This is a genomic window from Billgrantia aerodenitrificans, from assembly GCF_021404405.1.
GTDB lineage: Bacteria > Pseudomonadota > Gammaproteobacteria > Pseudomonadales > Halomonadaceae > Halomonas > Halomonas aerodenitrificans.
On sequence record NZ_JABFTV010000007.1, the window covers coordinates 223593 to 279979 of the forward strand.

Consider the following 56387-nt stretch of genomic DNA (forward strand, 5'->3'; position numbering starts at 1 on the left):
CTTCTACATCACGCCGGAACTGGTCGGCGGCGGGCGCACCGTCATGGCGTCGATGCTGGTCAGTCGCAATATCCAGCTCTATAGCGACTGGGGGGCGGCCAGTGCCGTCAGCGTGGTGCTGCTGATCTGTGTGCTGATCATCTTCTATGTGGTCAGTCGCCTGGTTCCCCTTGAGAAAATACTCGGTGCGAAATGACTAAATTATCCTTGGGTCGGCTCGTCTTCATTGGGTATGTGGCATTGGTGCTGGTATTTCTGATTCTGCCGGTACTGATCGTGCTGCCAATGTCGTTCTCGGATAGTCGCTTCCTCTCCTTTCCGCCAACCAGCTATTCGTTGCGCTGGTATGAGGCATTCTTCGGCAATCCCGGCTGGATGGCGGCGGCAAGGACCAGCTTGATCGTGGCGTTTGCCACGGCGTTGATTGCCACTCCGATCGGTGTCGCGGCGGCCTACGCCATCAACTGTTCGACGCACCGGCTGATGCGCTATCTGAAGATCGTACTGCTGCTGCCGCTGATCGTACCCATCATCATCGTCGCTACGGGCGTGTTCTTCATCTATGCGCTATCGGGGATGTTGTACACCATCCCGGGCCTGATCATGGCCGACGTGATGCTGGCACTGCCCTACGTGATCACGGCGGTCACAGCCGGGCTGCATGGCTTCGATCAAACGCAGGAGATGGTGGCGAGAAGCCTCGGCATGAATCGCTTTCGCAGCTTCATGGCCGTGACGCTGCCGCAGATCATGCCCAGCGTGGTGACCGGTGCGATCTTCGCCTTCATCCAGGCGCTGGATGAAACCATGGTGGCGCTATTCATTTCCGGCGGTCGAAACCAGACCCTGACGGTGCGGATGTTCACTGCGCTGCGTGACGAGATAGACCCGACCATCGCCGCCATCAGCACGCTGTTGACCGCCACCTCATTTGCATTGGTAATGCTGATGGTGATGGCACGCCAGCGCTCACCGGCCTGACGCGGTTTTGGAGGAGTCGAGATGAGCTTCATCTACAACGCCGACCCTGAACGGGGGCGGGAGTGGCAGCGTCTGTTCGAGCAGCGTGCGCCGGATATCGCGTTTCGTGTCTGGCCCGATATCGGCAGTGAAGAAAACGTACGCTACTTGGGGACCTGGGCGCCGATAGAGGACTTGGAGCGTTTCCCCAATCTCGAGGTCATCTTCTCGCTCGGCGCCGGGGTCGATCAGTTCGACTTGGACAGCATTCCGAGTCATGTGCCGTTGGTGCGAATGCAGGAGCCGGGCATCGTCGCCACCATGCAGGAGTATGTGGCCATGGCGGTGCTGACGCTGCACCGCAACCTGATCGATTACATCGATCAGCAGCGCACGTCGACCTGGCAGGCCTGGCGCGTGCGCCCTGCCTCGCAGTGCCGTGTGGGCATCCTCGGCCTGGGGCAACTAGGCGGTGCAGTGGCGCAACACCTCACCGGCCTGGGTTTTGCCTGCCAGGGCTGGAGTCGCACCCGCCGTCAACAGGAAGGCGTGGCGTGCTTCGCCGGTGACGACGAGCTGCCGAGCTTTCTCTCCACCAGCCAGGTGCTGGTTTGCCTGCTGCCGCTGACTGACGAGACCCGAGGTATCCTCAACGCCGAGCTGTTCGGGCAGTTGCCGCACGGTGCCTCGCTGGTCAACGTCGGCCGCGGCCCGCATCTGGTCACGGCGGATCTACTGGCGGCGCTGGACAGCGGACAGCTGTCGGCAGCCGTGCTGGATGTATTCGACCCCGAGCCACCGCCTTCGGACCACCCTGTCTGGTCCCATCCGAGAATACTCTTGACCCCCCATGTCGCCAGCATGACCCAGCCCGAAAGCGCGATCGAGAGGGTGCTCGACAACATTGCCCGGCATCGCGAAGGCCGCGAGATGGTCGGCATCGTCGACCGAAGACGTGGCTATTGATCTGGTTGACTACCCTTGGGGTGAATGCATGACCCAAGGAGAGATGTCATGGCTCACGGACAGCCAGTGGGGCAGGCCAAGCTATACCGCATGGTCATGGAAGAGCACCTGTGCCCCTTCGGCCTGAAGAGCAAGGACCTGCTGGAGCGCAAAGGTTTCGAGGTCGAGGATCATCATCTGACCACGCGGGAGGAGACGGAGGCGTTCAAGGAAGAGCATGGGGTCGATACGACGCCTCAGGCCTTCATCGATGGCCGGCGTATCGGTGGCTACGACGCGCTGCGCGAGCATTTCGGCCTGACCACACCGGGGGATGACGCAACCAGCTACCAGCCGGTGATCGCCCTGTTCGCCACGGCGCTGCTGATGGGGTTTGCCGTGAGCTGGACTGCGACAGGCTCGCCGGTGAGCGCCAGGATGCCGGAGTACTTCGTGGCCATTGCCATGACCCTGCTGGGGCTGCAGAAGCTCAAGGATGTGGAGAGCTTCAGCACCATGTTCCTCAACTACGACCTGTTGGCGCAGCGTCAGGTGCGCTATGGCTACGTCTACCCCTATGCCGAGACGCTGGCAGGCATCCTGATGCTGGCCGGCGCCCTGGTATGGCTGGCCGCCCCCGTCGCGCTGTTCATCGGTACGGTAGGGGCCGTTTCGGTGTTCAAGGCGGTCTACATCGATAAGCGCGAACTCAAGTGCGCCTGCGTGGGCGGCGACAGCAAGGTGCCGCTGGGCTTCGTGTCGCTGACCGAAAACCTGATCATGATCGGCATGGGGCTATGGATGCCGCTACGCATGTACGTCCTGTAGTGTCACCGTTTCGTCTCGCCATCGGATGACGCAAGGCCAGTGGCATGGGGAGTGTCCCGGTGCGCCTGTGCCGAGGACTGGCCCTCCTGCAACTGCGCCAATACGCAGCGGTTGCGCCCCTCGCGCTTGGCTTGGTAAAGCGCCTCGTCGGCCTGCAACAGCAGCAGCGAGGGTGGAAGGGCCGTGTTGGGACGAGTCACGGCAACACCGATGCTGATCGTGACTACTGGTGAGTGAGACACCCCTGCGTTGGGTATGGCCAGCGCTTCGATGCCCTGACGAATGCGCTCGGCGGCCTGAAAGGCCGAAGACGCCGAGGCGTTGGGCATCAGCACCACGAATTCCTCGCCGCCATAGCGCACCACCAGGTCGAGCTCGTGACGCACGTGGTGCTGTATCTCCTGCGCAACCCGGCGCAGGCAGGCGTCACCCTCGAGATGGCCATAGCGGTCGTTGTAGTTCTTGAAGCAGTCGATATCGAGTACCAGCATGCCGAGCATCGTTCGCTCGGCAATGGCCTCGTGCCAGCGTTGGGTCATTACCTCATCCAAATGGCGACGGTTGGCCACGCCAGTCAGAGGGTCGGTGGTCGAGATTTTCGTCAGGACCTGATTGGACTGCAGCGTGGCTTCGTTGCCGAGCCGTTCCCGCAAGAGCAGCAGATAGGCCTGGCGCTCGCTGGCCTCCAGTCGGTAGTTGGCCAGCAGCGTGAAGATGGCACTCGAGGTGAAGACGACCAATGTATTGATCTTTACGGCATTGTCGGTATGTGCATAAGGAATCACGAAGCTCGTCATGATGACGGCACAGAGCAACGATGAGGCCAGGGCGAAGCCGAAGCGCAGTGAGAGAACGATATTGCCTACCAGAAGAATCAAGCCGAACGAGAAAGTGTCGAGAAACGAGTGGGGCGAGTCCGAGAGGTAGAAGTTCGCACTGGAGAGCAGCATGGCGATGACGATGGTGGCCGCCATGGTCGCTTCGCGCAGAGTCGGCGATATCCCACGGTAGATGACATAGAGGGCTGCAAGGCCCAGAGGCGTCATCAGGCCGAAACGAATCCCGGCGGAGATCAGCAGGGATTCGGGCCTGATGACAGAGTCGTTGAAGATGTACAGGTTGTAGATGACCAGGGCCACGATGCCGGCGATCAGCAGGTGGCGGCTGCGCCGGGTGGCGGTATCGGCCTCGAAGCGGGCCTCAACCGCAGAACTGAAGCGCAGGCGATACCAGGGCCTGCTCAGGTCTGCCTCTACCGCACTCAAGGTTTCTTTCACGGCCGGTCCCCCGTCGCTGGCACCGTTCTCGATCATGGTGCTCTGAAGGAATATCGGCCGCGCGTTACCTAACTTGACTTTTTATGCTTCTCTTATGCCTCTTACCCGAGTCGCCAGCCCGAAGACATGCCGGTCCTCGGCGCCGAGCTGTTCCAGTGCGTCGGCCAAGTGCAGGAGGTAGTCGCGGTTGGCGCCGCTGGGGCCGTGAGCGGCGGCGATCTGGCGAGCCATCTCGTCGAGCGGTGCGGCGCCGAGAAAGGCGGCGTTGTCCGCCGTGGCAAGATAGATCAGCCCCTCGGCATGGTCGCCCTCGGCGAAATGCAGCGTCACCCGTTCACGCAGGTAGCCGTTCTTCTCGCGTACGTCGAGCGGGCCCAGCACGTCGGCGTCGATACGATAGGCCATGCCTTGGCAGAGCGCGCCGGGGGATTCGATCAGCGTTGCCACGCGCCCCGGCGCCCCCGGCGTGCCACGGTGATCGTGGGAGCCCTGCCAGAAGCGCCGCGCCCAGCCTTCGATATGGGCGGGACGGCGCTCATGGAAAGGAAACTCGGCCTTCCAGATCAGAGAGCCGTAGCCGAACAGCCACAACGTCTGGTCGTTCGCGAAGAAGTTCCTTTCCCGATTGAGTGAAGTGGTATCGACGGTCATATGTTGCGCGTGGCTCTGCGTACGAGCGGCTGGGTCAGGGTCTGGGCCATGAGCACACCGGCCAGCACCAGCACACCACCGACCAGATGGAACAGGGCGATGCGTTCGCCCAGGTAGGCCATGGCGATCAGCGCGCTGAACAGCGGCATCAGATTGATGAAGATGCTGGCCTGGCTGGCGCCGATCTGGCGGATGGCGCGCATCCACAGATAGGTGGTGACGATGGAGGCGGGGATGCCGGCATACAGGATCAACCACACGTTGTGGCCATCCACCGGAGTCATCGGTCCCATCAGATAGGGGGGCAGCAGGAACAGCACGGCGAACACCACCTGAGCGTAGAGCAGCACCCAGGGCGGCAGGTCCAGCGGCCAGCGCTTGAGCATCACACCGTAGAGGGCGTAGCAGGTCGCCGCGACCACCATCAGCAGGTCGCCGAGCGCTACCTCCAGCTCCAGCAGCGAGAGCGGGTCGCCGCGACCGAGCAGCACCAGCACGCCGAACAGGGCGACGAGCCCGCCGACGGTGCCGCCGAGGCTGGGTGCTTCGCGCAGGATCAGTGCGCTGAGCAGCACCGTCAGCAGCGGCACCATGGCGGCCAGGATGCCCATGTTGGTGGCCGAGGTGGTTTCGGCGGCCACGTAGGCCAGCCCCTGCCACAGCCCCATGCCGAGCAGGCCCAGGGTGGCGAGCTTGGCCCATTCGCGGCGGATGGTCTGGCGGTGGCGCCAGGCAGCTGGCAGCAGGAAGGGCGTGAGCACCAGCAGCGCCAACAACCAGCGCAGGAAGGCAATGCTGCTGGGGGCGATGGCGCCTACGGTGAGCTGATTGATGGTCATGTTACCCGACCAGATCAGCACGGCACTCAGCGGGGGCAGAAAATAGAGCAGCGGCATGGTGCCTCTCGACATGGTGTGGCCCCGCAGTGCCGGGGCTCGCGAAAGTCACATGATATCGGTCTGGTGCGTGGGTGCAAATCATGAGGAAGCTAACCGGTTGTCAGGCCTCGGGCTGGCGCTCGCTGGGCTTGGTCTACCCTGATAGGGGCGAGTCATGCCAACACACACAACGCTAACGTCGAGGTGAACCATGGAGCATCGACACTACGGATGGATGGCACTGTGTACCGCACTGGGTCTGATCGTCTTCGCTGGCCACGTGCAGGCCGAATCGCCCGGCGACGATCCCGCCCTCGAGGACGCCGTCGCCTATGCGGGCCGCTGGGCGACCGAGCCGGCCCTGTGCGCGCGAGACGAGGAGGATCAAGCCATTACGCTTGGCCCGTCACGTATTGAGGGCGGCGAGGCCTCGTGTGACATGGAGGTCACGGAAGAGGGAGACAACGTCTGGGAGGCCCAGCTCGATTGCCCGGCCGATGACATGGCCACGGACGAACGGATTCGCATGTCGCTCGAAGCGGGAGACGAGGCGGAAGATGACGTGCTGACGCTGACCTACCTGGACCGCGAGGACTTCGAGGTCACTGTGATGCGCTGCCCCGGGCCCGGCGAGTGACCAACGCCCACGCGATGCACGGAGCCGAACGCAGTGAGCCCCACCGAGATGGGGCTCATTGCGTCATGGCGTGTGGAAACCGGGCCGGCTAGCCAGCGGGCTCGGCCTGAGGCTGGGTATCCTCCGGGCTTGGTCTGCTGGGAATGTTGGCCAGATACCCTTCCGCGCTGGCATGGGCCAGGAAGCGCAAGTGGCGCTGATACTCGTTGAGTGCGTCATGCACGACCTGGAGCCGGGTATAGCCGTTGAGGTCCTGGCCCATGCCACCCTCGGCGAGGTGAACGTCGAGGCGCAGGTAGTAGTCGTCGTCCGCGGGCAGGAAGCTCGGCGGCTGCATGCGCTGTGGACGTATCCCATAGATGAAGCTGGGGGCGCCTTCGAAGTCGACCTGCAGGGTAGGGCAGAGCAGCAGAGTGCCCTCTACCTGCCGCTCGGTAACGCTGGCCTGTTGGCCGCGGCGGGTGAGCTCCTCGGCCAGCTCGAGTAGCGCCGGTCGAATGGCATGGCGCAGCGTGGCCTCGGCGCCATTTTGCGTCGTGCCGTCCAGGGTGCGGTCGAGACGCTCACGCCAGTCGCTGTTGGCGGCCGCGCTGGCGATCACCTGATGGCGGACGTCGGCCTTGCCGGTTTCGACCTTCAGTGAGCGGTACATGCTGAACATGGTCAGGAAGATGATAGCCGAGAACGGCAGGGCGGCGATCACCACCGCGCTCTGCAGGGTACGCAGGCCGCCGGCGAACAGCAGTGCCAGGGTGATCAGACCGATGATCGCCGACCAGAAGATGCGCAGCCGGGCGGGAGCGTCGTGGTTCACGTCACGCAGCACGTAGGTGAAATTGGACAGCACCAGCGCGCCGGAGTCGGCCGAAGTGACGAAGAACACGATGCTCAATATCAGCACCAGGGTGGCGGTGACGCCGACCATGGGCAGCTGCTCGAGGAAGGTGTAGATAGTGGCTGGGGGGCGGTTCACGGCCTGGTCGCCGAGTACCACTAGGCCCTGTTCGACCATGTCAATGCCGCTGTTGCCGAACACGGACATCATGACCATCACGAAGATGAGCGGGATGAACAGGGCGCCGGCGACGAACTCGCGAATGGTGCGACCGCGTGAGATGCGCGCCAGGAACAGGCCGACGAACGGAGCCCAGGCGATCCACCAGCCCCAGAAGAACACCGTCCAGCCGCTGAACCAGCCCTGCGCTTCGGGGGCATAGGCGTAGGTGTCGAAACTCTTGCCGGTCAGGGCCACCAGGTAGTCGCCGGTATTCATGACCAGGGCGTTGAGCAGCCGGAGCGTATCGCCCTGTAGCAGCACGAACAGCACCAGGCCTGCCACCAGCAGCAGGTTGAGCTCGGACAGCCGGCGGATGCCCCGTTTCACACCGCTCACCACCGACAGCGTGGCCAGGGTCACTACCAGCAGGATCAGCATGATCTGTGCGGGCAGCCCCTCGGGTATGCCGAACAGATAGGTCAGCCCGTAGTTCATCTGCATCACGCCGATGCCCAGTGCGGTGGCGATGCCGAACACCGTGGCCAGCACCGCGGCGATGTCCACGGCATCGCCAATGGGGCCGTAGATGCGTTTGCCCAGCAGGGGATAGAGCGTCGAGCGGATCGCCAGTGGCAGGCGGTGGCGGTAGCTGAAATAGGCCAGTGCCATGCCCATCAGCACGTAGAGCCCCCAGCCCGAGATGCCCCAGTGCATGAAGGTCTGCACGATGGCTTGCCGCTGGGCCTCGGCGGTACCGCCTTCGCCGAGGGGCGGATTCAGGTAGTGGGTCAGCGGTTCGGAGACCACGAAGAACAGGATGGCGCCGCCCAGGCCGGCGGCGAACAGCATCGCCGACCACGACAGTAGCGAGAACTCCGGGCGCGAGTGGTCAGGCCCCAGGCGGATCTTGCCGAAGCGCGAGAAGCCGATCAGTACAACGAAGAGCAGATAGGCAACGACCGCCAGCATGTAGTACCAGCCGAAGGTGTTGCCGATCCAGTCCAGCCCGGCGTTGAAGAAGGCCGTTGCGTGGTCGGTGAAGGCGATGGCATAGATCAGAAAGAGTAGGATGCCGGCCACCGAGCCGTGGAACACGGCGGGATTGAGTCGATTGACCGACTCGTTGTCGGGATGCGGGTGTGTCATGGGGGGAAGCCTCATATTGTTATTGCCATTGGCTTGTGGTGATTCCGATCGTCCTCGTCAGCGACGAGCCCGGCTCGTTGCAAGCGGGCCAGGACGTCGGGCTTGGTCCAGACCAGGTACAGCCGCCCACCCCGAGCCCGGCAACGACGGGCCTGGCGCTGGAGCAAATGGATGCCGCTCAGGTCGATGAAGTTGATGCCCGCGGCCAGTACCACCAAGTTCGGCCGGTCGTGAGACTCGAGCTGCCGGGCAACCGACTCGCAGGCGCCGAAGAACAGCGAGCCGTCGATCCGCACGACGCTGCAGCCTGGTTCCTCCAGGGCTTGCTGAATCTCCGCAGGGGCTTGGGACAGCGCGCATGCGACCACCGGCGGGCGGGTGGTCCGGCGCAGGTAGACGGCCAGCGAGGCCAGCACGCCGAAGTAGATGGCGAACTCCAGCGCCAGCAGCAGGGTGCTGAAAAAGGTGATCAGCAGGATCGCCGTTTCCGAGCGGCTGATCCTCAGGGTCTCGCGAATGCTGTGCCGGTCGATCAGCTTGGCGGCAACCAGCAGCAGCAAGCCGGCCATGGCCGACATCGGCACGTGGTGCAACAGAGGGGCGGCAAGCAGCATCAGCGGTATCAGGAACGCCGCGGACAGCACGGCAGCCAGCGGTGAGCGGGCCCCGGCACTGGCGTTGAGCCCCGAGCGGGTGAACGAACCCGACGAGACGTAGGCGGAGAAGAAGGCACCGCCGATGTTGGAGAGCCCCTGGCCGATGAATTCCCGGTTGCTGTCCAGTCGCTCTCCCGAGCGTGCGGCGAAGGCCCGCGCGATGGCGGCGGCTTCGACCAGACCCAGCAGCCCCAGGGCGATGGCGCCGGGCGTCAGCAGGCGCAGGGTGTCGGCTGAAACGTCGGGCAGCGAGAGCGGTGGCAGGCCTGCCGGCACCTCGGCGATACGCAGGATCTCGCTGTGCGTCGGGTCCAGCCAGGCGGCCAGCAGCGACGCCGCCACCAGCGCCAGCAGCATGCCCGGCCAACGTGGCAGCCAGCGCTGGAACGCCAGACAGAGGGTGAGCGTGAAGGCGGCGATCAGCACGGCATCGAGGCGGATGTCGCCAAGCCTGGCGAACAGCTGGGGCCAGATGTCGATGAAGCCACCGCTCGCCAGAGGGGCCAGCCCCAGCGCATGGGGGAGCTGGCTGGTGGCGATGATCAGCGCCGCCCCGGCAGTGAAACCCGTCACCACCGAATGCGAGACGAGATCGACCAGCACGCCCAGCCGGGCCAGCCCCAGCAGCAGTTGGAAGACCCCCGCCAGCAAGGTCAGGGTCAGCACCAGGGCGATGAATTCGCCGCTACCCGCCTCGGCGAAGGGCTGCAAGGTGGCGAACAGCGCGATCGACAGGGCCGCCGTCGGCCCGCTGACCATCTGCCGCGAGGAGCCGAACAGGGCCGCCAGTATCGCCGGGACGATGGCGGTATACAGACCGTACTCGGGAGGCAGCCCGGCGAGCAGGGCATAGGCCACCCCCTGGGGCACGACCAGCACCGCACCGGTCAAGCCGGCGACGGCATCGGCACGCAGCGAGCGCGACGTCTGCTGCGGCAGCCAGCCGAGAAACGGCAGCCAGCGCTCGAGTCTCGCCGGCTGCCGGCGAACGTCGGTCGCGGTTTCCATCATGGCTATTCGACGCTGGCGGCCGGGAAGCGCGCGCGCCGCTCGAGATCGTCCAGATCGATGGTGTTGCGCATGTACTGGGTGCTGGCGTCAAACGTCGGCTGGTGATCCCAGGGCGTGACCTTGCCCTTCATCAGCGCACGGGAGACCAGCTTGCGCCGCCGTTGGCTGGCGATCACTTCAGCGTGCAGGCGTGCATAGTCCCAGCGGCGGGTGACCTCGTCGCGGAACTGCTTGCACAGGTCCAGGTAGGCAGGTTCCTGCGCCAGGTTGTGGAGCTCCAGCGGGTCGGCCTCGAGGTCGAACAGCTGGTCCGGATCCGGCGCGCTGTGCACGAACTTGTAGCGCCCGCGGCGTATCATCAGCAGCGGCGCGATGGCGCCTTCGCCGAGGTATTCGCCGATCACTTCGTCGTGGCCGCCACTGCCGGTCAGGTGCGGCAGCAGGCTGCGGCCATCGATGGCTACGGCGTATTCCGGCGCGATGCCGCCATTGGCGAGTTCGGCAAAGGTCGGCAGCAGGTCCATGGTGGAAACCGACTCACGCACCCGACCCGGGGCGAAGCGGCCCGGGGCGTGGACGATCATCGGCACCCTGGCCGAGCCCTCGAACCAGCTCATCTTGTACCACAGGCCGCGCTCGCCGAGCATGTCGCCGTGATCGCCGGAGAAGACGACGATGGTGTCGTCGTCGAGTCCGGTCTCCTCCATCACCTTCAGCACGGCGCCGATCTGGTCGTCGACATAGCTGATCGCCCCGTAGTAGGCGTGGCGCGCGTTGCGGATCTGCGCCTCGCTGAGGGTCTCTTCGTCGAGCTGATAGACGTGGCGCAGGCGCCGGGAGTGCGGGTCCATCAGCTCGCGCGAGTAGGACACGCGCGGCATGTCGATGGCGTCGTGGTCGTAACGGTCCCAATACTCCTGCGGGATAGTGTAGGGGTCGTGGGGATGGGTCAGCGACACGGTCAGGCAGAAGGGGCGCCGTTCGCCGCCACCCACCGCACTGTTGCGGGCATGGTCATAGAGGAAACGCTTGGCGCGGAAGACCACCTCGTCGTCGAAATCGAGCTGGTTGGAGCGCACGCAGGGGCCGGCCTGGGTCACCGAGGACATGTTGTGGTAGTAGCTCGGGCGCTCGTCGAAATTTTCCCAGTCGACGAACCAGCCGAAGTCCGCCGGGTAGATGTCGGTGGTCAGGCGCTCCTCGAAGCCGTGGAGCTGGTCGGGGCCGCAGAAGTGCATCTTGCCCGACAGGGCGGTGAGGTAGCCGGCATCGCGCAGGTAGTGGGCGTAGGTGGGGATGTCGGCAGCAAAGTCGGCGGCATTGTCATAGGCGCCGATGCGCGACGGCAGCTGGCCGGCCATCAGCGTGAAGCGCGAGGGGGCGCAGAGCGGGCTGTTGCAGTAGGCCGAGTCGAATACCACACCTTGTGCCGCCAGGCGTGACAGATGCGGTGTCTTGACCAGTGGATGGCCATAGACGGGCAGCGCCGAGGCCGTCATTTGATCGGCCATCAGGAACAGGATGTTGGGTCGCTTGTCGGTCATGGGGCTTCTCTCAGGGGTAGACGCTGGTGTGGTAACTGGCTTTTGCGACAGTCTCCCTGCTAATCTCAACCCCTGTAAACTCGCTAAATTTTTATGGAAAGCATTAGGTAAGCTAATGTCGTGGATGGCTAAATCGGCGTCGCTCAACAGCCTGCGGGTATTCGAGACGGCGGCCCGGCACCTGAGTTTCACTGCGGCAGCACGTGAGCTGCGCTCGACGCAGTCGGCGGTCAGTCAGCAGGTTCGCGCGCTCGAAGAGCAACTGGGTCTGCCCTTGTTCGAGCGGATCTACCGGGGCGTGAAGTTGACCGAGGCGGGACATGCGCTGTTCGTCAGCGTGCAGGAGAGCTTTGCCGGCATCGATCGCACCATCGAGCGCCTGCAGCACAAGCATCGCCACCCTCACGTCAATATCCTGACGGACTTCTCCTTCGCCGCGTATTGGCTGATGCCGCGACTGCCGAGTTTCCGTGAGCGCTATCCGCACGTGGACGTGCGTATCGTGACCAACCAGGGCGTGCTCGACTGGCGCACCCAGGAGGTGGACGTCGCCATCGTGTTCTGCGACGAACGGGTGCTCGCCGGCGGCGTTCCGCTGCTGTTCCACGAAGATGTCTTTCCGGTCTGCAGCCCCGGTTTTCTGCAGCAGCATGGGCCGATCGAGAGCATCGAGGCGCTCAGCCGAGCGCCGCTGTTGACCCTGACCGCCGACCAGGGACAGCGCTGGCTGGACTGGCCGAGCTACTTCCGGCAGCTGGGCGGCATCGCCTATCACGAGTCGTCGGAGCTGACGTTCAACAACTACACGCTGCTGATCCAGGCGGCGATCGCCGGGCAGGGCATCGCCATGGGCTGGAGCGGCCTGGTCGACGATCTGCTGGATAAAGGCATGTTGGTTGGCCTGAGCGACATGAGGCTGCGCTCGGCACGCGGCTATGGCGTGGTCGATGCGCGCCCGGATGCACCGGGTGAGGCGAAGCGGGCGCTGTGGGAGTGGATCCTGGAGTGCGCCGCACCGCAGGGGTAGGCCTGCAGGCGACGTCGGAGTGGTGTGGCGGTAGGTGTCGGGCGCCGAGAAGAGGCGCCCGGCACAGGGTTCAGACGCCGAGGATCTCTTTGGCCTCGTTCAAGACATCGACGGATTGGTCATGTTCGCCGTCGTTATGGTACTGCTCGCCCTGGGCGCGCAGCTCGTGGACGCGCTCCAGTTCGTCCTCGCTCAGTTGGGCGACCTTCTCCTCGTCCTGCAGCGCTTCATCGATCTCGGACATCAGCGCAGGACACATGTGTGCCCAGGCGGGTAACGCAAAGGCTAGCAGTACCATGGCGGCAAAGAGCTTCTTGATCATGGTGGGGTCCTCCCGTTGGGCGCAGCCCAGTCATTGCCATTCGGCCGGCCCTGCAATTTGTCGATATCCCGCTATCGTACGGTCGCCACTCAGGCCGGTGGCGCACCGTGTTCTGGTCTGGCGCTGTCAGTATAGATGGCCGTTGCGCTTCCTACCGAGATGATGAAATGGGGCATGGGGCAATTGACGGGAGCTTGTGACAGGAGGGTGGGGTTCATAGGGTGTATAATAAATTCTTATTTATTTTAGATAAAAAGGAAGAATATCGTTATGGGTAGTCCAGGCGATCCAGCATCGACCAGCGACATGCACACGGATTACACCGTGGGGCAGGACAACATCGAGGGGCGACTGGGGCCTATCGGCTTCGACATCCACAACCGGGTCTTCGCCGTCTCGGCGCTCGCCTCCGTCGTCTTCATCATCCTCACCCTGCTGTTCCCGGAAAGGGCGGGCGCCATCTTCCAGACCATCGTCGGCTTCGCCACCGGCACCCTCGACTGGTACTTCATGCTGGTGGTGGATTTCTTCATCCTGTTCTGTATCGCACTCGTCCTGCTCCCCTATGGCTCGGTGCGCCTGGGCGGTCCCGATGCCCGTCCGGATTACGGCTATCTCTCCTGGTTCGCGATGCTGTTTTCCGCCGGCATCGGCATCGGCCTGCTGTTCTTCGGCGTGCTGGAGCCGGTCTATCACGCCAACATCTCCTTGCCGTTGGGCATCGCCTCGCCATTCGGGGCCGACGGCGAACTCGACCCCGCAGCCATCGCCGAGGCGACGGCCTTGGGCCTGGCCGGCACCTACCTGCACTGGGGCATTCACGGCTGGGCGGTCTATGTGGTGATGGCGTTGGCACTGGCCATCTTCACCTACAACAAGGGCTTGCCGTTCTCCATCCGCTCGGCCTTCTTCCCGATCCTGGGCGAGCGGGTGTGGGGCTGGTGGGGGCATGTGATCGACATCCTGGCGGTGTTCTCCACCCTGTTTGGTCTGGCCACCTCGCTGGGGCTGGGCGCGCAGCAGGCCAACGCGGGGATGAATTTCGTCTTCGGGCTGGAGGTCAGCGCCACCGCTCAGGTGATCATCATCCTGCTGGTCACGGCGGTGGCGCTGGTGTCGGTGTGGCGGGGGCTGGAGGGCGGCGTGAAGAAACTCTCCGAGTTCAACATGGCCATGGCGGTGCTGTTCTTCTTCTTCGTGCTGCTGGCCGGTCCGACGCTGGTGGCGCTGAGCGGTTTCTGGACGGGGCTTGCGACCTACGTGACGGAGTTCGTGCCGCTGTCGGCTCCCTTCGGCCGTGAGGACGATGCCTATCGTCAGGACTGGACGATCTTCTACTGGGCCTGGTGGGTGAGCTGGGCGCCGTTCGTGGGCATGTTCATTGCCCGGGTCTCGCGCGGGCGCACGGTACGCGAGTTCGTGATCTGCGTGCTGCTGATTCCCAGCCTGTTCATCTTCATCTGGATGGGGGTGTTCGGCAGCGTCGCTCTCGACCAGCTCTATGCCGCGCCGGAGACCAGCCTGGTCAAGGAGTACGTGATCGACAGCTACCGCCCCGAGCTGTCGCTGTTCGGCATGCTCAACGAGCTGCCGCTGACCGCGCTGATGTCGACCGTCGGCATCGTGCTGGCCTTGATCTTCTTCGTCACCTCGTCGGATTCCGGCTCGCTGGTGATCGATACCATTACCGCCGGCGGCAAGATCGATGCGCCCCGGCCGCAGCGGATGTTCTGGGCCGTGGTGGAGGGGCTGGTCGCCATCGTGCTGCTGCTCGGCGGCGGTCTTGCCGCGCTGCAGGCGGGGGTGACGGCCACGGCGATCCCGTTCTCCATCGTGATGCTGCTGATGTGTTACACCATCATCAAGGCGTTGAACGGCGAGCTGCGCCACCGTCGCTCCGGCAGGGCGTGATCGGGCGCTACGGTTGCGCATGAAAAAGGCCGGCCGCGGTACCCTGTATCGGCAGGGAGCGCGGCCGGCCTTTTCGGTTTCGCCTCAGGCGACGGCGGCGATGCCGGCCTTGGCGACCTGTACGTCCTGGTCGGGCTTGACGCCGGAAACGCCCACGGTACCGGCCATCTGGCCCTCGACCATCACCGGCACGCCGCCGGCGAGCAGGCCCTGCATCGGCGCGGAGAGGAAGGCGTTACGACCGCCGTTGATCATGTCCTCGAAGGCCTGGGTCTCGCGGGCGCCGAGCGCCGAGCTGCGGGCCTTCTGGGTGGCGATGTCGGGGGTCATGGCCGGGGCGCCGTCGAGGCGGCGCAGGCCGAGCAGGTGACCGCCGTCGTCGGCCACGGCGATGGTCACCTTCCAGCCATTGGCTTCTGCTTCTTTCTGAGCGGCATCGAGGATGGCGTTGACGTCGTTCAGGGTAAGTACGGGTTTGGTCTTCATGGGGTTCTCCTTTTGAAATAAAAACAATGGCGATGCGGAGCTGGTAGCCTCCCGGCGAAACACGGGGCTGTTCCGGCGACAGGCCTGCGAGGAGGCGCTGTAAACCCATCCCTGGGCGCTACCGATGCCATCCATGGCATCGGACCTCCTCTTCGGCCTGTCCCCGGCGCCCCTCGCCTTGGGCGACTATTCGCAGAGGCTAGCTGCTTACGGGCGGTGGCAGGGCCTCATCGACAATTTCAATCCAATGCCTGACCGGCGTGCGCCCCGCGCCGTTGAGGTGCGTCTGGCAGCCGATGTTGGCGGTCACGATGGTTTCCGGGTTGCCCGCCTCGAGGGCGTTGAGCTTGTTGTCGCGCAACTGGGTGGCCAGCTCCGGCTGGGTGATCGAGTAGGTGCCCGCCGAGCCGCAGCAGAGGTGGGCGTCCTGGACCGGAGTGAGGCTGAAGCCGAGCTTGACCAGCACGCTCTCCACCGCGCCGCCGAGCTTCTGGGCATGCTGCAGTGTGCAGGGGCAGTGGAAGGCCAGCCGGCGGCCTTCGTTGACCTGGAGGCTCGTCAGCTCTTCGTCGCGTAGCACCTCGACCAGGTCCTTGGCCAGTTCGCTCACGCGCTTGGCCTTGTCGGCGTAGGCGGGGTCGTCCTTGAGGATGTCGCGGTACTCCTTGACGAAGGCGCCGCAGCCGCTGGCGGTCTGTACGATTGCTTCACAGCCGGCCTCGATATGCGGCCACCAGGCGTCGATGTTGGCCCGCGCGCGAGCGCGGCCGTCGTCCTGGGCGTTGAGGTGAAAGTCGACGGCGCCGCAGCAGCCCGCTTCGGCCACCGGTGTGAGGCCGATGCCCAGACGGTCGAGCACCCGCGTGGTGGCGGCGTTGGTGTTGGGCGAGAGCCCCGGCTGCACGCAGCCTTCGAGGATCAGCATCTGGCGTGCGTGGCGCTTGTGGTCGGGGCGCGTGCCGGCATCCACCGGCTTGGGCGGCAGCTTGTCCTTGAGCTTGCCGGGTACCAGCGGCTTGAAGGTCTGGCCCAGCTTGAGCAGCGCCTGGAAGCGCTTGGGCTCCACCAGGGCCTTGCGCAGGGCGTAGCGCTGGGCACGCTCGGCGGTGCTGCGCGGCACCCGGCGCTCGATCTCGGCGCGGCCGATGTCGAGCAGCTTGTGGTACTCCACGCCGGAGGGGCAGGTGGTTTCGCAGTTGCGGCAGGTCAGGCAGCGGTCCAGGTGCAGGCGGGTCTGCTCGGTGACGTTTTCGCTGTCATCCGGGTTTTCCAGCATCTGCTTCATCAGGTAGATACGCCCACGCGGCCCGTCGCGCTCGTCGCCCAGCAGTTGGTAGGTGGGGCAGGTGGCGTTGCAGAAGCCGCAGTGCACGCAGCTGCGCAGGACGCGGTCGGCCTCCTGAATGTGCGGCTGCTTGAGGGCTTCCTCGGTGAAATGCGTCTGCATGTCTCGTTCCTGTACGTCTCAGAGCGCCGCGTAGAGCCGGCCGGGATTGAAGATGCCCTTGGGGTCGAGCTGAGCCTTGAGGTTGCGGTGGTATTTCATCAGTACCTCGGGCAGCGGCGTGAAGGGCTCCACGTCGGCCGGGCGCGGGCCATAGCAGGTGGCGTGGCCGCCGGCGGCCTGGCAGGCGCGGCGCAGGGTCTCGGCATCGAGCTCGGCGCGCAGCCAGCGCTGGGCGCCGGCCCAGTCGTGAATCATCAGCCGCTCGTCGACACCGGGCAGTTCCAGTTCTGGCGTACGGTGGGGTAGCGAGAGCCGCCACAACGGCGCCCGACCTTCGCTGAAGAAGGGTAGGCGCTGGTCGCGCAGGGCGGTCCAGAAGCCGTTGTCGAGGTCGTCGCCACCGATGCGTGCGCGGGTGGCGGCCACCGAGCTCGGCCCGCCTTCCAGGCGCAGGTGCAGAGCTCCGTCGAGCCAGGCGGCGGCGCTGATCGGCAACGGTTCGCGGCCCCACTCGGCCAGGCGCCGGCGGGCCTCGTCGAGGGAAAGCTCCAGGTGCAGGCTGTGGGTGGCACCGGCAATCGGCAGCACCTTGAAAGAGACCTCGGTGATCAGCCCCAGGCCGCCCTGGGCGCCCACCATCAGCCGCGACAGGTCGTAGCCGGCGACGTTCTTCATCACCTCGCCGCCGAAGCGCTGCTCGATGCCTTCGTGGTTGATCACTCGCGCGCCAAGCACGAAGTCGCGCACGCTGCCGGCCCAGGGGCGGCGCGGACCGGAGAGGCCGGTGGCGACCATGCCACCCACGGTGCTGGCAATGCCGTAGCGGGGCGGCTCGAAGGGTAGCATCTGGCCTTGCTCGGCCAGCGCCGCCTCGAGTTCGGCCAGCGGTGTGCCGGCGCGCACCGAGACCACCAGCTCCACCGGATCGTAGAAGCTGATGCCGCGGTGCTCGTGGGTGGAGAGCTCGCTGCCCTCCACTTCGCGACCGTAGAAGTAGCGGGTGTCGCCGCCGACGATGCGCAGCGGCGCGCCCTCGGCATTGGCCTCGCGGATGCGTTCGGCCAGGGCAGCGCTGGCGTCGTGGTCCTTGGGAGTCGTTGCGTTGGTCATGGTCACTCCTGTCCGCCCTGCTGCACGACGGAAGCGGTGTCGGCCGCCGCGCTCTTGATGGTGCGGAACTCCGAACAGCGTGCCGGGGTAGGGATGTTCTTGCCCGGGTTGAGCAGGTCGTGCGGGTCGAAGGCGGCCTTGGCGGCGCGGAAGGTGGCCAGTTCGTCGGGGCGGAACTGGGCGCACATCTGGTTGATCTTCTCGCGGCCGACGCCGTGTTCGCCGGTGATGGTGCCGCCCACTTCGACGCACAGTTCGAGGATCTCGCCGCCCAGCGCCTCGGCTACGGCCAGCTCGCCCTCGCGGTTGGCATCGAACAGGATCAGCGGATGCATGTTGCCGTCGCCGGCGTGGAAGACGTTGGCCACTTTCAGGCCGTAGCGCTCGGAGAGGTCGCTGATGCCCTTGAGCACTCGCGCCAGCTCGCGCCGGGGGATGGTGCCGTCCATGCAGTAGTAGTCGGGCGACATGCGGCCCACTGCGGGAAAGGCGTTCTTGCGCCCGGCCCAGAACTTGGCCCGCTCGGCGTCGTCGCGGGCCTGGCGGATGCCGGTGGCGCCGGCCTTCTCCAGCACCTGGCGCACGGTTTCGCAGTCGTCGTCGACGTCTGCCTCGACGCCATCGAGTTCGCACAGCAGGATCGCCTCGGCGTCCACCGGGTAGCCGGCGCCGATGAAGTCCTCGGCGGCGATGATGGCCAGCTTGTCCATCATCTCCAGGCCGCCGGGGATGATGCCGGCGGCGATGATGGCGCCGACTGCGTTGCCGGCCTTCTCCACGTCGTCGAAGCTGGCCATCAGCACCTTGGCCACTTCGGGCTTGGGCAGCAGCTTGACGGTGATCTCGGTGACCACGCCGAGCATGCCTTCGGAGCCGTTGAACAGCGCCAGCAGGTCGAAGCCGGGGGCGTCCAGGGCATCGCTGCCCAGGGTCATGCGCTCGCCCTCGATGGTGAGCACCTCGACCTTGATCACGTTGTGCACGGTGAGGCCGTACTTGAGGCAGTGCACGCCGCCGGCGTTCTCGGCCACGTTGCCACCGATGGAGCAGGCGATCTGCGACGAGGGGTCCGGAGCGTAGTAGAGGCCGTAGGGCGAGGCCGCCTCGGAGATGGCCAGGTTACGCACGCCGGGCTCGACCCTGGCGATGCGCGCCTCGGGGTCGATCTCGAGAATGCGCGAGAAGCGCGACATCACCAGCAGCACGCCGTGGGTGAGCGGCAGCGCGCCGGCGGAGAGTCCCGTGCCGGCGCCGCGGGTGACCACCGGCACGCCGAGGCGATGGCACTCCACCAGCAGGCGCTGGACCTGGTCGAGAGAGTCGGGCAGCGCCACCAGCAGCGGCAGGGTACGGTAGACGGAGAGGCCGTCGCACTCGAAGGGGCGCATGTCCTCCTCGCGGTGCAGCAGGGTCATGCCCGGGATGGCCTTCAGCAGCGCGTCGCGGATGCCGGCCCTGTCCATCTCGGGGGCCGGGCCGTCGAGCCGTTCGTCATAGAGGATGTTCATGATTGCCTCTCTGCGAGTCATGCGGCAGGGGTTCGTACGTCAGGCGCCCAATGTGCGCTCTGGTGTGTCCCCTGTCCAGCCTGCGGTCTACTGGTATGACCAGTTGTTTGGCGTTATATTGGAAATTATTTTCATGATACAGCATGGCAGTGTCTGCCCTTTAGCGCCAGGTTAGCAAACACGCTTGTGGACAAGACTCGGGGAGTACCAATGCAGCAGGAACACGAACGCGTCTCGCCGACGCTGACGCCCGATGCGGTGGCGGAACGCCTGGAGCGGCTGATCCTCGACGGCGTGTTCCGTCCCGGACAGCTGCTGCCCTCGGAGCGACGCCTGTGCGAGCGCCTCGGTGTGTCGCGCACTTCGTTGCGTGAAGGACTGCGCGTGCTGCGCAGCAAAGGCATCATCGTCACTCGTCAGGGGCGGGGCTCGGTGGTGGCAGAGCTGGTGGCCGGGCGTGACGACAGCCCGCTGATGCATCTCTTCCGCGACCATCCGCGTACCCTTTACGATCTGCTGGAGGTGCGTTCGCTGCTGGAAGGGGAGTCGGCCCGGCTGGCGGCCGAACGGGCCACGCCGGCGGATCGGGTGCTGGTCCAGCGCCGCTACGAAGCGATGGCGGAATACGTCGAAGCGGGTCAGGCGATAGACGTGGAGCGGCTGGCCCATCTCGACCACGCCTTTCACCTGGCGATCTGTCAGGCCTCGCACAATCCGGTGCTGGTGCATACGCTGCAGTCGCTCACCGATCTGCTGCTCAGCTCCGTGTTCGCCTCGGTGAAGAACCTCTATCATCGTGAAAGACCGCGGGCCATGATCAATCGTCAGCATGCGCGGCTCTATCGGGCCGTGATGGAGGGCAAGCCTCAGGCCGCCCGCCGTGCGGCGCTCGATCACCTTCACGGTATCGAGGCGCAGCTGCGCGAGATCGAGGCCGAGGATCAGCGCCTGGAGCGTTCGGCCATGCGTCTCGACGAGTGGGGCTGAGAGCCGCGACTCAATTGACGCTCCTTTTTTTTGAATGCATAATTAGATTTATTCGTTATAGAAGTGAAGCCAATGGACAAGATCAGGCAGAGTACGCTTCACGGTGAAGTGGCGGAAAGGGTTCGCGATCTGATCGCGCAAGGCGTGTTGGCTCCCGGCAGCCGGGTTCCCGAAAAGCAGCTGTGCGAACAGTTCGGCGTTTCCCGTACCCCCTTGCGCGAGGCGCTCAAGGTGCTGGCTCACGAAGGCTTCGTCGAGCTGCTGCCCAATCGGGGCGCGCGTGTTGCCAAGCTGACCCGCACCACGTTGAAGAACACCTTCGAAGTGATGCAGAGCCTCGAGGCCCTGGCGGGCGAGCTGGCCGGAACGCGTATTTCCGACGCGGAGCTGGCGAATATCGAAGCCCTGCACTATCAGATGCTGGCGCATTACAAGGGCGGCAACATGCAGGAGTACCTGCTGACCAATCAGCAGATTCACGAAGCCATCGTGGTCGCCTCGCAGAACGACGTGCTCATCGACGTCTACAAGAATCTCAACCATCGCGTGCGCCGGGTGCGCTTCACCGCCGAGCTGAGCAAGGACTACTGGTCTCAGGCGGTTAGTGAGCACGAGTCCATGGTCGAAGCGCTGCGGGCTCGTAATGGAGCTGCACTCGGAGAGATCCTTCGCTGTCACCTGCGCAACAAAGTGGAGATGTCGGCTCTTGAGGAAATGGCCGAGTAGCGCCAGATTGCCCAGATCCGTTCACTCAGTGCGAAGATGCCGCCCCCAGGGGTGGCATCTGCGTTTGGTGCTCATTGCCCCAGCGGCATGCGATAGTAACGCACCGCGTTGTCGTGGAACAGCAGGCGGCGCTCCTGGGGCGCGAAGCCTTCGGTGATGCGCAGGAAGCCCGAGAAGATCGTCTCGAAGCTCGCCACCAGGCTGTCGACGGGAAAGTTGCTGGCGAACATGCAGCGCTCGACGCCGAAGGCCTCGATGGTTTCGAGCACGACGCGGCGATTGGTCTCGACGCTCCAGGGCTGTCCCGGTACACCGATGCCGGAGATCTTCACCGCCACGTTGGGCTGGGCGGCCACTCGCTCCATCGCCCGGCGCCAGCCGGCAAGCCCGGCTTCGCTGCGGTCCGCCGGCAGCCCGGTGTGGTTGATGACGATCTGGGTTGCGGGATGAGACTCCGCCAGCTCGGCAGCCTCCTCGAAGTGCCACCAGGGCGTCTGCAGATCGAAGGAGAGCCCATGGGCCGCGAGCAGGGCGAAACCACGGCGCCAGGCTGGGTCGCCCATCGAGCCGGTGGCGCCGGGGATCACCTTGTCGGGTGAGCTCGCGGCGGCGGGCTTGTGGCGGATGCCGCGCACGCGCGGGTGGTCGCAGTGGGCAGCCAGTACCTCTTCCACATCGGGCCGGTCGAGCCGGGCCTGGGCGACCATCACCGTCGGCAGCCCCTCGCGCTCGGCCAGCTCATGCACCCAGCGAGTCTCCGCCACCGGTGTGCGAGGGTCCCACTCCGTCTCCACGAACACGCTGCCAACCACGTTGAAGCCCCGGGTGTCGTGGCGGTAATCCGCGGGCATGTAGTTGCGGCGAATGGCGCTGTAGTCGCCGTAGCGAAAGGGAATGGGCGTCTTGTCGCACAGCCAGGGCAGGTAGTTGCGCTCGAGATCCCAGAAGTGCTGATGGGCATCGACGATAGGAAAGTCGTTCATGCTAATGGCCCCTCATGCATTGTCCTGTCGCGCTTGGTCTTCCAGCAGGGTGACGATGGCGGCGCCATCGAGCTCGCCCTTGCCTTGGGCGATCAGCATGCTGTAGAGCGAGTTGGCCATGCCGGCCATGGGCATGGCGACGTTCAGCGCGTTGGCCGCGTCCTGCAGCATGTGTAGGTCCTTGAGGATCTGACGCGCATAGCCGCGCGGCTCGAAGTCGCTCTCCACCATGCGCGGCAGCAGGTCGTTTAGCAGGTTGCTGCCGGCATAGCCCGAGGAGAGCGCCTCGGGGATCTTGCTCACGTCGATGCCGAAGCGGTTGCCGAGGTTGCAGGCTTCGGCGATCACGCAGTAGTTCGAGAGCACCAGCGCCTGGTTGATCAGCTTGGTGGCCTGGCCCGCCCCCACCTCGCCCATATGAGTGAACTGGCCGAGCCGCTCCATGACCGGCGTTACGGCTGCGATGGCCTCTGTCGTGCCGCCTGCCATGATGGCCAGGCGACCTTCCGCGGCGGCGCCGGGCCCACCGGACACTGGAGCATCCACGAACGCCATGCCGTTGCGCCGCTCGAGCTCCGCTGCCAGGCGCCGGGTGGTCTCCAGCTCCGTGGTGGAGTGATCGACCACGACCTTGCCGCCGTCCTGAGCAACCTCGGCGATGCCGTTCTCTCCGAGCACCACCGCCTCCACGGCGGCGCTGGTGGTCACGCAGATCTGGATGAGATCGGCCCGTGCGGCCACCGCGGCCGGCGAGTCGGCGATGTCGGCGCCGCGGGCTTTTGCCGCTTCGCAGTGAGCCGCTTCGATGTCGTAGCCGACCACGGCATAGCCTTCGTCGATCAGCCGCGACACGAAGCCGCTACCCATCTTGCCCAGTCCAATGAAACCAACGGTGGAAATCGTCATGGTGAACTCCTTGCATTCTCAGCGCATGAAACTTGGCAGCCACAGCACCAGATCGGCGGCGAAGGTGATGATGGCCAAGGTGGCGACGAGCGGTATGTAAAAGGGGATCAGCGCTTTCAACAGCTGGCGCAGCGATACCTTGGCGATGGACGAGACGAGGAACAGCGAGAGGCCCATCGGCGGTGTCAGCAGGCCGATCATCAGATTGAAGATGCACACGATGCCCAGGTGCACGGGATCGACGCCGGCGAGCACCATGGGCGGGGCCACGATCGGCACGATCAGCAGGGTCGCCGTGGTGGAATCCAGGAAGATCCCTGCGATCAGGAAGATGAGATTGGCGATCAGCAGCAGCATCAGCGGCTCGTGGGAGATCTGCAGTATGAAGGCAGCGAAGCGCTGGGGAATCTGCTCGACGGAGAGGATCCAGCCGAACATGGCCGCCGCCGCCACGATGATCAGAATGGCGCTCGTCGTCCTGAGCGTGGCCAGCAGCGAGAACATGAGGTGCGACCAGGTGAGCTCCCGATAGAGAACGGCGCTGATGAAGACGACGTAGGCTGCCGTTACCGCGGCCGCTTCCGTGGGAGTGAACAGGCCCATGAGCATGCCGGAGATCATCAATACCGGGGCCAGCAGGGCGGGCAGGGCGGGGATGAAGGCACGATTGAGCTCCATCAACGTCGGCCAGCGCTCGGCCCTCGGCATGTCGTGGCGCAGCGCCAGCAGGGCCGCCGTGATCATCAGCAGCACGATGCAGATGAGCGCCGGCACGATGCCGGCAAGCAGCAGCTGAACGATCGAGACGCTGGTGACCGAGCCGTAGACGATCAGCGGGATGCTGGGCGGAAAGATGGGACCGACGACGGCGGAAGAGGCCGTGACGGCGGCGGAGAAGGGCGCTCCGTAGCCGCGCTTCTTCATCGCCTCTATCTCGATCTTGCCGAGTCCGCCGACGTCGGCGAGCGAGGCGCCCGACATGCCGGAAAAGATCAGGCTGGAGAATATGTTGACCTGAGCCAGCCCGCCCGGCGCCCGGCCGACCAGGGTGTTGGCGAAATGGAAGATACGGTCGGTGATGCCCGCCTGGTTCATCAGGTTGCCGACGAAGATGAAGATGGGTACGGCCACCAGAGGAAAGCTGTCCAGGGCATAGGTGACGCGCTGTCCCATCAGGCCCAGCGGCAGGCCCTCGAGTAATACGTATATCGCAGAAGGAATCAGGATTGCATAGACGACCGGAAAGCCGAGCAGAAAGAGAACGAGAAAGATGCCAAGGATGATCAAGCCCATGGAGGTGCCTTATACGCCGGAGTCGGATTTGTTATCGGTCGTGCTCGCGCCTTGCAGAAGATGCACCAGGGCTGCGCCCAAGAGGCCAAGAACGGTAGTGCCGAAGAAGATCCAATAAGGGATCTTCAGTACCGGGGTCGCTCTGTTGAAATTCGTCTGCACGGTGGTGGCGGCGGAGTAGGCAACGAACAGGCAGATGATGATGGAGGCTGCCATGATCAGCCGGTTCAGCCATCGTCTCGACATGACCGGAAGGGAGTCGCGCAGCTCTGACATCTGTATGTTTTCGCCGCTGGCGATGACCAGCGGGTAGGATGAAAAGACGAGGCATATCAGGAGAAAGCGCGTCAGTTCGCCGGAGCCGGGGATCGAGGTACCGAGCAGGTCGCGAGAGAGCACTTGCAGGAACGGCACCAGGATCATGCCGGCGAGAAGCAGGGCGCAGAAAATCTCGAGCCACTTTCTTGGGTATCTCATTTTTCACCCATCGGGTCATGTTCCGGCGAGAGGCCATCGCCCCTCGCCGGTACCGTTACTCCACTTCCCCGATCATTTCGATGTAGGGCTCGAAATTGGGGTAGTCGCGGTTGATCTGTGCCAGCACCTGCTCGCGGAAGGCATCGATATCCAGCCCATCCTCTTCGGTGATGATGGTCATGCCGCGCTGAGTCAGCTCTTCGATGAGTTCCTCTTCGGTCTCCTGCGCCCAGCGCAGCGACTCTTCCGCCTTTTCTGTCAACACGTTGGTGATGGCCTCCTGGTATTCCTCGTCCAGGGACTGCCATACGTTCTCGTTGATGAAGACAGCGAGGATGGAGTGCATGTGGCCGGTCAGCGAAACATGCGACTGCACTTCGTGCAGGTTATCGGAACGGATCATGGTCAAGGGGTTTTCCTGGCCCACGACCAGCCCGGTCATCAGGGAGGTGGGCAGCTCCGAGACCTCTACCGGGGTAGGGTCTGCACCAAAGCCCCGGACCATGGAGATCCAGATATCGAGCGGTACGGCACGAAATGGCTTACCTGCCAGATCGTCGGGTGATTCCACGGGGAAGTTGGCCGTGATGTGGCGAGCGCCGCGGTACATCCTGCCGATGATGCGCATGCCGGCCTCGTCGATCAGTTGCTCGTTCATCTCGCTGATGACCGGCGAGTTCGGGTCAGTGGCCCTGAGGGCATGCTCCGCATCGCGATAGATGAAGGGCGCATTGAACACCGCGATATCCGGTACGGATTGCGCCAGGGAGGCGAACTCGTGATGGGCCATGGAAATGGAGCCCAGCGATACGCCATCCACCATTTCTGCTACGCCACCCAATTGGCTGGCCGGAAAGATGGTGATGCTGACCCCGCCATCGGTGGCTTCCTCGATGGCGGCGGAGGCTTCCGACGCGAAGCGGGTCTGTGCGTCGCCTTCCGCACCGACGTGGGCGTAACGCAGCGTGGTGGCGGAGACGGAGGCGGAGGCAAGGCCAAGGAGAAAGGCTGCCGCTAGCGTGAGAGGGAACCGATGTTTGAGCTTCATGCTGGACCTCGTTGTTGTTGTAGAGGGGGGCCGCGCCCCTGGCTCGGCGCCAGGGGCGCGGACGTGCCTTCAATATGCTGATGTCATTATGAACTCATAATTCATTATTTTTATATATACTTTCGTCTACTCATGTTTGTCGATTCGGCTAAGCGCTGCGGCTGAGGGCATGATGCGTGCCCATGCGGCAGGCGATGGTGAAGGCGTGGCGCATGGCTTCGACGCTGGCCTTGCCCTGGCCGACGATGTCGAAGGCGGTGCCATGGGCCGGCGTGGTGATGGGAATCGGCAGCCCGCCCTGGACGGTGACGCCACGCTCGAAGCCCAGCAGCTTGAGGGCGATCTGGCCCTGGTCGTGGTACATGGTGACGACAGCGTCGAACTCGCCGTCGCGGGCGCGGCGAAAGAGGGTGTCGGCAGGGAAAGGACCCTGGGCCGGGTAGCCGGCGGCGACGCAGGCCTCAACGGCCGGTGCGATGACGTCGATCTCCTCTCGTCCGCAGGTGCCGCCCTCGCCGGCGTGGGGGTTGATAGCCGCCACCGCGATGCGCGGCTGCGTCACGCCCGCTGCCACCAGGGCGTCGTGGATCAGGCGGGTGGCGTTCAGGATGCGCTCCGGCGTAACGTAGCCGGCGGCCTCGCTGAGCGGTACGTGGGAGGAGATGCGCGAGGTCCAGAGGTTGCCGAGGGTATTGAATTCGCACACCTCGCCCGGGACCTGCAGGTACTCGGCGAAGAAGTGCAGCTCGTCCTCATGGCGCAGGCCGCCCTGCTTCATGGCCAGCTTGTTGAGCGGGGCGAAGCAGATGGCATCGATTCGCCCCGCCTGGGCGGCCTCCAGGCAGTGGGCCAATACCTTCAGCACCGAGGCGCCGCAGGCGGCATCGACCCGGCCGAACTCGACCTCCTCTGGCCGGATGGTGTTCAGCGGCAGCAGTACGGGGCCGGCCTGGCCGCGGGCCTGCTCCCAGGCGGTGATCTCGGGCAGCGTGAGCGCGGTGCCGGCCACCCGCTGGCCTTCCTGCCACAGCCAGGGGTCGCCCACCACCACCACGTCGCTCCCTTCGATTGCCTGGCGGTCGGCCAGCAGCTTGGCGACGAGCTCGGGGCCGATGCCTGCCGGGTCGCCCAGGGGCACGGCGATGCAGGGTCTTGACTGGGTCATCTTGGGTCTCCTTCGTAGTGGGTCAGCCGTCCTGCCAGGCGGCGCCGTCCGGGTAGAGGTGGCGTGACAGCGACTCGGGGTGGAGGCTGATGCTGTAGCCGGGGGCGGTCGGCACCTGATAGCGGCCGTTGCGGATCGTCACGGGGTGCTCGAAGTGCTCGTGCAGATGATCGACGTATTCGAGGATGCGCCCCTCGAGAGAGCCCGAAACGGCGATATAGTCGAACAGCGAGACGTGCTGCACGTACTCGCAGAGACCGACGCCGCCGGCGTGGGGGCAGACCGGCACGCCATGCTTGGCGGCCAGCAGCAGCACCACGATGACCTCGTTCAGCCCGCCGAGACGGGCGGCATCGACCTGACAGTAGTCGAGGGCACCGGCCTGCAGCAGCTGCTTGAACATCACCCGGTTGTGGCAGTGCTCGCCGGTGGCCACCCCGATCGAGCCCAGCCGGCGTCGAATCTCGGCGTGGCCGAGGATGTCGTCGGGGCTGGTCGGCTCCTCGATCCACAGCGGATCGAATTCGGCCAGCCGGCGCATGTTGGCAATCGCCTCGTCGACGTCCCACATCTGGTTGGCGTCCATCATAAGGGCGCGTTCCCAGCCGATCTCCTCGCGCAGGATCTGGGCGCGACGACGGTCCTCCTCCAGGTTACCGCCCACCTTCTGCTTGAAGTGCGTCCAGCCTTCGGCCAGCGCCTCGCGCGCCAGGCGCCGCACTTTGTCATCGTCGTAGCCGAGCCAGCCGGCCGAGGTGGTATAGGCCGGGTAGCCATGCTCGCGCATCTCCCGTTCACGGTCGGCGCGGCCGGCTGCATTGCGACGCAGTAACCCCAGCGCTTCCTCGGGAGTCAGGGCGTCGGTGACGAAGCGGAAGTCGAGGCAGCGGATCAGCTGCTCGGGCGGCATGTCGACCAGCAGCTTCCACACCGGCTTGCCTTCCGCCTTGGCCCACAGATCCCAGACGGCATTGACGATGGCCGCCGTGGCCAGGTGGATCGCGCCCTTCTCCGGTCCGATCCAGCGCAGCTGGCTGTCGCCGCTGGTCAGCTCGCGCCAGAAGCGGCCCATCTCGGCGGTGATGTCGTCGAGCCGGCGGCCCTCGATCAGGTAGGCCAGCGACTCTACGGCCTTGACGCAGATTTCGTTACCGCGGCCGATGGTGAAGGTCAGGCCGTGGCCGCTGAGCCCGTTCCCGGCATCGGTGTGCAGGGTGACATAGGTGGCAGAGTAGTCCGGCGCCGCGTTCATGGCATCGGAGCCATCCAGGGAGCGTGAGGTAGGAAAGCGGATGTCCTGAACCTCGAGACGGGTGATGGTGGTCATGGCGACAATTCCAGCAAGGTCTAAGAGAAGTAAAGATTTGTTGTCCAACCCAGCCTGGTGGGCAATCCAATAACCTTCCAATCGTTTTTTTCGTATCTACGTTAACCAGCGGTTATCGAAACGCACTGCAGGCCCTGTCGTGGTCCTCGAGGATGCGGCGCGTCCGGTTTCCTCTCGACGAAAGTATGATTCTTAATTTTGGATTCATAATTCAAAGTCTCAAGATCATTCTTCGTCAGAAAGTCCGTGATCAGAAAGTCCGTGATCAGACAAACCGTGATGCGAGAGGAGGCAGGAGAAGATGCGCGAGGAGAGTGGAGAAAATCAGAGCCCGACCGGTGGTCGGCAGCCGCAGCTGCAGGACCCGGCGCTGTTCAGGCAGCATGCCTACATCGATGGAAGCTGGGTCGATGCCAGCGACGAGGCGGTCATCGAGGTGATCGACCCGGCCAGCGACACGCGGCTAGGCAGCGTGCCCCGCCTGCCTCAGGCACAGGTGCGTGAAGCCATCGAGGCAGCCGAGCGAGCCCTGCCGGAGTGGAAGGCCAGGACCGCCAAGGAGCGAGCCGCCATCCTGCGGCGCTGGTACGAGCTGTGCATGGCGCACCAGGAGGATCTGGCCCGTATCCTGACCCTGGAGCAGGGCAAGCCGTTGGCCGAGGCCCGGGGCGAGATCGCTTATGGCTCCGCCTTCATCGAGTGGTTCGCCGAAGAGGCCAAGCGGGTATACGGTGACGTCATTCCGGCCCATGCCAGGGATCGCCGCATCGTGGTCACCAAGGAACCGGTCGGCGTGGTGGCCGCCATCACGCCCTGGAATTTCCCCAACGCGATGATCACCCGCAAGGCCGCCGCCGCCATGGCGGCCGGCTGCACGGTGGTGGTCAAGCCGGCATCCAGCACGCCCTTCTCGGCGCTGGCCCTGGCCGAGCTGGCCGGGCGCGCCGGTGTGCCCCGGGGAGTGCTCAACGTGGTCACCGGCAGTGCCCGCACGGTGGGCGATGAGCTGACCGCCAACCCGCTGGTACGCAAGCTCTCCTTCACCGGCTCCACCGAGGTGGGCAAGGTGCTGCTCACCGCCTGCGCCCAGACGGTCAAGAAGGTCTCCATGGAGTTGGGTGGTAACGCTCCCTTCATCATCTTCGATGACGCCGATCTCGACCAGGCGGTGGCCGGGGTGATGGCTTCCAAGTTCCGTAACACCGGCCAGACCTGCGTATGCGCCAACCGTATCTTCGTCCACGAGCGGATCTACGATGCCTTCGCCGAGCGCCTCGCCCAAGCGGTGGCGGCGCAGCAGGTCGGCAATGGCCTGGAGGAAGGGGTGACTCTGGGGCCGCTGATCGATCAGGCCGCGGTGGCCAAGGTCGAGGAGCACATCGCCGACGCCCGCGAGCGCGGGGCCAGCGTCTACCTGGGCGGGCAGCGGCATGCGCTGGGCGGCAACTTCTTCGAGCCGACGATTCTCACCGACGTCTCCAGCGATGCGCGGCTGATGAACGAGGAGACCTTCGGCCCCGTGGCGCCGCTGCTGCGCTTCAGCGACGAGCAGGAGGTGGTGCGCATGGCCAACGATACCCCCTATGGCCTGGCCAGCTACTTCTATACCCGCGATGTGGGCCGGGTGTGGCGGGTGGCCGAGGCCCTGGAGTGCGGCATCGTGGGCATCAACGAAGGCATCATCTCCAGCGAGCTGGCCCCGTTCGGCGGCGTCAAGGAGTCCGGTATCGGACGGGAGGGCTCCAAGTACGGCATTGAGGACTACATCGAAATCAAATATCTCTGCATGGGTGGGTTGTGACATGAGCGACGCGCAGTCGAAACAGCGAGTGGGCATGATCGGCATCGGCCTGATGGGCCACGGCATCGCCACCAACGTCCAGCGCGCCGGCTGGCCGCTGGCCTTTCTCGAGCACCCCGGCAACCAGCCCGTTGCGGCACTGCTCGAGAACGGGGCGCAGGCGTTCGCCACGGCGGCGGAGCTGGCCCGGCATACCGACGTCATCATTCTCTGCGTGACCGGCTCGCCCCAGGTCGAGGAGGTGCTGCTGAGCGAGGATGGCGTGCTGCAAGGGCTCAGGCCCGGCAGCGTGATCATCGACTGCTCCACGGCGATTCCCAGCTCGACGCAGCGCATCGCCGAGGCGGTGGCGGAGGCGGGCGGGCGTTTTCTCGACGCCCCCATGACGCGCACGCCCAAGGAGGCTGCCGAGGGTCGTCTCAACCTGCTGGTGGGAGGCGATGCCGAACTGTTCGCGGCGCAGCAGCCGCTGCTCGAGAGCTTCGCCGAGAACATCACCCATGCCGGCCCGGTGGGGGCCGGTCATCAGCTCAAGCTGCTGCACAACTTCGTCTCGGTGGGCTTCTCCACCGTGCTTGCCGAGGCGGCGGCCTGCGCCGAACGGGGCGGCATCGACCCGCATGTCTTCGTCGACGTGCTGGCCAAGGGCGGTGGGGCGGGCACCGTGCTCGAACGGCTGCGGCCCTACATTCAGGAGCGCGACACCTCGGGCTTCCGTTTCAGCATCGCCAACGCCCACAAGGACCTCGGCTACTACCTGGCCATGGCCGGCGACCTGGGGGCGGCGAAGGTGGCCGCAGCGGGCATCGACGAGGTGCTGGGGCAGGCCGAGGGGGCGGGGCACGCTCAGGCCACGCTCCCCGAGTTGATCGGTCTGCTCGGCAGGGGAGACATCTGACGGCAGCGGGGCGCTGCTTGATCCCGCTGGCAGCGGCGCCTATGTTGGCTGATCGGCATAGGTTATCAGAGGGCCGGTAAACGTGGACAACCTGTCATCGACCGGCCTGTGCGGCTGGATGCGTTTCAAGCACCTGCTGCTGCTGCTTCACCTCGACAAGCGCCGCAACATGCGTGCCGCCGCCCGGCAGATGCATCTCAGCCAGCCGGCAGCCAGCAAGATGCTGCGCGACCTGGAGACCCATTTCGGCTTTGCCATCTTCGAGCGCCAGCCTCGGGCGATGGTGCCGACCGAGCTGGGCGCTCAGCTGGTGAGGCATGCCGAGATTCTGCTCAACGATATCGAGCGCATGGTCGAGGACGTCCAGCGCATGCGCGAAGGCGGCTATGGGCGGCTGCTGATCGGTGCCATCCCGGCGGCCGCCCCCGAGATCCTGCCGGCAGCCATTGCCGCCCTCAAGGGACGGCGGCCGCGGCTGTCGGTCAGCATCGATGAGCAGAGCAGCGACCGTCTGCTGCAGGCCCTTGAATACAAGCAGCTCGATCTGGTGATCGGCCGGCTCACGGCGGTGAATCAACACAACCTGTTCGACTTCGAGCCGCTGCTTGAGGAGCCGCTGCGCGTGGTGGTGGCTCACGATCATCCTCTGGCCGGCCAGGAGCGAGTCGAACTCGCCGCGCTGCGCCATTGGCCATGGGTCCTGCATCCTCCCTCCAGTCCCATGCGTCAGGTCATCGAGGCCGCGCTGGCCGACGCCGGCATCGCCTCGCCCGACGACACCATCGAGACCACCTCGACCCAGACCACCCTGCAGCTGCTGCTGAGCGCGCCGATGCTGGCGGTGTTGCCCTGGTCGGTGCTCAAGCGCCCCCTGGCCAGCGGCCAGTATGCGGTGCTGCCGCTGACCATCGGCAAGCCGCTTGACTACTACGGCATCATCACCCGCAAGCATGAACCGCTCTCCAGCGCCGCCGCTGAGCTGGTCGCGGAGCTGCGCCGGCAGGTGGCATTCGCCAGACCGCGCGTGTCGCGCTCCTCCTGACGGCTGGCCGTTCGCAGCGGCTAGACCAAAGTCGACATTGATGAAATGAATTATGAGTTCATAATTACATTTAGCGGGAGGAGACGCCCATTCGACCCGCACCCGTGAACACGCCGGTTGCCGCCATGCCTTGGCGACGGCTTCTGATCCGACAACGACAAATAGGGTGATCGAGAGATGACGAAAACAGTGATGGTCGGCAAGACCGCACTCTGCGGAGTGCTCTGCCTGGCGCTGGTTGGCGGCGCCCACGCCTGGGAGCCACAGCGCAACGTGGAATTCGTGGTGCCATACAGCGCCGGTGGCGGTAGCGACATCAACGCGCGCATGCTGGTCGAGGCGATTCGCGAGACCGACATGGTCAACCGCAACATTCTGATCAATAACCGGCCCGGCGGCTCTGGCGCGGTAGGCAACAGTTACACCTACAGCCAGCGCGGCAATGGCCATATCATCACGACCTTCAACGGCGGTCAGATGATGAGCATGTTGGTCAACGACGCCTCGGTGCAGCTCGACGACCTTACGCCGCTCGCCACGCTGTCGCTGGATACGCTATTCGTGGGGGTCAGGGCCGAAGGAGATATCGAGAATCTCGACGACCTGATCGAGCGCGCCGAGCAGGATCCCGGCGGCATTACCGTCGGTGGGGCCGGCCGCGGCGGCGAGGACCACCTGGCCTTCGCCATGCTCGACAACAACCTGGGTGTCGACTTTCAGTACGTTCCCTTCGACGGCACCGGTGATGTCACCTCCGCCTTGCTGGGCGGCCATATCGATGCGGCCATCTTCAAGCTGGGCTCGCGGGTCGACCAGAGCATGGTGCGCTTCCTGGCCACCTATTCGGAGGAGCGCCTCGACGCTCCCTTCGACGAGGTGCCGACCTTCGACGAGCTGGGCTATGAAGGCCTCGAGCTGATGATCTTCCGTGGCTATGCCGGCCCGCCCGATATGCCCGAGGAGGCCGTCGAGTTCTGGGAGAACGTCTTCCGTGCCGCTGCGGAAACCGACAAGTGGACCCAGGAGTACGTCGAGAACAACGGCCTGATCCCGACGTTCATGGGAGCCGAGGAGAGCGCCGAGTACTACCAGCGCGAGCAGGAGCGCTACCGGGTGCTGTTCCAGGAAGCCGGCATGATCGACTGAGGCTCGCGGGGCGCGGCGCCGATGGGTGGCCGCGCCCCGGTCGTTGCTGCGGCCACCTCGTTTGTTCCCGGTCGGCCGCTACCGCAAGAGGCGCACACTATGTCAAGCGTGAATCAAGAGCCGGCCCATGAGGGCCGCTCCTGGCTCTCTCCGCTGGTCACACTGGGCATCATCGTGATGGGGCTCGCCTGGGCCGGCTTCGGTTGGTGGAAGTATGGGGTATGGATGCACAACGGCCCCGGAGCCGGCTTCTTCCCCGTGGTGATGGGGCTGGGGGCCGCTCTGCTCGGTGGCTACGAGCTGCTGCGCCGCAGGTTCGAAACGGATCGCGTGAGCTGGCGCAATCTATGGCCCGCCGTGGCCATGGGGCTGGCCATCGCCAGCATACCGCTGTTCGGCATGGTACTGGCGATGACGCTGTTCATCGTGCTGTGGATGGCGCTGATCGAGCGGCAGTCGTGGCTCAAGTCCACGGTGATCGGCGCCTGTGCGGGCGGTGCGATCTATCTGCTGTTCGGCATGTGGCTGATGGTGGCTTTCCCCGAAGGCGCGCTCATGGCGCCTTTCACCTAACCGAACGAAGAGTCGCATATGGATATCCTACAGTCCCTGATGCAGGGGTTCGCCACCTCGCTGACGTTCAGCAACATCCTGGCGGCCCTGGTCGGCGCCGGCCTCGGCATCATCGTCGGGGCCATTCCCGGCCTCGGTTCGGTCACCGGCATCGCCCTGCTGCTGCCGCTCACCTTCCAGATGGACCCCATCACCGGCATCATCATGCTCGGGGCCCTCTATTACGGCTGCATGTACGGCGGCTCCTACAGTGCCATTCTGCTCAACATCCCCGGCGATGCGCCGGCCGTGGTGACTTCGTTGGACGGCTATCCGCTGTCGCAGCAGGGGCATGGCGGCAAGGCCCTGTTCACCGCCAACATCTCCTCGTTCATCGGCGGTACCGTAGGCATCATCATGCTCACCTTCATGGGGCCCGTGCTGGCCCACGTGGGCCTCATGTTCGGGCCGGCGGAGGTGGCGGCGCTGATCCTGCTGGCGCTCTGCTCCATCGGCTGGCTGCTGGGGGACAACCCGCTCAAGGGCCTGATCTCGACCTTCATCGGCGTGATGCTGGCGACGATCGGCATCGGCACGGCCTTCGGTCAGCCGCGCTTCACTTTCGACTCCATGTATCTGCTCAACGGCATTTCCTTCATTCCGCTGGTGATCGGCATGTTCGGCTTCAGTCAGGTACTGGTGATGATGGTCAACCGGGTCGATCCCTCGGCCAAGGGGCTGACCGGCCGGCTGGGGCTGAAGGAGAGCCTGCTCGACCGCAAGGAGGCGCGCAGCATCTTGCCGGTTTCGCTGCGCTCCGGGGTGCTCGGCAATCTGGTGGGCATTCTACCGGGCGCCGGGGCCACCACCGGCTCCTTTCTCTCCTATGTGCTGGAGAAGAAGGTGGGCCGCAATGGCGCCGAGCTGGGCAAGGGGCGCATCCAGGGCGTGGCGGCCTCGGAGGCGGGCAACAACGCCGCCGCCGCCGGCTCGTTTGCGCCGCTGCTGTCATTGGGCATTCCCGGCTCGGGCACTGCGGCGGTGCTGCTCGGCGGGCTGATGATGTGGGGCCTGCAGCCCGGGCCGCTGCTGTTCCAGAACAACCCCGACTTCGTCTGGGGGCTGATCTCGTCCATGTACCTGGGCAACGTCATGGCGGTACTGGCGGCGCTGGCGATCATTCCTTTCCTGGTCAAGCTGCTGCTGATCCCGGCCTCGATCATGATCCCGGTGATCGCCGTGGTGTGCGTGGTGGGCTCCTACAGCGTCAACAACAGCATGTTCGACGTCTGGTTCATGCTCGGTGCCGGGGTGGTGGCCTTCTTCATGACCGCCGCCCGCTATCCGATCGCGCCGCTGCTGCTGGCTTTCGTGCTCACTCCTCGTCTCGAGACGAGCCTGCGCCAGGCGCTCGACATCTCCCGTGGCGATCCGATGATCTTTCTGAGAAGCCCGATAGCGGCCACACTGCTGACGTTGATCCTGCTGTTCGTGCTCTATCCGCTCGCCAAGCGGCTGTTCGTGATGGCGCGCCGGCGCGGCCACAAGGCAACGGCCGAATGAGGCGGCCCATCGCCACCCACCTTCACGACTTCTGAGTAGAGATGCCGACATGACGTACCACGACGATGCCGTCGCCGCCTTCACCCAACTGCTGGGAGCCAACGGGGTAATCACCGAGGCCGCCGACCAGGAGCGCTACGTGCGCGACTGGGCCGGTGCCCGCCTGGGCATGCCGCTGGCCGTGGTGCGCCCCCGGAGCACCGAGGAGGTGGCGGCGGTGGTGCGCTACTGCCACCGGCACGGCATCGCCATGGTGGCCCAGGGCGGGCACACCGGTCTGGTGAAGGGCGCGCTGCCGGACGTCCGGACGCCCGAGGTGGTCATCAGCCTCGAACGCATGACGCGCATCCGTGGACTCGACCCGCTCAACTTCACCATGGCGGTGGACGGCGGCTGCATTCTCGAGGAGGTCAAGCGTGCCGCCGAGGAGGCGGACTGTTTCTTTCCGCTCTCGCTGGGCGCCCAGGGCAGCTGTCAGATCGGCGGCAACATCGCCACCAATGCCGGTGGGGTCAACGTGCTGCGCTACGGCATGATGCGCGAGCTGGTGTTGGGTCTCGAGGTGGTGCTGCCCGACGGCGAGATCTGGAACGGCATGAAGGCGCTGCACAAGGACAACCGCGGCTACGATCTGAAGCAGCTCTTCCTGGGTAGCGAAGGCACGCTGGGCATCGTCACCGGGGCGGTGCTCAAGCTGACGCCGCGCCCCGAGCAGTCGCAGACCGCGCTGCTGGCGGTACCCTCGGTGGATGCCGCTGTGCGGCTCTATGCCTTGGCCAGACGCCGCTGCAGCGACCTGCTCTCCGCCTTCGAGCTGATGCCGCGCCTGTGCCTGGAGTTGGCCTTCGAGGCCGCACCGCAGCTCGCCGACCCCTTCGACGAGGCTTATCCCTACCATGTGCTGCTCGAACTGACGGCCACCGGACCGGTGGACCTGCCTGGCCTGCTCGAAGGGTTGCTGGAAGCGGGCATGGAGCACGAGGTGGTGCTGGACGGCGTGCTGGCTTCCAGCGTCGCCCAGGCCGGTCAGCTGTGGGCGATTCGCGAGAGCATGGTGGAGGGGCAACTGCTGCGCGGTGAGCACCTGCGCACCGACGTCTCGGTGCCGATCTCGGCGATTGCCGAGTGCGTTGAGCAGGCCACGGCGGAGGTCGCGGCCCTGTCGCCCACCTCGCAGGTCATCGCCTACGGCCATATCGGCGACGGCAATCTGCATATCAACGTGTTGCCACCCGCCGAGACGCCGGCAGAGGCGCTGCCGGCCCTGTTCGAGCGCCTGGAAAGCGCGATCTTCACGGTGGTGGATGGCTTCGGTGGCAGCATCAGCGCCGAGCACGGCATCGGCCGCAGCAAGCAGGCGGCCTTTCTCGACCGCCTCACGGTCACCGAGCGCCGCCTGCTGGCAGGCATCAAGGCGGTGTTCGATCCCGACGACCTGATGGGGGCAGGGCGCATCCAGGCGGCGAGCGAACGCTCCTCATCGTCGTGACGAGGCCCCGGCCAGCCCGCCGATCATTCGTCCAACGGTATCAGTTCGGCCAGGAAGCGCGCCTTGCGTTCCACATAGCTCTGGCTGCTGGCGGTCAGGCCGGCCACCTCTTCCGGGCTCAGGGTGCGTACCACCTTGGCCGGCGTGCCCATGATCAGTGAGTTGGGCGGAAACTCCTTGTTGGAGGTGATCAGCGACCCGGCACCGATAAGGCAGTTCTCGCCGATACGCGCCCCGTTGAGGACGGTGGACTGCATGCCGATCAGGGTACCGTTGCCGATGCTGCAGCCGTGCAGCATCACCAGATGGCCGATGGTGACGTCGGTGCCGATGCTCAGCGGGAACCCCGGGTCGGTGTGCAGCACGCAATTCTCCTGAATGTTGCTGTTGTCGCCGATGCTGATGGGCTCGTTGTCGCCGCGCAGCACGGCGCCCGGCCAGATGCTGACGTCCTTGCCCATTCTTACGTCGCCGATCACGGCCGCTTCGCGGGCGATGAACACGCTGTCGTCGTGGCTGGGGCGAGTCTCTCCGAGTGCATACGTCGTCATGCGTTTGCTCCTTGTGGTCGTTCGTTCGGGCTGCCGCCGGTGGGGCCGCCGAGGTGTGGCTCATGCAAGGGATGGCTCCAACTTAGGGAGCCAAACCCGAGACGTCAATAATTCAGAATTCATAACGAATTTTCTGCATTTCCATACGGAAATCATTACCTAATTGTTTTTACAGGTTTATTGGTTGCATCATCGTACAGGTGCTAGCCAAAAGTCTAACTTGATGAAATGAATTATGAGTTCATAATTACAAAAAAGAGGCGCCAACATCGACTCTGGCGCCGGTTGAGAGGGCAGGTGAGGCTTAACGGCTGCTGCCAGCCGCTGATGAAGCAGGAGGTCAAATGGAGCCGAAATCGACGGCCGAGCTGGAACTGATCAAGGATGGACGCATCGCGTGGCTGATCTTCAATCGCCCCAAGGTGCGCAATGCCATGACCTGGGGCATGTACGACTCGCTCGAGCGGCACTGCCAGGCCCTGAGCGAGGACCCGGAGGTGGACGTGGTGGTGCTGCGCGGCAGCGGCGGTGAAGCCTTCGTTGCCGGCACTGACATCAAGCAGTTCACCGGCTTCGAAACGGCACGGCACGCGCTGGACTACGAGCACCGCATCGACGAGGTCATTGGCGCCCTGGAATCGCTCGGCAAGCCCACCATCGCGCTGCTGGAGGGGTTCTGCGTCGGCGGCGGTGCGGCCATCGCCATGGCCTGCGATTTCCGCTACTGCACACCCGATCTGCGTTTCGGCGTGCCCATCGCCAAGACCCTCGGCAACTGCGTCTCCATTACCAACGTGTCGCGCCTGGTCGATCTGGTCGGTGCCGCCAGGGCCAAGGAGGTGCTGATGCTGGCCAAGCTGTTCGGTGCCGATGAGGCGAAGCAGGCGGGTTTGGTCACCGAGGTCGTCGCCGCCGAGAAGATCGAAGCGGAGGTCCGGCAGGTGGCCGAGAGGCTGGGTGGCTTTGCGCCCTTGACGCTGCGCGCCTCCAAGGAGGGAGTCAGCCGTGTGCTGGCGGCACGGCGGCCACCGGCAGGCAGCGAAGAGGACCTGATCGCGCTCTGTTACACCAGTCGCGACTTCAAGAGCGCCGTCAAGGCCTTCGTCGACAAGACCCCCCATGCCTGGCGCGGCGAGTAGCGCATAGCGCCGGCTTCGTGAGTTTTTCCTCAGCACACCCCCCAATGACAATGAGGTGGCAAGCATGCTCCCCTTAATGAAAATGAAGGTTCTCGACATTTCCCAGATCATGGCCGGCCCCTACTGCACCATGGTGCTCGGCGACCTGGGGGCGGACGTCATCAAGGTGGAGAAGAACGGCGGCGACGACAGCCGCCAGATGGGACCTTACGTCAACGACGAGTCGACCTGTTTCGCCCAGATCAACCGCAACAAGAAGAGCATCTCGCTGAACCTCAAGGAGGAAGAAGGGCGCGAGATCTTCTATCGCCTGGCCAAGGAAGCCGACGTCATCGTCGAGAACTACCGCACCGGCGTGGCCAAGAAGCTGAAGGTGGATTACGAGACCATCAAGGCCATCAACCCCGGCATCATCTACTGCTCCATCTCCGGCTATGGACAGACCGGCCCATACAGCCACAAGGGGGGCTTCGACCTGGTAGCCCAGGGCATGACGGGGCTGATGTCGATGACCGGGGAGCCGGGGAGACGCCCGCTGAAGACCGGCATCGCCGTCTACGACATCGGAGCGGGCATCACCGCCGTCTATTCGATCCTGGCTGCCTACATCCACAAGCTGAGCTCCGGGGAAGGGCAGCACGTCGACGTGGCCATCGCCGAGTGCGGCCTGCCCTGGTTCACCTGGGAGGCGGCGGCGTTCTTCGCCGAAGGCACCGTGCCCGAGCCTACCGGCTGGCGTCACCGCGTATCGGCACCCTACCAGGCGACCAAGGTCCGCGACGGTTACATCATGCTGGGCTGCGCCAATCAGCGCACCTGGGAGCGGCTCTGCCACGAGGTGATCGATCGCCCCGATCTGCTGCAGGACCCGCGCTTCATCAACAACTATCAGCGCGGGCAGAACGTAGAGGAGCTCGAGGCGGTACTCGAAGAGATCTTCATCCGGGACACCCGCGAAGCCTGGCTGGCCAAGTGCGACCAGGCGGGCGTGCCCGCCGGCCCCATCAACGACTTCGCTCAGGCGCTGGACGATCCGCACTATCAGGCGCGCGGCATGGTGCAGGAGATGGAGCACCCGGTCATCGGTCGGATGAAGACCATCGGCTTTGCCAGCAAGCTCTCCGGCACGCCGCCGCAGATTCGCCGTCCGGCACCGCTCTATGCCCAGCACACCGACGAGATCATGGCCGAGCTGGGTCTCGACGAGGCGCGCTGCGAGGAGCTGAGGCGCAAGGGGGTGATCAAGTGAAGCAGGGCGAGGCGGGCGGAACGACGATTACCGCATGAGGAGGCCTTATGGCGGGCAAGGTATTTCACAGTAGCGTGCAGCTCGGTCGTCAGCAGGCGCGAATGATAATCGACGGCGCCTTCGGCTATGGCCGTAGTGCGGATATGCAGCCTATCACCGTCGTGGTGCTGGATGGGGGCGGTCACGTAGTCGCCGCCGAGCGTGAAGACGGCTGTGCACCGCTGCGCTTTCCGGTGGCCCGTGGCAAGGCGTTCGCCGCACTCGGTAACGGTGCCTCCAGCGGCGTGGTGGGCAGCCGTAATGCCGAGCGTCCTGCCTTTCTTGCCAGCGTTGCTGCCGCTGCCGACGGTAACTTCATTCCGGTCGCCGGCGGTGTGCTGGTCCTCGATGAGGAGGCGCACGTCATCGGCGCCGTGGGGGTCAGCGGCGCCTCTTCGGACGAGGACGAAAGCGCCGCTCTCGCGGGTATCCGGGCGGCCGGCTTTGCCGCGGGGCTCGAGCCCGACTGAAGCCATTCATGGGAGGCACTCTGCTTGACATGCGTTCAATGGCAGGACTACTGTCAATGAAGAATTTAGAATAAAGAATTCATTATGTAAGTGTTTCATGGCAAGACTGATAGTGCAAAGCCAACATTAGAACAAGAGGAAACACGCCATGTATCTCCTACGTCTCACGGCGGTTGCTGCCGCTGTCGCCCTAGTCTCGGCACCCCTCCAGGCCCGCGAGATCACCTTCGGTCACGTCGGCGGCCCCGATTCGCTGTTTGCCGACTCCGCCGACTACTTCGCCGAGCTGGTCAACGAGCGCCTGCCGGAGCCTTACGAGGTGGTGGTGTTCGGCTCCAGCCAGTTGGGCACCGACTCGGAGCTGCTCCAGCGCATGCGGCTCGGTACCGTCGACCTGGCCCTGCCCTCGACCATCATGTCCTCGGTGGCTGACGAGTTCGGCCTCTTCGAGCTGCCCTATCTGATCCAGGACCGCGAGCACATGAAGCGGGTCGAGGAGGAGGTGTTCTGGCCGCAACTGGCGCCTCTGGCCGAGCAGAACGGCTACCGCATTCTCGCCGTGTGGGAGAACGGCTTCCGCCACATCACCAACAACCGCCGCGCGATCAATACCCCGGATGACCTGCGTGGCATCAAGCTGCGGGTGCCTCAGGGCGTATGGCGCGTACGCATGTTCGAGGAGTACGGCGCCGAGCCCTCGCCGATGTCGCTTTCCGAGGTATTCATGGCCCTGCAGACCGGCGTCATGGATGGTCAGGAAAACCCCCTGGCCCAGATCGCCGGACAGCGCTTCCAGGAGGTGCAGAACTACCTCTCCCTTACCGGGCACGTCTATACACCGGCCTACCTCACTGCCGGGCGCCGCTTCGACAACCTTCCCGATGAGGTGCAGGAGATCATCATCGAGGCGGCCAAGGAGACACAGGCGTTCGTCTACGAGCACGCCGCGCAGCTCGACGAGGACCTCATTGATGTGATTCGCCAGGCGAACACCGAAGTGAACGAGGTCGATACGTCGGTCTTCATCGAAGCTTCCGGGGCGATCTACGAAGCCTTCTCCCGCGAAGTGCCCGGCTCTCAGGAGCTGATCGACAGGGTGCTGGAGCTTGGCGAAGGCTCCTGATCCTCCTTGCCTCAACGGCAAAGTGCCTGCCCACGCCCTTACAGGGGGCGTGGGTCGCCCACCCCTCTTCCTGAACGAGTCGAGAGCCATGGGTACCTTGAATCGCATCTCCCGCATCCTGGAGCGTCTGCTCGAGATCATCACGGTAGTGCTGATGGTTTCGCTCACGCTGGTGGTGCTCTACGCAGTGGTGACCCGCTACGCCTGGCGTACCCCTTCCTGGTATGACGAGGTGGCCGCCATCATGCTGGTGTGGCTGACCTACTACGCCGGGGCACTGGCAGCGCTCAAACGGGGCCACATCGGCGTCGATGGCGTGCTGGCCGCCATGCCGGTCAAGTTTAGAATGCCGGTCGCCTACTTGTCCGAAGCGCTGGTCATCGGCTTCTTCGCCGTACTGTGTTGGGCTGGCCTGGTGGTGATCGAAGTGATGCAGGGCATGGCACTGATCACCCTGCGCTGGGTGCCGCTCAGCTTCACCCAGTCGGTCATTCCCATCGGAGCGGCGCTGTTCATCATCGCCCAACTGCTCAGCATGCCGGCGCACCTGGCCAAGGTGCGCTCCGGTCGGACCCAGGAAGAGGAAGAGATTCGTCACGCTATCGCCGAGGCGGAGCGCGACAATGCACGTGCCGGCTTCACGGCGGATGCGCTGACCAAGAGGGACCTGCCATGACGCTCCCCTTCATGATAATCGGCCTGCTGGGGCTGATCCTGATGGGGCTACCCATCGCAGTGGCATTGGCGATCGTGGCGACGGTAGCCATCGTGGTTTTCCAAGGCCTGGAGATGCTGCCCAATATCGGCCTGACGATGTTCGAAGGGGCAAGCAGTTTTCCTCTGCTGGCCATTCCGATGTTCGTGCTGGCCGGTGCCATCATGAATACCGGTGGCATCTCCAAGCGCCTGATCGCCTTCGCCTCGGCGCTGTTCGGCTTCATCCGCGGCGGGCTGGCGATGATCAACATCGGCGTCTCGCTGTTCTTCGCCGAGATCTCCGGCTCGGCGGTGGCCGACGTGGCCGCCACCGGCTCGGTGCTGATCCCGGCCATGAAGAAGCGCGGTTATCCCAGCTCCTTCGCAGCGGCCGTGACCTCGTCGTCGGCATCCCTGGCGATCATCATTCCCCCCTCGATTCCGATGATCCTCTACGGGGTGATGTCGGGCGCCTCCATCGTCCAGCTGTTCGTTGCCGGTATCGTGCCCGGATTGCTGGGTGCCGCGGGCCTGATGGCGCTGAGCTACTACTACGCGCGCAAGTACAACTGGCCGGTGGAGGAAGTGTTTCAGTTCAAGCGTGTTCGACAGACCGCCAGGGAGGCCGGTTGGGCGCTGACCCTGCCGATCATCATCCTCGGCTCCATCTTCGGCGGTTTCGTGACGGCCACCGAAGGGGCCGGCTTGGCGGTGGCGGCGGCGATCTTCATCAGCGCCGTGATCTACCGCGAGCTGGATCTGCGTACCCTGTACAAGGCCATCGTCGATGGCGGCCAGCAGACCGCCGTGGTGATGCTGCTGGTGGCGGCTTCGGCGTTGATCGGGGTGTTCCTGACCGAGATGCGCATGCCCCAGCAGCTGGCCCAGGCGGTGCTCAGCCTGACCGACAACAAGTACGCCATTCTTATGATGCTGAACGTCTTCTTCCTGCTGATCGGGCTCTTCCTGCACTCGGCGGCGGCGATCATCCTGGTGGTACCCATCGTCATGCCGCTGGTCGGCGCGGCGGGCATCGATCCGGTCCACTTCGGCCTGGTGGTATGTCTCAACCTGGCCATCGGCCAGCAGACCCCGCCGGTGGCGAGCGTGCTGATCACGGCCTGCTCGATCGCCAAGACGGATGTGTGGTCGGTGACCCGTTCGAACCTCGGTTTCATCTCCGTGCTGCTCTTCATTCTGCTGCTGGTGACCTACATCCCGGCCATTCCGATGGCGTTGGTGGAATTCTTTTACCGCTAGCCGGGTGGCATCCAATGGCCAGGCTGCCTGTGGCCAATGACAACGATCAACCATGGAGCACTTGTGATGCTGAACCTCGACTTCCACCCATCGGGCCGCCACTTCCTGCAGATCCCCGGGCCGTCACCGGTGCCGGATCGCATTCTGCGGGCCATGAGCCTGCCCACCATCGACCATCGCGGCCCGGAGTTCGGCGCCCTGGGCCTGGAGCTGCTGACCAAGCTCAAGCAGGTGTTCAAGACCGCAGGGCCGGTGATGATCTATCCGGCCTCGGGGACCGGCGCCTGGGAGGCGGCACTCGCCAACGTTCTCTCCCCCGGCGACCGGGTGCTGATGTTCGAGACCGGCCATTTTGCCGCTTTGTGGCACAAGATGGCACTTCGCCTGCAGCTCGAGCCCGAGTTCATCGGGCTGCCGGGCTATGAAGGCTGGCGCCAGGGCATTCAGGCCGACATGATCGAGGCACGTCTGCGGGAGGATGCCGAGCACCGGATCAAGGCGGTCTGCGTGGTGCACAACGAGACCTCTACCGGCGTGACCAGCGATATCGCCGCGGTGCGTCGCGCCATCGATGCCGCCGGCCATCCGGCACTGCTGCTGGTGGATACCATCTCGGGGCTCGCCAGTGCCGACTACCGGCATGACGAGTGGGGCGTCGACGTGACCATCTCCGGCTCCCAGAAGGGACTGATGCTGCCACCGGGCATCAGCTTCAACGCCCTTTCCGACAAGGCCATCGCGGCCAGCCGCGAATCGACAATGCCCAGGAGCTTCTGGGCATGGGACGAGATTCTCGAGGCCAACCAGAACGGCTACTGGCCCTACACCCCCAGCACCAACCTGCTCTACGGCCTCAACGAGGCGCTGGACATGCTGCTCGACGAGGGGCTCGACCACGTATTTGCCCGCCACCAGCGCTGGGCCGCGGGGGTGCGCACGGCGGTCGAGGCTTGGGGCCTGGAGATCCAGTGCCAGGATCCGGCGCTCTACTCGCCGGTGCTCACCGGGGTAGTGATGCCGCAAGGGATCGATGCCGACACCGTGCGCAAGATCATCTACGAGCGCTTCGATCTGTCGCTGGGCATGGGGCTCGGCAAGGCCAAGGGCAAGATGTTCCGCATCGGCCACCTGGGCGACTGCAACGACCTGACGCTGATCGCCACCCTCGGCGGCTGCGAGGCCGGCATGAAGCTCTGCGGCGTGCCCCTTGCCGGCAGCGGTGTGGTGGCGGCGCTCGAATACTTCGCGGACAACCCGTTGCCGACCGCCCGCTGAAGGTCGAGATTCCCTGCAACAGCTGAGGAAGGACGATGACGTCTCTGACGGACAAGAGCGTTGCCCCGGATGCGCGGGTCAAGCCGGTCACCGAACTGGCGGCCCGGCTGTCCCGGGAGATGGAGGGCGAGGTACTGTTCGACCACGCCGCGCGCGGTCGCTACTCCACCGATGCCTCTATCTACCAGGTGATGCCGCTGGGCGTGGTGATTCCGCGCCACCAGCGGGATCTGACGACGGTGCTGGAGGCCGCCCGCGATGCGCGGGTACCGATCCTGGCGCGGGGCGCCGGTACCAGCCAGTGCGGCCAGACGGTGGGCGAGGCGCTGGTGATCGACACCACCCGCTGGCTCAGGGAAATCGTCGAGTTCGACCGTGAGGCGCGCACCGTGGTGGTCGAGCCCGGCATCGTGCTCGATCATCTCAATGCCTGGCTCAAGCCCCATGGGCTCTGGTATCCGGTAGACGTTTCCACCAGCGCCCAGTGCACCCTGGGAGGGATGACCGGCAATAACTCCTGCGGCTCGCGCTCGATCCGCTACGGCAACATGGTGCACAACGTGCTGGGCGTCGAGGCCTGGCTGGCCGACGGCAGCGAGGGCCGCTTCGGCTTCTTCGACGAGCTGCCGCTCAAAGGGCGCGAGCGTCAACTGGCCGAACGGGTCAAGGCCATTGCCGAGGGGGTGTCCGCCGAGATCCGCGAGCACTTCCCCAAGGTGCTGCGTCGGGTCGGCGGCTACAACCTGGACCTCTTCGACTGCCAGAATCCCAAGCCCTATGACCCGCAGGGGCGCGTAAATCTGGCCCACCTGCTGGTGGGCTCCGAGGGCACCCTGGGGGTGAGCCGACGCATCAAGCTGCGGCTCTCGCCGCTACCGGCGCACAAGGTGCTCGGCGTGGTCAACTTCCCCACTTTCTACCAGGCGATGGATTTCACCCAGCACATCGTCACCCTCGACCCCACTGCGGTGGAGCTGGTCGATCGCACCATGATCGACTTGTCGCTGGAGAATCCGGCGTTCCGCCCGGTGATCGAGAAAGCGCTGATCGGCCAGCCCCAAGCGGTGCTGCTGGTGGAGTTCGCCGGTGAGGAGCGGCAGGCCCAGCTCGCCTCGCTCAAACGTCTCACCGAGCTGATGGCCGATCTGGGCCTGCCCGGCAGCGTGGTGGAGATGCCCGACGCCGCCGAGCAGGCGGCGCTGTGGAACGTGCGCAAGGCCGGTCTCAACATCATGATGAGCATGAAGGGTGACGGCAAACCGGTTTCCTTCATCGAGGACTGCGCGGTGCCCCTCGAACATCTGGCCGAGTACACCGACCGGCTCACCGAGGTGTTTCATCGCCACGGTACCGAGGGCACCTGGTATGCCCACGCCAGCGTCGGCACGCTGCACGTGCGGCCTATCCTCGACATGCGCCGGGGCGGGGCGCGCAAGATGCGTGAGATCGCCGAGGAGGCTTCCGTCCTGGTGCGCCAATACAAGGGGGCCTACTCCGGCGAGCATGGCGACGGCCTGTGCCGCGGCGAGTGGGTGGCCTGGCAGTTCGGCGAGCCCCTCAACGAGGCCTTCCGGGCGGTCAAGGGCGCCTTCGATCCGCAGAACCTGCTCAACCCGGGCAAGATCGTCGATACGCCGAAAATGGATGACGAGCGCTATTTCCGCTTTCCCGTCCGCTATCAGCGCATTCCGCTCACGCCGCTGTTCGACTGGTCGGCTTGGAACGTCACCCGCGACCCGCTCACCGGCGAGCTGGGCGAGCCCGGCAGCGCCGGTGACGCCACCCATGGCCTGGCGATGGCGGTGGAGATGTGCAACAACAACGGCCACTGCCGCAAGTTCGACGCCGGCACCATGTGCCCCAGCTACCGCATCACCCGGGACGAGCAGCACCTGACCCGGGGCAGGGCCAACACCTTGCGCCTGGCACTTTCCGGGCAGCTCGGCGAGCAGGGGCTGGCCGACGATGCGGTCAAGGAGGCGCTCGATTTGTGCGTTTCCTGCAAGGGCTGCAAGCGCGATTGCCCCACCGGCATCGACATGGCCAAGTTCAAGATCGAGGCGCGTGCCGCCCGGGTGCGAACCAAGGGGCTCGCCCTGCGCGATCGCCTGATCGGCGAGATGCCGCGCTATGCGCCATGGGCGAAACGGTTCGCGGGGCTGCTGAGTGCAGTGGAGCGTCTCGACTTCCTGGCGCAGCCGCTGAAGCGAGCGCTGGGCTTCGCCCCGCAGCGCCGTTTTCCGGCCTTCACTAGTGATTTCCTCGGCGAATACCACGGCACGCCGGCCCTGGCCGCCGGCGAAGTGGTGTTGTTCGTCGATACCTTCAACAACTATATGGAGGGCGACAACGCCCGGGCCGCCAAGCGGGTGCTGGAGGCGGCCGGCTATCGCGTTCACCTCAACCTCAAGCCGGGGGAGCGGCCGCTATGCTGCGGCCGTACCTACCTCTCGTCCGGTCAGTTCGCCAAGGCGAAAGACGAGGCCAGGCGCACGCTCGATGCCCTGATGCCCTATGTCGAGCGCGGCGTGGCCGTCGTCGGGCTCGAACCCTCCTGCCTGCTCGGCATGCGCGACGAGTTCCTGCAGTACGGCTTCGGCGAGCAGGCGCGGGCCCTGGCGGATGCCGCGATGCTGTTCGAGGAGTTTCTGGTCAAGGCGCGACAGGCGGGCGAGCTGACCCTCGATCTCAAGCCGCTGCCCGGGCGTGCGCTGCTGCACGGCCACTGCCACCAAAAGGCCTTCGACGCGCTGCGCCCGGTAGAGCAGGTGTTGTCCTGGATTCCCGAGCTCACGGTCGAGACCGTCGACTCCTCCTGCTGCGGCATGGCGGGCAGCTTCGGCTACGAGGCAGAGCACTACGACGCCTCGCTGCAGATGGCCGAACTGTCGCTGTTACCGGCCATCCGCGAGGCTGATGACGACACCGTGTTGGTGGCCGACGGTACCAGCTGCCGCCATCAGATCCGCGACGGCAGCGGCCGCGAGGCGATTCACGTGGCACGGCTGCTGGAGCGGGCGCTGACGTAAAAACGCCCCCATGGCAATGCCATGGGGGCGCAAGCGTGCGGGCAAGATCAGGTCGGTCTCAGTCTTCCAGCTCCGCCTCTTCGAAGGGCTCCGGCTCAGCCTCGGCCGGCGCCTCCTGCTCCGCTTCCTCGTCCGGTTCCGCCGCTTCCGCAGGCTCCTGCTCCATCTGCTCGACGATCGCGGTCTCCGTGGCGCCCACTTCCATCAGCGGGTCGCTGACGTTGAGCACGTAGAAGCCGATCATGGCGATCGCCCCGGCGAACACCAGATAGTAGATCGTCGGCAGGATGGTCTTGCGGATGGTCTCGCCTTCACGGCCGAGCAGGCCGACGGTGGCCGATGCCGCTACCACGTTGTGGATGGCGATCATGTTACCCGCCGCGGCACCCACGGCCTGCAGCGCCACCATGAAGGCCGTGGAGAGACCGAGCTGCTGGGCGACGTTGAACTGGAACTCGGCCAGCATCAGGTTCGCCGCCGTGTTGGAGCCGGCGATGAAGGCTCCCAGGCCACCCACGGCAGGAGCGAAGAAGGGATAGACGTCACCCACCCCGTCGGCCACGAACTGGGCCATGGCCACCGGCATGGAGACCAGGTCGCCGGCATTGACCCCGGAGTTGATCAGGATACGCACCATGGGGATGGTGAAGATCAGCACGAAGCCGGCGCCGAAGATGGTGCGCGAGGACTCGCTGAAGGCTGCCTTGAGTTCACCGGCACGCATGCGGTGGATCACAGCGGTGATCAGTACCACCATCAGCAGGATGCCACCGGGCAGGTAGAGTGGCTCCAGGCTGCCCGAGACGCCTGACTCACCCAAGATGTTGGCCCAGCCGAAGCTGATCGTGTTCAGGGCGCTGCGTACGGGTTCGACGGTGCGTGAAATGACCAGCAGTACGGCCAGCAGCACGTAGGGGAGCCAGCCCATCCAGGTGGAGAGCGGGATCTTGCCGGCGATCTCGTCGATCTTGATCTCGATCTTGCCGATCCAGTTGTCGGGCCAACTGCTGCGCTCGGGGAAGTCCCAGGTATCCTTCGGAATCAGGAAGCCGCGACGGGCGGCGGGAACCACGATGGCCAGGCCGACCATGGCACCGATCATCGACGGGAATTCCGGCCCCAGCAGCACGCCTGCCAGCATGTAGGGCACCACGAAGGCGACCCCGGCAAACAGGGCGAAGGGGGTGATCGAGAGCCCCTCTTTCCACGATTTGTTGGCGCCGAAGAACTTGACCATGATCACGACCATGATCAGCGGCATCAGGATGCCGATGATGCCGTGGACGATGGCCACTTCCGCCGCGATCAGGCGGAAGTACTCCAGCCAGGTATAGCCGCCGGCTTCCAGCTGTTCGGTGATGGCACTCTGGTTGATGCCGCCGGTGACGCCTACCACGATGGGCGTGCCCACGGCACCGAAGGAGACCGGTGTAGACTGGATCATCATGCCGACCACGACGGCGGCCAGCGCGGGGAAGCCGAGCGCCACCATCAGCGGTGCGGCCACGGCCGCGGGCGTGCCGAAGCCCGAGGCGCCCTCGATGAAACAGCCGAACAGCCAGGCGACGATGATCGCCTGTACGCGGCGGTCGGGGCTGATGCCCGAGAAACCGTTACGGATCGCCGTGATGCCGCCCGAGTGCTTCAGGGTATTGAGCAGCAGGATGGCGCCGAAGATGATCCACAGGATCGAGGCGGTGAGTATCAGGCCCTGAAAGGTCGAGGCCAGGACCCGATTGAAGCTCATCTCCCAGGCGAACAGGGCGATGACGGCCGTGACCAGGTAGACGATCGGCATGGCCGTCTTGGCCGCCATGCGAAAGCCGATGAGCAGCACGCCGGCAAGTATCAGCGGCGTGAAGGCTAGTAGCGCTAGGGTCGTATCGGTCATGACGTTTCCTCGGATTTCTCCTTGTTAGAGCTGTCGGGCAAGCGATACCCGACAAGGCCACTGCCGAGTCTTCGACGGCAAGGGAGGCAACGATACGAAGAGCGAGCGCAAGTTGCCATCCATGGATCATTGGTCTTACCAATCTATGGTGCAGTGCGGAAATTAAAATTAGGATTTTTTTCTCAATGAAAACATATGCATGTGCTTGAGTAGCGGGTTCCGATAGCCGCCGGGGATGAATTCGTTATTAGACTAATGGACAGGCTTCCGCTTCCAGCGTAGTCGAGCCCGGCTCGATTGGCATCCCAGGGGCAAGGCTGGCACTATCCGAGAACGGCGAAACATCCGAGAACGACAAAACACATCCATCGGAGGCGGCATGGCACGGGTTCTCTACGATCTCTGCGGTATCGATGAAGGACTTCGCTTCTCCCCTTATTGCTGGCGCGTACGCTATGCGCTGGCACACAAGCGGCTCGATTTCGAGACGCGGGCCTGGCACTTCACCGACAAGGCGGCCCTGGCCTTTGCCGACTACGACAAGGTGCCGGTACTCGTCGACGGTGAGACGACGGTCACCGACAGCTATGCGATCCTGCGCTATCTCGATGACGCCTACCCTGAGGGGCCGCTGCTGGGAGAGGGTGTCGCCGAGGCTCGGGCGCGCTTCTTCAAGCACTATGCCGAGCGTGCCCTGCAGCCGGCGATCATGCAGACCATCGTCATGGATCTGCTCAATGCGATCGCTCCCCGGGATCGTGACTATTTCCGCGAGACGCGGGAAAAGCGCTTCGGTCGCACGTTGGAGGAGTTCCATTCGCCGGCCAAGGGGCTGGCCAAATTGGATGCTGCGCTCGAGCCGCTGCGAGGCTGCTTGAACGACGCTGACTTTATCGATGGCCAGTCGCCGGCCGCCGCTGACTACCTGGTATTCGGCGCCTTCATGTGGGCACGGGTGGTGTCCAGCGCCGACTTGGTATCGAATGCCGATCCAGTCTACGGGTGGGTCGAGCGAATGCTGGACCTGCACGACGGCCTGGGGCGAAAGGCCATGAGAGTTACCGACATTGAAGGCGCCTATCGTTGAGGTCGCTCTAGGGAGTGCTCGGCAAGGAAAAATGTTGCACTGCACAAAACGAGCTGCTATGTTGCACTGCAACAAGGCTCATTCCTGCCTTGGCAAACGCAACGTAGGAGGTGTCTCATGAGCAAGACCCAAGACAAGGCGACCCAGCAGTTCGAAAGCCTGTTCATCGCCCCGGCGCGCGCCTATGGCTCGCTGACTCTGGAATACTACGAGAAGCTGCTGTCGGCCCAGATGGAAGCCTTCCGCAGCTACTCCGATCTGAGCCTGGCTCAGGCCCGTGCCTGGGTCGACGTCAAGGACTCCGACAGCCTCAAGCAGGTTCTCGAAACCCAGCAGAAGGCTGCCAAGGAGCTTGGCGAGCGTCTGCAGGGCGACACCAAGAAGGTGGTCGACCTGAGCCAGGAGTTCCTGCAGAAGGGCCAGCAGCTGGCAGAGCAGAACGCCAAGGCCGCCAGCGCCGCTACCAAGTAAGTCGCCGCCGGCATCGAGAGAGGCCGCCGCCCATCAGGGCGGCGGCCTTTTTCGTGCTGGGGTGTGTTTCTTGAGGGGCCTCACTCCTCGAGCAGCTCCATCACTTCCTCTTCCTCGACCTGGCCGAAGTCGACATAGAACTGTCCGACCGCCATGAAGCGTGACGGCACTTCCAGGCAAACCACTTCGTCGGCCACCGCCGCCAGCCTGTCGAAGGCGCTAGTCGAGGCGACACCGAGCGCGGCAATCAGGCGCTCGGCTCGGCCTTGCAGGGTCTTCAGGGCCGCCTCCATGGTGGCACCCGTGGCGCTACCGTCATCCACGATCACCACCGTTCGGCCTTCCGGTGCAATCGGCGGGCGCACCGGAGCGTATCGCTGGCGCCGCTGTTGCAGCAGCGTGCGCTGCTGCTCGGCTTCACGCTCGATGGCTGCTTGCGAATAGTGCGCCGCCGCCTCGTCGAGTTTCATGGTGCCATCCTCGCTGATGGCCCCAATGGCGAACTCAGGGTTGCCCGGCGCGCGCAGCTTGCGCACCAGCACCACGTCGAGCTCACCTTCCAAGGCGTCGGCCAGATAGCGCCCCATGGGTACTCCACCGCGAGGAATGGCCAACACGAGAGGGTTGGAGCCCTTGAGATGGGAGAGTCGCTCGGCGAGATGCTCGGCGGCGTCCAGGCGGTCACGAAACATGTCGCATCCTCCGCATTGGTGGTGGTGTCACCAGTGTAGATGCCACCTGCCCATCGGTCGGGCGCGGCGGCAGGAGAAGTGCGGAGGGGCACGGGCGGGTAGGGCCGGTCGGAACCTGTCTGACCGACCCCTTCGTTCAGGGGGTGGAGCTTGCCTCTTCGCCTTTGGCTGTGACTTCCTCAGGCGCTTTTCGCTGCGGCTTGCCCGGCAGCACGGCGTCCAGCAACAGCGCGGCGAGTGCCGCCGGGACCAGGCCCGACTTCAGCAGCAGGCCGGCCTGGCCGGGCATGGTCTCGGCGATGGCTTCCACCGCCGGCAGGCCGATGCCCAGACTCATGGCCACGGCGATGATCAGCATGGCGCGCTGGTTGAGCTCGCACTCCTGGATGATCTTGAGTCCCGCCGAGGCAATCATGCCGAACATCACCACCCCGGCGCCGCCCAGCACGGCATGGGGCATGGCCGCGACCAGGCCGCCCAGCTTGGGGAACAGGCCCATGCAGATCAGCAGGATGCCGCCGATGGTCACCACGTGACGGCTGACCACGCCGGTCAGGGTGATCAGGCCCACGTTCTGGGCATAGGCGGTATTGGGCAGCGTGTTGAACACCGCGGCGAAGGAGGTGGCCACGCCATCGGCCATTACGCCGCCGGAGAGTTCGCGGTCCTTGGCCTGACGACCGGCGCCGCCGATGGTAATGGCGGAGATATTGCCGATGGTTTCCAGGCCCACCACGAACATGATCAGGGTCATGCCGATGATCGCGGTCAGCTGGAACTCCATGCCGTACTGCAACGGCCTGGGAATGGAGAACCAGGCGGCATTGGCGACGCTGGAGAAGTCGACCATGCCCAGTGCGATGGCCACCAGATAACCGCTCACCAGGCCCACCAGGATGGAAGCGGCCTTGAGGAAGCCACGGCCGAACTGGTGAACGATGATGGTCACCACCAGCACGAAAAGCGCCAGACCCAGGTTGGTGGGTGAGGCGAAGTCATCGGCGCCGACACCGCCAGCGGCATAGTTGAGGCCCACCGGCATCAGGGTGATGCCGATCAGCAGCACCACGATGCCGGTCACCACCGGCGAGAACCAGTGACGAATCTTCTTCAGAAAGGCCCCCAGCCCCACCTGCAGGAAGCCGGCCACCAGGGAGGCGCCCAGCACGGCGGGTAGGCCGAAGGTGCCGGCCAGGGGCAGCGCCACCGGCAGGAAGCCGAAACTGGTGCCCTGCACGATGGGCAGGCGGGCGCCGATGGGACCCATGCCGATGGTTTGGATCAGGGTGGCGATCCCCGCCACGAACAGGGCGACCTGAATCAGGAAGATCTGCTCGCCGGTAGTGGCGCCGATGACGCCGGCGATGATGATCGGCGGCGTCACGTTGCCGGCGAACATCGCCATGATGTGTTGGATGCCCAGCGGAATCGCCTTGCCCAGCGGCGGCATGGCATCCGGGTTCTGATTGACGGTGCGAGAGGGCTTGGTTGGCTGAGGAGAGGGTCCAGCATCGGTCATGGTCAGGCTCTCGGTTGTTGTTGTCTGAGTGGTGCACATCTGTGCACCACATTCCGAAATTAATGTACACAATCAATAGATCTTTAAAAGACAATTTCCAGTTATTTTTGTCCACCTTTCTAGAAATTTATTTTATATCAATGGATTACACATATTGTTCTGACCGTTTGGTCATGTTTCCAGGCTAGGCAGCTAAGGAGCAGCAGAAGGAAAAAGGAAAGAAAGGGAAGCGGAGAGAGAAGGCGGAGAGAATAAGAGGAGAGAGTAAAGGAGAGGGCAGAGAGACAGCGCCGAACGGGCCGGCGCTGTCAGTGGCGGTCACGGCCGTGACGCGCGGTCGTCCAGGCGGAAGCGGGCGATGCGGTTGATCTGTTCGACGGCGGTGCGCCGCTCTTCGGCGGGCGTGTTCTCCAGGCGGGTCTCAAAGGCGGCGAGGATGGCATGCCGGTTGCTGCCCTTCACGGCCATGATGAAGGGAAAGCCGAACTTCTCCTTGTAGGCGCCGTTGAACCGCTCGAAGCGTTCCATCTCTTCCGGCGTGCACTGGTCCAGCCCGGCGCCGGCCTGCTCACGGGTCGAGTCGTCCGTCAGCTCCCCGGCAATGGCGGCCTTGCCCGCCAGGTCGGGGTGGGCACGGATGACTTCCAGTTGGCGTTCTACGGAAGCCTCGCGCAACGTTTGCCCCATGGCTTCCGCCAGGCCGGCCGGCGTGTCCTGGTCCGAGGTAAGCCCGCGCTCCCAAGTCAGCTCCGCCACCCAGGGCGAGTGTTCGTAGATGTCGCCGAAGCGGGAGACGAACTCGTCGCGTGTCAGCGTGCTGGGGCGTGGTTCCAGGATGGTGTCTGTCATGGTGGTCTCCGTAGTCAGGATGCTTGGGAAACACTTCATCTCGCTCATCGATTTGTTCAGCATTTCCCTTGTCGAGCGGTGTCCTGTGAAAGTGTATACAAAAAAATTTTGAAATGTACTACCAAAAGAGCTAAAACTGTCCTCATGACGATGGCGGTCCTTGGGCCCGCCCAGCACTGACCAGCCCGGACCCGCTCCACGACTCTCGGGCCAACGAAAAGGGAGTAATGCAATGGGACGACTCACCACCCACGTTCTGGACACCGCCCAGGGCCGCCCCGGCGAGGGCATCCGTATCGAGGTCTTTCGGCTCTCGGGCAGCGGGCGTACGCCGCTCAAGACGGTCACCACCAACGACGACGGCCGCTGCGATGCGCCCATTCTCGAGGGCGACGACTTCCAGGCCGGCGAATACGAGCTGGTCTTCCACGCTGGCGACTACCTGCGTCAGCAGGGCATTCAGGCCGACGAGCCGCGCTTCCTGGATGTCATCCCGCTGCGCTTCGGCGTGGCCGATGCCAGCCAGCACTATCATGTGCCGCTGTTGCTTTCACCGTACGGTTATTCCACTTACCGCGGTAGTTAACGACAGGCTGCGATGACCCCGGGCCCCTGAACAACAACACCGACCGAGACCCTTCAGATGCAAGCTTACCTACTCGAATTCGTCAATTTCATGCTGCGCTGGCTGCACGTCATCGCGGCCATCGCCTGGATCGGCGAGTCGATCTATTTCGTCATGCTGGACAACGGCCTGCGCAAGCCCAAGGCCGCCGAGGATCGTGAGAAGGGCGTCTTCGGCGAGATGTGGGCCGTGCATGGGGGCGGCTTCTACCATAACCAGAAATATGCCACTGCACCCGCCAAGTTACCCGAGGACCTGCACTGGTCGTTCTGGAAGTCCTACACCACCTGGCTGTCGGGCTTCGCCCTGTTCGTGCTGATGTACATGACCAATCCGGGATTCTATCTGGTCAATCCCGAGAGCAACTGGGAGTGGGCCGCCAACATGAGCGGCTGGCAGGCCAACGTGCTGGCGCTGGCGTTCCTGCTGGCGGGTTGGGTGGTCTACAACGAGATGTGCAAGCGCATCAGCCCCAACATGGAGCGGGACGGTATCCTCAGCCTGGCGGTCGCCGTGCTGATGATCGTGGTGGCCTATCTCAGCGTGCAGATGTTCTCCGGCCGCGCGGCCTTCCTGCTGACCGGGGCGGTGATGGCCACTGCCATGTCGGCCAATGTTTTCTTCTGGATCATTCCCGGCCAGCGGCGAATGGTCAACGCGATGAAGGCCGGCGAGCAGCCCAATCCGCTCGACGGGAAGCGCGGCAAGCAGCGTTCGGTACATAACACCTACTTCACCCTGCCGGTGGTGCTGCTGATGATCAGCAACCACTACTCCTTCGTGTACAACCACGAATACGCCTGGGTGCTGATGGCGCTGTTCATTTTCGCCGGCGCGCTGATTCGCCAGTTCTTCGTGCTGATGCATGCGGGCAAGATCCAGCCGGCCTATCCGGCGGCCGGGACGGCGCTGATCCTGGTGGCGTTCTGGCTGGCGATGCCGGGTGGGGCGACCACTGCCGCCAACGGTACGGCCGAAGCGCCCAGCCAGGAGGAGGTGCATGCCATGATCGACCAGCACTGTGTCGCCTGCCATTCGCGGGAGCCGACGCAGCCCGGCTTTGCCTCACCCCCGGCCGGCGTGGCCTATGACAACTGGGACCAGATCCTGCGCCAGAAGAACCAGATCCAGCAGGTGGTGGCCAGCAAGTACATGCCGCTCGGGAACATGACCGGGATGACCGACGAGGAGCGCGAGGTGATCGCCGCCTGGTCGGAGTAGCTCTGAGCGCTACCCGTGTGCGCCCCCGGGCCGCTCGCTTGCGGTGCCGGGGGCGTTGCCGTCGGTTCGATACTTCCAGGAAGATACGTATACAATGGCAACCAAGAATGGGCTGCGAGGAGGGTGATCATGAACCAGCGGCAGGGCGTGACCGATGCCGGCGAGCCGGGCGGGGCCAAACCTCGGCGCCTGGGCAAGAACGGCGACGGGGCGGAGCGCCACGAGGCGATCTATCGCACCATCAGCGATGCCATCATCGAGCACCGCCTGAAGCCCGGAGCGCGCCTGCGCGAGGATGCCCTGGCCGAGGTGTTCGGCATCAGCCGTACCGGAGTGCGCAAGATTCTCCAGCGCCTGGCCCTGGAGCAGCTGGTGACCCTCACGCCACGTCGCGGTGCCAGCGTCACCCGGCCCACCGCCGAGGAAGCCAAGGACGTGTTCGATGCCCGTCAGATGG

Annotated in this window: 52 protein-coding genes (2 of these 52 cut by a window edge); 29 read left to right on the top strand and 23 right to left on the bottom strand. The window is 64.7% G+C overall.

Annotation, left to right across the window (positions count from 1 at the left end; all coding sequences use genetic code 11):
* The 4 genes in view from HOP59_RS14785 to HOP59_RS14800 are tightly spaced (at most 48 nt apart) and all read left to right on the top strand, a layout consistent with a single transcriptional unit that may run on beyond the window.
* A protein-coding gene (locus tag HOP59_RS14785) for an ABC transporter permease (protein WP_010626928.1) crosses the window boundary here: on the top strand, positions 1-196 show its final stretch. The gene continues 707 nt to the left of window position 1, outside the view; 196 of the gene's 903 nt are visible here — the last part of the coding sequence; the start codon falls outside the window, past its left edge; it ends in the stop codon at positions 194-196.
* Positions 193-981 (top strand): ABC transporter permease, encoded by a 789-nt coding sequence (locus HOP59_RS14790; protein ID WP_026037936.1) that lies wholly within the window; start codon positions 193-195, stop codon positions 979-981. Before HOP59_RS14785 ends, HOP59_RS14790 begins: the two co-directional genes overlap by 4 nt.
* Positions 982-1002: 21 nt before the next feature.
* Positions 1003-1926, top strand: a complete 924-nt coding sequence (locus HOP59_RS14795; RefSeq protein WP_234254469.1) for a 2-hydroxyacid dehydrogenase — start codon at positions 1003-1005, stop codon at positions 1924-1926.
* Positions 1927-1974: 48 nt separating this feature from the next.
* Entirely contained in the window at positions 1975-2733 is a 759-nt protein-coding gene (locus HOP59_RS14800; RefSeq protein WP_234254470.1) for a glutaredoxin family protein, read from the top strand.
* 2 nt (positions 2734-2735) lie between these two features.
* Here HOP59_RS14800 and HOP59_RS14805 read toward each other — a convergent pair whose 3' ends face one another.
* The 3 genes from HOP59_RS14805 to HOP59_RS14815 form a co-directional block, all read right to left on the bottom strand.
* A complete protein-coding gene (locus HOP59_RS14805; protein ID WP_234254471.1) occupies positions 2736-4010 on the bottom strand; it encodes a GGDEF domain-containing protein in 1275 nt (424 codons plus the stop codon).
* Between the two features lie 81 nt (positions 4011-4091).
* Positions 4092-4661, bottom strand: a complete 570-nt coding sequence (locus HOP59_RS14810) for a gamma-glutamylcyclotransferase (RefSeq protein ID WP_010626940.1) — start codon at positions 4659-4661, stop codon at positions 4092-4094.
* Entirely contained in the window at positions 4658-5557 is a 900-nt protein-coding gene (locus HOP59_RS14815) for a DMT family transporter (protein ID WP_234254522.1), read from the bottom strand. The genes HOP59_RS14810 and HOP59_RS14815 overlap by 4 nt, the downstream gene beginning before the upstream one ends.
* Before the next feature lie 193 nt (positions 5558-5750).
* Here HOP59_RS14815 and HOP59_RS14820 point away from each other — a divergent pair, with 193 nt between their 5' ends.
* On the top strand, positions 5751-6176 hold the full coding sequence (locus tag HOP59_RS14820; RefSeq protein ID WP_234254472.1) for a hypothetical protein: 426 nt from the start codon (positions 5751-5753) through the stop codon (positions 6174-6176).
* Positions 6177-6264: 88 nt separating this feature from the next.
* Here the strand turns inward: HOP59_RS14820 and betT are convergent, their stop codons facing one another.
* Genes betT through betC form a run of 3 tightly spaced genes read right to left on the bottom strand, consistent with a single transcriptional unit; the run spans position 6265 to position 11530 of the window.
* Positions 6265-8319, bottom strand: coding sequence for a choline BCCT transporter BetT (gene betT / locus HOP59_RS14825; RefSeq protein WP_234254473.1), 2055 nt, complete (start codon positions 8317-8319; stop codon positions 6265-6267).
* Positions 8320-8330: 11 nt separating this feature from the next.
* Entirely contained in the window at positions 8331-9986 is a 1656-nt protein-coding gene (locus tag HOP59_RS14830) for a SulP family inorganic anion transporter (RefSeq protein ID WP_234254474.1), read from the bottom strand.
* A 2-nt stretch (positions 9987-9988) separates the two neighbouring features.
* Complete coding sequence (betC, locus tag HOP59_RS14835; protein ID WP_234254475.1) at positions 9989-11530, bottom strand: choline-sulfatase; 1542 nt, start codon at positions 11528-11530, stop codon at positions 9989-9991.
* Between the two features lie 115 nt (positions 11531-11645).
* Between betC and HOP59_RS14840 the strand changes: the two genes are divergently transcribed.
* Positions 11646-12557 (top strand): choline sulfate utilization transcriptional regulator, encoded by a 912-nt coding sequence (locus HOP59_RS14840; protein ID WP_234254476.1) that lies wholly within the window; start codon positions 11646-11648, stop codon positions 12555-12557.
* A gap of 70 nt (positions 12558-12627) precedes the next feature.
* On the opposite strand, the gene HOP59_RS14845 is transcribed toward HOP59_RS14840, so the two are convergent.
* Entirely contained in the window at positions 12628-12879 is a 252-nt protein-coding gene (locus HOP59_RS14845; protein WP_010626947.1) for a hypothetical protein, read from the bottom strand.
* Positions 12880-13185: 306 nt separating this feature from the next.
* Here HOP59_RS14845 and HOP59_RS14850 point away from each other — a divergent pair, with 306 nt between their 5' ends.
* Complete coding sequence (locus HOP59_RS14850) at positions 13186-14790, top strand: BCCT family transporter (protein WP_234254477.1); 1605 nt, start codon at positions 13186-13188, stop codon at positions 14788-14790.
* 84 nt (positions 14791-14874) lie between these two features.
* Here HOP59_RS14850 and HOP59_RS14855 read toward each other — a convergent pair whose 3' ends face one another.
* From HOP59_RS14855 to glcD, 4 genes are all read right to left on the bottom strand, one after another.
* A complete protein-coding gene (locus HOP59_RS14855) occupies positions 14875-15276 on the bottom strand; it encodes a GlcG/HbpS family heme-binding protein (protein WP_234254478.1) in 402 nt (133 codons plus the stop codon).
* A gap of 199 nt (positions 15277-15475) precedes the next feature.
* The gene (gene glcF / locus HOP59_RS14860; protein ID WP_234254479.1) at positions 15476-16723 is read right to left on the bottom strand and encodes a glycolate oxidase subunit GlcF; all 1248 of its coding nucleotides are present in this window, start codon (positions 16721-16723) and stop codon (positions 15476-15478) included.
* A gap of 18 nt (positions 16724-16741) precedes the next feature.
* A complete protein-coding gene (gene glcE / locus HOP59_RS14865; RefSeq protein ID WP_234254480.1) occupies positions 16742-17833 on the bottom strand; it encodes a glycolate oxidase subunit GlcE in 1092 nt (363 codons plus the stop codon).
* A gap of 2 nt (positions 17834-17835) precedes the next feature.
* Positions 17836-19341 (bottom strand): glycolate oxidase subunit GlcD, encoded by a 1506-nt coding sequence (gene glcD, locus HOP59_RS14870; RefSeq protein WP_234254481.1) that lies wholly within the window; start codon positions 19339-19341, stop codon positions 17836-17838.
* 210 nt (positions 19342-19551) lie between these two features.
* Between glcD and glcC the strand changes: the two genes are divergently transcribed.
* Together glcC and HOP59_RS14880 are read left to right on the top strand one after the other, a co-directional pair.
* The gene (gene glcC / locus HOP59_RS14875; protein ID WP_234254482.1) at positions 19552-20328 is read left to right on the top strand and encodes a transcriptional regulator GlcC; all 777 of its coding nucleotides are present in this window, start codon (positions 19552-19554) and stop codon (positions 20326-20328) included.
* 72 nt (positions 20329-20400) lie between these two features.
* Entirely contained in the window at positions 20401-21054 is a 654-nt protein-coding gene (locus HOP59_RS14880; protein ID WP_010626956.1) for a GntR family transcriptional regulator, read from the top strand.
* A 71-nt stretch (positions 21055-21125) separates the two neighbouring features.
* Here the strand turns inward: HOP59_RS14880 and HOP59_RS14885 are convergent, their stop codons facing one another.
* From HOP59_RS14885 to HOP59_RS14915, 7 genes are all read right to left on the bottom strand, one after another.
* Positions 21126-22037, bottom strand: coding sequence for an amidohydrolase family protein (locus HOP59_RS14885; RefSeq protein WP_010626957.1), 912 nt, complete (start codon positions 22035-22037; stop codon positions 21126-21128).
* 12 nt (positions 22038-22049) lie between these two features.
* Positions 22050-22943 carry an NAD(P)-dependent oxidoreductase gene (locus tag HOP59_RS14890; protein ID WP_010626958.1) on the bottom strand — a complete coding sequence of 298 codons (894 nt, stop codon included), beginning with the start codon at positions 22941-22943 and terminating at the stop codon, positions 22050-22052.
* Positions 22944-22961: 18 nt separating this feature from the next.
* Positions 22962-24236, bottom strand: coding sequence for a TRAP transporter large permease (locus HOP59_RS14895; protein WP_010626959.1), 1275 nt, complete (start codon positions 24234-24236; stop codon positions 22962-22964).
* A 9-nt stretch (positions 24237-24245) separates the two neighbouring features.
* Entirely contained in the window at positions 24246-24713 is a 468-nt protein-coding gene (locus HOP59_RS14900) for a TRAP transporter small permease (RefSeq protein WP_010626960.1), read from the bottom strand.
* A 55-nt stretch (positions 24714-24768) separates the two neighbouring features.
* Positions 24769-25761, bottom strand: coding sequence for a TRAP transporter substrate-binding protein (locus tag HOP59_RS14905; protein WP_010626961.1), 993 nt, complete (start codon positions 25759-25761; stop codon positions 24769-24771).
* A 148-nt stretch (positions 25762-25909) separates the two neighbouring features.
* Positions 25910-26926: a 4-hydroxythreonine-4-phosphate dehydrogenase PdxA gene (locus HOP59_RS14910; protein ID WP_234254483.1), complete on the bottom strand. Its 1017-nt coding sequence runs from the start codon at positions 26924-26926 to the stop codon at positions 25910-25912.
* Between the two features lie 22 nt (positions 26927-26948).
* Positions 26949-28253: an L-fuconate dehydratase gene (locus HOP59_RS14915; protein ID WP_010626963.1), complete on the bottom strand. Its 1305-nt coding sequence runs from the start codon at positions 28251-28253 to the stop codon at positions 26949-26951.
* 301 nt (positions 28254-28554) lie between these two features.
* Here HOP59_RS14915 and gabD point away from each other — a divergent pair, with 301 nt between their 5' ends.
* The 7 genes from gabD to HOP59_RS14950 all read left to right on the top strand — a co-directional run bounded on the left by gabD (position 28555) and on the right by HOP59_RS14950 (position 36744).
* Positions 28555-30054 (top strand): NADP-dependent succinate-semialdehyde dehydrogenase, encoded by a 1500-nt coding sequence (gene gabD, locus HOP59_RS14920; RefSeq protein ID WP_234254484.1) that lies wholly within the window; start codon positions 28555-28557, stop codon positions 30052-30054.
* Position 30055: 1 nt separating this feature from the next.
* Positions 30056-30952, top strand: a complete 897-nt coding sequence (locus HOP59_RS14925; RefSeq protein ID WP_234254485.1) for an NAD(P)-dependent oxidoreductase — start codon at positions 30056-30058, stop codon at positions 30950-30952.
* 82 nt (positions 30953-31034) lie between these two features.
* The gene (locus tag HOP59_RS14930) at positions 31035-31994 is read left to right on the top strand and encodes a LysR family transcriptional regulator (RefSeq protein ID WP_234254486.1); all 960 of its coding nucleotides are present in this window, start codon (positions 31035-31037) and stop codon (positions 31992-31994) included.
* A 177-nt stretch (positions 31995-32171) separates the two neighbouring features.
* A complete protein-coding gene (locus tag HOP59_RS14935; RefSeq protein WP_141638538.1) occupies positions 32172-33140 on the top strand; it encodes a Bug family tripartite tricarboxylate transporter substrate binding protein in 969 nt (322 codons plus the stop codon).
* 99 nt (positions 33141-33239) lie between these two features.
* Entirely contained in the window at positions 33240-33713 is a 474-nt protein-coding gene (locus HOP59_RS14940; protein ID WP_010626969.1) for a tripartite tricarboxylate transporter TctB family protein, read from the top strand.
* 18 nt (positions 33714-33731) lie between these two features.
* Positions 33732-35255: a tripartite tricarboxylate transporter permease gene (locus HOP59_RS14945; protein ID WP_010626970.1), complete on the top strand. Its 1524-nt coding sequence runs from the start codon at positions 33732-33734 to the stop codon at positions 35253-35255.
* A gap of 49 nt (positions 35256-35304) precedes the next feature.
* The gene (locus HOP59_RS14950; protein ID WP_234254487.1) at positions 35305-36744 is read left to right on the top strand and encodes an FAD-binding oxidoreductase; all 1440 of its coding nucleotides are present in this window, start codon (positions 35305-35307) and stop codon (positions 36742-36744) included.
* A 23-nt stretch (positions 36745-36767) separates the two neighbouring features.
* Here HOP59_RS14950 and HOP59_RS14955 read toward each other — a convergent pair whose 3' ends face one another.
* Positions 36768-37295: a gamma carbonic anhydrase family protein gene (locus tag HOP59_RS14955; RefSeq protein ID WP_234254488.1), complete on the bottom strand. Its 528-nt coding sequence runs from the start codon at positions 37293-37295 to the stop codon at positions 36768-36770.
* A 344-nt stretch (positions 37296-37639) separates the two neighbouring features.
* Between HOP59_RS14955 and HOP59_RS14960 the strand changes: the two genes are divergently transcribed.
* The 8 genes from HOP59_RS14960 (at position 37640) to HOP59_RS14995 (ending at position 47575) form a co-directional block, all read left to right on the top strand.
* The gene (locus HOP59_RS14960; RefSeq protein ID WP_234254489.1) at positions 37640-38434 is read left to right on the top strand and encodes an enoyl-CoA hydratase/isomerase family protein; all 795 of its coding nucleotides are present in this window, start codon (positions 37640-37642) and stop codon (positions 38432-38434) included.
* A 76-nt stretch (positions 38435-38510) separates the two neighbouring features.
* A complete protein-coding gene (locus HOP59_RS14965) occupies positions 38511-39683 on the top strand; it encodes a CaiB/BaiF CoA transferase family protein (RefSeq protein ID WP_234254490.1) in 1173 nt (390 codons plus the stop codon).
* 47 nt (positions 39684-39730) lie between these two features.
* A complete protein-coding gene (locus tag HOP59_RS14970) occupies positions 39731-40192 on the top strand; it encodes a GlcG/HbpS family heme-binding protein (protein WP_010626975.1) in 462 nt (153 codons plus the stop codon).
* Between the two features lie 148 nt (positions 40193-40340).
* Positions 40341-41315 carry a TRAP transporter substrate-binding protein gene (locus HOP59_RS14975; RefSeq protein ID WP_010626976.1) on the top strand — a complete coding sequence of 325 codons (975 nt, stop codon included), beginning with the start codon at positions 40341-40343 and terminating at the stop codon, positions 41313-41315.
* A gap of 88 nt (positions 41316-41403) precedes the next feature.
* The gene (locus HOP59_RS14980) at positions 41404-41991 is read left to right on the top strand and encodes a TRAP transporter small permease (protein ID WP_010626977.1); all 588 of its coding nucleotides are present in this window, start codon (positions 41404-41406) and stop codon (positions 41989-41991) included.
* Entirely contained in the window at positions 41988-43271 is a 1284-nt protein-coding gene (locus HOP59_RS14985; protein WP_010626978.1) for a TRAP transporter large permease, read from the top strand. The genes HOP59_RS14980 and HOP59_RS14985 overlap by 4 nt, the downstream gene beginning before the upstream one ends.
* A 66-nt stretch (positions 43272-43337) precedes the next feature.
* Positions 43338-44546: a pyridoxal-phosphate-dependent aminotransferase family protein gene (locus HOP59_RS14990; RefSeq protein WP_234254491.1), complete on the top strand. Its 1209-nt coding sequence runs from the start codon at positions 43338-43340 to the stop codon at positions 44544-44546.
* A gap of 35 nt (positions 44547-44581) precedes the next feature.
* On the top strand, positions 44582-47575 hold the full coding sequence (locus tag HOP59_RS14995; protein WP_234254492.1) for an FAD-binding and (Fe-S)-binding domain-containing protein: 2994 nt from the start codon (positions 44582-44584) through the stop codon (positions 47573-47575).
* Positions 47576-47633: 58 nt separating this feature from the next.
* Here HOP59_RS14995 and HOP59_RS15000 read toward each other — a convergent pair whose 3' ends face one another.
* A complete protein-coding gene (locus HOP59_RS15000; protein WP_234254493.1) occupies positions 47634-49466 on the bottom strand; it encodes an L-lactate permease in 1833 nt (610 codons plus the stop codon).
* Between the two features lie 379 nt (positions 49467-49845).
* On the opposite strand from HOP59_RS15000, the gene HOP59_RS15005 reads away from it, so the two are divergent.
* Both HOP59_RS15005 and HOP59_RS15010 read left to right on the top strand, forming a co-directional pair.
* The gene (locus HOP59_RS15005; protein ID WP_234254494.1) at positions 49846-50553 is read left to right on the top strand and encodes a glutathione S-transferase N-terminal domain-containing protein; all 708 of its coding nucleotides are present in this window, start codon (positions 49846-49848) and stop codon (positions 50551-50553) included.
* 117 nt (positions 50554-50670) lie between these two features.
* Positions 50671-51024, top strand: coding sequence for a phasin family protein (locus HOP59_RS15010; RefSeq protein WP_010626983.1), 354 nt, complete (start codon positions 50671-50673; stop codon positions 51022-51024).
* A gap of 80 nt (positions 51025-51104) precedes the next feature.
* Here the strand turns inward: HOP59_RS15010 and HOP59_RS15015 are convergent, their stop codons facing one another.
* From HOP59_RS15015 to uraD, 3 genes are all read right to left on the bottom strand, one after another.
* Positions 51105-51716 (bottom strand): phosphoribosyltransferase, encoded by a 612-nt coding sequence (locus HOP59_RS15015; RefSeq protein WP_010626984.1) that lies wholly within the window; start codon positions 51714-51716, stop codon positions 51105-51107.
* Positions 51717-51852: 136 nt separating this feature from the next.
* The gene (locus HOP59_RS15020) at positions 51853-53235 is read right to left on the bottom strand and encodes a uracil-xanthine permease family protein (RefSeq protein WP_234254495.1); all 1383 of its coding nucleotides are present in this window, start codon (positions 53233-53235) and stop codon (positions 51853-51855) included.
* A 318-nt stretch (positions 53236-53553) separates the two neighbouring features.
* The gene (uraD, locus tag HOP59_RS15025; protein ID WP_010626986.1) at positions 53554-54084 is read right to left on the bottom strand and encodes a 2-oxo-4-hydroxy-4-carboxy-5-ureidoimidazoline decarboxylase; all 531 of its coding nucleotides are present in this window, start codon (positions 54082-54084) and stop codon (positions 53554-53556) included.
* Between the two features lie 232 nt (positions 54085-54316).
* Between uraD and uraH the strand changes: the two genes are divergently transcribed.
* The 3 genes from uraH to HOP59_RS15040 form a co-directional block, all read left to right on the top strand.
* Complete coding sequence (gene uraH / locus HOP59_RS15030) at positions 54317-54670, top strand: hydroxyisourate hydrolase (RefSeq protein WP_010626987.1); 354 nt, start codon at positions 54317-54319, stop codon at positions 54668-54670.
* Positions 54671-54727: 57 nt separating this feature from the next.
* Complete coding sequence (locus HOP59_RS15035; RefSeq protein ID WP_234254496.1) at positions 54728-55930, top strand: urate hydroxylase PuuD; 1203 nt, start codon at positions 54728-54730, stop codon at positions 55928-55930.
* 129 nt (positions 55931-56059) lie between these two features.
* Positions 56060-56387 carry the 5' end (the start) of a GntR family transcriptional regulator gene (locus HOP59_RS15040; RefSeq protein WP_010626989.1) on the top strand. 419 nt of this gene lie beyond the right edge of the window, so the window shows 328 of its 747 coding nt (coding positions 1-328); the start codon lies at positions 56060-56062; the stop codon falls past the right edge of the window.

Bases quoted from the DNA above. Each gene is read 5' to 3' on its own strand.
- uraH (WP_010626987.1), top strand. From the start codon at position 54,317: ATGGGACGACTCACCACCCACGTTCTGGACACCGCCCAGGGCCGCCCC.
- HOP59_RS14995 (WP_234254492.1), top strand. From the start codon at position 44,582: ATGACGTCTCTGACGGACAAGAGCGTTGCCCCGGATGCGCGGGTCAAG.
- HOP59_RS14990 (WP_234254491.1), top strand. From the start codon at position 43,338: ATGCTGAACCTCGACTTCCACCCATCGGGCCGCCACTTCCTGCAGATC.
- betT (WP_234254473.1), bottom strand. From the start codon at position 8,319: ATGACACACCCGCATCCCGACAACGAGTCGGTCAATCGACTCAATCCC.
- HOP59_RS14790 (WP_026037936.1), top strand. From the start codon at position 193: ATGACTAAATTATCCTTGGGTCGGCTCGTCTTCATTGGGTATGTGGCA.
- glcF (WP_234254479.1), bottom strand. From the start codon at position 16,723: ATGCAGACGCATTTCACCGAGGAAGCCCTCAAGCAGCCGCACATTCAG.
- HOP59_RS14800 (WP_234254470.1), top strand. From the start codon at position 1,975: ATGGCTCACGGACAGCCAGTGGGGCAGGCCAAGCTATACCGCATGGTC.
- HOP59_RS14855 (WP_234254478.1), bottom strand. From the start codon at position 15,276: ATGAAGACCAAACCCGTACTTACCCTGAACGACGTCAACGCCATCCTC.
- glcC (WP_234254482.1), top strand. From the start codon at position 19,552: ATGCAGCAGGAACACGAACGCGTCTCGCCGACGCTGACGCCCGATGCG.
- uraD (WP_010626986.1), bottom strand. From the start codon at position 54,084: ATGACAGACACCATCCTGGAACCACGCCCCAGCACGCTGACACGCGAC.
- HOP59_RS14915 (WP_010626963.1), bottom strand. From the start codon at position 28,253: ATGACCACCATCACCCGTCTCGAGGTTCAGGACATCCGCTTTCCTACC.
- gabD (WP_234254484.1), top strand. From the start codon at position 28,555: ATGCGCGAGGAGAGTGGAGAAAATCAGAGCCCGACCGGTGGTCGGCAG.
- HOP59_RS14905 (WP_010626961.1), bottom strand. From the start codon at position 25,761: ATGAAGCTCAAACATCGGTTCCCTCTCACGCTAGCGGCAGCCTTTCTC.
- HOP59_RS14925 (WP_234254485.1), top strand. From the start codon at position 30,056: ATGAGCGACGCGCAGTCGAAACAGCGAGTGGGCATGATCGGCATCGGC.
- HOP59_RS14970 (WP_010626975.1), top strand. From the start codon at position 39,731: ATGGCGGGCAAGGTATTTCACAGTAGCGTGCAGCTCGGTCGTCAGCAG.
- HOP59_RS14960 (WP_234254489.1), top strand. From the start codon at position 37,640: ATGGAGCCGAAATCGACGGCCGAGCTGGAACTGATCAAGGATGGACGC.
- HOP59_RS15000 (WP_234254493.1), bottom strand. From the start codon at position 49,466: ATGACCGATACGACCCTAGCGCTACTAGCCTTCACGCCGCTGATACTT.
- HOP59_RS14890 (WP_010626958.1), bottom strand. From the start codon at position 22,943: ATGACGATTTCCACCGTTGGTTTCATTGGACTGGGCAAGATGGGTAGC.
- HOP59_RS15005 (WP_234254494.1), top strand. From the start codon at position 49,846: ATGGCACGGGTTCTCTACGATCTCTGCGGTATCGATGAAGGACTTCGC.
- glcD (WP_234254481.1), bottom strand. From the start codon at position 19,341: ATGAACATCCTCTATGACGAACGGCTCGACGGCCCGGCCCCCGAGATG.
- HOP59_RS14840 (WP_234254476.1), top strand. From the start codon at position 11,646: ATGTCGTGGATGGCTAAATCGGCGTCGCTCAACAGCCTGCGGGTATTC.
- HOP59_RS14940 (WP_010626969.1), top strand. From the start codon at position 33,240: ATGTCAAGCGTGAATCAAGAGCCGGCCCATGAGGGCCGCTCCTGGCTC.
- HOP59_RS14910 (WP_234254483.1), bottom strand. From the start codon at position 26,926: ATGACCCAGTCAAGACCCTGCATCGCCGTGCCCCTGGGCGACCCGGCA.
- HOP59_RS14985 (WP_010626978.1), top strand. From the start codon at position 41,988: ATGACGCTCCCCTTCATGATAATCGGCCTGCTGGGGCTGATCCTGATG.
- HOP59_RS14880 (WP_010626956.1), top strand. From the start codon at position 20,401: ATGGACAAGATCAGGCAGAGTACGCTTCACGGTGAAGTGGCGGAAAGG.
- HOP59_RS15020 (WP_234254495.1), bottom strand. From the start codon at position 53,235: ATGACCGATGCTGGACCCTCTCCTCAGCCAACCAAGCCCTCTCGCACC.
- HOP59_RS14850 (WP_234254477.1), top strand. From the start codon at position 13,186: ATGCACACGGATTACACCGTGGGGCAGGACAACATCGAGGGGCGACTG.
- HOP59_RS14955 (WP_234254488.1), bottom strand. From the start codon at position 37,295: ATGACGACGTATGCACTCGGAGAGACTCGCCCCAGCCACGACGACAGC.
- HOP59_RS14935 (WP_141638538.1), top strand. From the start codon at position 32,172: ATGACGAAAACAGTGATGGTCGGCAAGACCGCACTCTGCGGAGTGCTC.
- HOP59_RS14950 (WP_234254487.1), top strand. From the start codon at position 35,305: ATGACGTACCACGACGATGCCGTCGCCGCCTTCACCCAACTGCTGGGA.
- HOP59_RS14900 (WP_010626960.1), bottom strand. From the start codon at position 24,713: ATGAGATACCCAAGAAAGTGGCTCGAGATTTTCTGCGCCCTGCTTCTC.
- HOP59_RS14810 (WP_010626940.1), bottom strand. From the start codon at position 4,661: ATGACCGTCGATACCACTTCACTCAATCGGGAAAGGAACTTCTTCGCG.
- HOP59_RS14945 (WP_010626970.1), top strand. From the start codon at position 33,732: ATGGATATCCTACAGTCCCTGATGCAGGGGTTCGCCACCTCGCTGACG.
- HOP59_RS14820 (WP_234254472.1), top strand. From the start codon at position 5,751: ATGGAGCATCGACACTACGGATGGATGGCACTGTGTACCGCACTGGGT.
- HOP59_RS14975 (WP_010626976.1), top strand. From the start codon at position 40,341: ATGTATCTCCTACGTCTCACGGCGGTTGCTGCCGCTGTCGCCCTAGTC.
- HOP59_RS14980 (WP_010626977.1), top strand. From the start codon at position 41,404: ATGGGTACCTTGAATCGCATCTCCCGCATCCTGGAGCGTCTGCTCGAG.
- HOP59_RS14795 (WP_234254469.1), top strand. From the start codon at position 1,003: ATGAGCTTCATCTACAACGCCGACCCTGAACGGGGGCGGGAGTGGCAG.
- HOP59_RS14965 (WP_234254490.1), top strand. From the start codon at position 38,511: ATGAAAATGAAGGTTCTCGACATTTCCCAGATCATGGCCGGCCCCTAC.
- HOP59_RS15010 (WP_010626983.1), top strand. From the start codon at position 50,671: ATGAGCAAGACCCAAGACAAGGCGACCCAGCAGTTCGAAAGCCTGTTC.
- HOP59_RS14845 (WP_010626947.1), bottom strand. From the start codon at position 12,879: ATGATCAAGAAGCTCTTTGCCGCCATGGTACTGCTAGCCTTTGCGTTA.
- betC (WP_234254475.1), bottom strand. From the start codon at position 11,530: ATGACCGACAAGCGACCCAACATCCTGTTCCTGATGGCCGATCAAATG.
- glcE (WP_234254480.1), bottom strand. From the start codon at position 17,833: ATGACCAACGCAACGACTCCCAAGGACCACGACGCCAGCGCTGCCCTG.
- HOP59_RS15035 (WP_234254496.1), top strand. From the start codon at position 54,728: ATGCAAGCTTACCTACTCGAATTCGTCAATTTCATGCTGCGCTGGCTG.
- HOP59_RS14895 (WP_010626959.1), bottom strand. From the start codon at position 24,236: ATGGGCTTGATCATCCTTGGCATCTTTCTCGTTCTCTTTCTGCTCGGC.
- HOP59_RS14815 (WP_234254522.1), bottom strand. From the start codon at position 5,557: ATGCCGCTGCTCTATTTTCTGCCCCCGCTGAGTGCCGTGCTGATCTGG.
- HOP59_RS14885 (WP_010626957.1), bottom strand. From the start codon at position 22,037: ATGAACGACTTTCCTATCGTCGATGCCCATCAGCACTTCTGGGATCTC.
- HOP59_RS14830 (WP_234254474.1), bottom strand. From the start codon at position 9,986: ATGATGGAAACCGCGACCGACGTTCGCCGGCAGCCGGCGAGACTCGAG.
- HOP59_RS15015 (WP_010626984.1), bottom strand. From the start codon at position 51,716: ATGTTTCGTGACCGCCTGGACGCCGCCGAGCATCTCGCCGAGCGACTC.